Annotated in this window: 53 protein-coding genes (1 of these 53 cut by a window edge); 22 read left to right on the plus strand and 31 right to left on the minus strand. The window is 64.0% G+C overall.

Annotation, left to right across the window (positions count from 1 at the left end):
• Positions 1-110: 110 nt before the first annotated feature.
• The 3 genes from eat to eutC are packed head-to-tail and all read left to right on the plus strand — an operon-like array spanning position 111 to position 3,818.
• A complete protein-coding gene (eat, locus tag BVH01_RS18350) occupies positions 111-1,556 on the plus strand; it encodes an ethanolamine permease (RefSeq protein ID WP_027909181.1) in 1,446 nt (481 codons plus the stop codon).
• 48 nt (positions 1,557-1,604) lie between these two features.
• Positions 1,605-2,999, plus strand: coding sequence for an ethanolamine ammonia-lyase subunit EutB (locus BVH01_RS18355; RefSeq protein WP_075931688.1), 1,395 nt, complete (start codon positions 1,605-1,607; stop codon positions 2,997-2,999).
• Between the two features lie 9 nt (positions 3,000-3,008).
• Positions 3,009-3,818 (plus strand): ethanolamine ammonia-lyase subunit EutC, encoded by an 810-nt coding sequence (gene eutC, locus BVH01_RS18360; protein WP_075931689.1) that lies wholly within the window; start codon positions 3,009-3,011, stop codon positions 3,816-3,818.
• Positions 3,819-4,007: 189 nt separating this feature from the next.
• Here the strand turns inward: eutC and BVH01_RS18365 are convergent, their stop codons facing one another.
• The 5 genes from BVH01_RS18365 to BVH01_RS18385 form a co-directional block, all read right to left on the minus strand.
• The gene (locus tag BVH01_RS18365; protein WP_075931690.1) at positions 4,008-4,943 is read right to left on the minus strand and encodes a glutathione S-transferase family protein; all 936 of its coding nucleotides are present in this window, start codon (positions 4,941-4,943) and stop codon (positions 4,008-4,010) included.
• 349 nt (positions 4,944-5,292) lie between these two features.
• Positions 5,293-5,607, minus strand: coding sequence for a GIY-YIG nuclease family protein (locus tag BVH01_RS18370; RefSeq protein WP_075931691.1), 315 nt, complete (start codon positions 5,605-5,607; stop codon positions 5,293-5,295).
• Positions 5,608-5,616: 9 nt separating this feature from the next.
• Positions 5,617-6,327, minus strand: coding sequence for a phosphatidylcholine synthase (pcsA, locus tag BVH01_RS18375; RefSeq protein WP_075931692.1), 711 nt, complete (start codon positions 6,325-6,327; stop codon positions 5,617-5,619).
• Positions 6,328-6,431: 104 nt separating this feature from the next.
• The gene (locus tag BVH01_RS18380) at positions 6,432-6,938 is read right to left on the minus strand and encodes a nuclear transport factor 2 family protein (protein WP_075931693.1); all 507 of its coding nucleotides are present in this window, start codon (positions 6,936-6,938) and stop codon (positions 6,432-6,434) included.
• 67 nt (positions 6,939-7,005) lie between these two features.
• Positions 7,006-7,950: a LysR family transcriptional regulator gene (locus BVH01_RS18385; protein WP_075931694.1), complete on the minus strand. Its 945-nt coding sequence runs from the start codon at positions 7,948-7,950 to the stop codon at positions 7,006-7,008.
• A 121-nt stretch (positions 7,951-8,071) separates the two neighbouring features.
• On the opposite strand from BVH01_RS18385, the gene BVH01_RS18390 reads away from it, so the two are divergent.
• Genes BVH01_RS18390 through mmsB form a run of 3 tightly spaced genes read left to right on the plus strand, consistent with a single transcriptional unit; the run spans position 8,072 to position 11,860 of the window.
• The gene (locus tag BVH01_RS18390; protein WP_075931695.1) at positions 8,072-9,424 is read left to right on the plus strand and encodes an MFS transporter; all 1,353 of its coding nucleotides are present in this window, start codon (positions 8,072-8,074) and stop codon (positions 9,422-9,424) included.
• 32 nt (positions 9,425-9,456) lie between these two features.
• Positions 9,457-10,953, plus strand: coding sequence for a CoA-acylating methylmalonate-semialdehyde dehydrogenase (locus BVH01_RS18395; RefSeq protein ID WP_075931696.1), 1,497 nt, complete (start codon positions 9,457-9,459; stop codon positions 10,951-10,953).
• 10 nt (positions 10,954-10,963) lie between these two features.
• Positions 10,964-11,860 (plus strand): 3-hydroxyisobutyrate dehydrogenase, encoded by an 897-nt coding sequence (gene mmsB / locus BVH01_RS18400; RefSeq protein WP_075931697.1) that lies wholly within the window; start codon positions 10,964-10,966, stop codon positions 11,858-11,860.
• Positions 11,861-11,989: 129 nt separating this feature from the next.
• On the opposite strand, the gene BVH01_RS18405 is transcribed toward mmsB, so the two are convergent.
• From BVH01_RS18405 to BVH01_RS18420, 4 genes are all read right to left on the minus strand, one after another.
• On the minus strand, positions 11,990-12,751 hold the full coding sequence (locus BVH01_RS18405; RefSeq protein WP_027905940.1) for an amino acid ABC transporter ATP-binding protein: 762 nt from the start codon (positions 12,749-12,751) through the stop codon (positions 11,990-11,992).
• Between the two features lie 11 nt (positions 12,752-12,762).
• Complete coding sequence (locus BVH01_RS18410; protein ID WP_075931698.1) at positions 12,763-13,860, minus strand: amino acid ABC transporter permease; 1,098 nt, start codon at positions 13,858-13,860, stop codon at positions 12,763-12,765.
• Between the two features lie 11 nt (positions 13,861-13,871).
• Positions 13,872-15,050: an amino acid ABC transporter permease gene (locus BVH01_RS18415; RefSeq protein WP_075931699.1), complete on the minus strand. Its 1,179-nt coding sequence runs from the start codon at positions 15,048-15,050 to the stop codon at positions 13,872-13,874.
• Between the two features lie 64 nt (positions 15,051-15,114).
• Positions 15,115-16,143: an amino acid ABC transporter substrate-binding protein gene (locus tag BVH01_RS18420; protein ID WP_070887530.1), complete on the minus strand. Its 1,029-nt coding sequence runs from the start codon at positions 16,141-16,143 to the stop codon at positions 15,115-15,117.
• Positions 16,144-16,624: 481 nt separating this feature from the next.
• Here BVH01_RS18420 and BVH01_RS18425 point away from each other — a divergent pair, with 481 nt between their 5' ends.
• The 5 genes from BVH01_RS18425 to BVH01_RS18445 all read left to right on the plus strand — a co-directional run bounded on the left by BVH01_RS18425 (position 16,625) and on the right by BVH01_RS18445 (position 22,283).
• Positions 16,625-17,278, plus strand: coding sequence for an alpha/beta hydrolase (locus tag BVH01_RS18425; protein WP_075931700.1), 654 nt, complete (start codon positions 16,625-16,627; stop codon positions 17,276-17,278).
• A 207-nt stretch (positions 17,279-17,485) separates the two neighbouring features.
• Entirely contained in the window at positions 17,486-18,424 is a 939-nt protein-coding gene (locus BVH01_RS18430; RefSeq protein ID WP_075931701.1) for a GGDEF domain-containing protein, read from the plus strand.
• Between the two features lie 51 nt (positions 18,425-18,475).
• A complete protein-coding gene (locus BVH01_RS18435) occupies positions 18,476-19,639 on the plus strand; it encodes a dipeptidase (RefSeq protein WP_075931702.1) in 1,164 nt (387 codons plus the stop codon).
• Positions 19,640-19,740: 101 nt separating this feature from the next.
• Complete coding sequence (gene rhlB, locus BVH01_RS18440; RefSeq protein ID WP_075931857.1) at positions 19,741-21,165, plus strand: ATP-dependent RNA helicase RhlB; 1,425 nt, start codon at positions 19,741-19,743, stop codon at positions 21,163-21,165.
• A 77-nt stretch (positions 21,166-21,242) separates the two neighbouring features.
• Positions 21,243-22,283, plus strand: a complete 1,041-nt coding sequence (locus BVH01_RS18445; protein ID WP_075931703.1) for a DUF2157 domain-containing protein — start codon at positions 21,243-21,245, stop codon at positions 22,281-22,283.
• A gap of 4 nt (positions 22,284-22,287) precedes the next feature.
• On the opposite strand, the gene BVH01_RS18450 is transcribed toward BVH01_RS18445, so the two are convergent.
• The 8 genes from BVH01_RS18450 to BVH01_RS18485 all read right to left on the minus strand — a co-directional run bounded on the left by BVH01_RS18450 (position 22,288) and on the right by BVH01_RS18485 (position 33,308).
• Positions 22,288-22,974: a phospholipase D-like domain-containing protein gene (locus BVH01_RS18450; RefSeq protein ID WP_075931704.1), complete on the minus strand. Its 687-nt coding sequence runs from the start codon at positions 22,972-22,974 to the stop codon at positions 22,288-22,290.
• Positions 22,975-22,976: 2 nt separating this feature from the next.
• Positions 22,977-23,555 (minus strand): rhomboid family intramembrane serine protease, encoded by a 579-nt coding sequence (locus tag BVH01_RS18455; RefSeq protein WP_013790166.1) that lies wholly within the window; start codon positions 23,553-23,555, stop codon positions 22,977-22,979.
• Positions 23,552-28,792, minus strand: coding sequence for a DNA repair ATPase (locus tag BVH01_RS18460; RefSeq protein WP_075931705.1), 5,241 nt, complete (start codon positions 28,790-28,792; stop codon positions 23,552-23,554). The genes BVH01_RS18455 and BVH01_RS18460 overlap by 4 nt, the downstream gene beginning before the upstream one ends.
• A 74-nt stretch (positions 28,793-28,866) precedes the next feature.
• The gene (locus BVH01_RS18465; protein WP_075931858.1) at positions 28,867-29,106 is read right to left on the minus strand and encodes a hypothetical protein; all 240 of its coding nucleotides are present in this window, start codon (positions 29,104-29,106) and stop codon (positions 28,867-28,869) included.
• A 90-nt stretch (positions 29,107-29,196) separates the two neighbouring features.
• Positions 29,197-31,248: a flotillin family protein gene (locus tag BVH01_RS18470; protein WP_075931706.1), complete on the minus strand. Its 2,052-nt coding sequence runs from the start codon at positions 31,246-31,248 to the stop codon at positions 29,197-29,199.
• Positions 31,249-31,286: 38 nt separating this feature from the next.
• Positions 31,287-31,913, minus strand: coding sequence for an OB-fold-containig protein (locus tag BVH01_RS18475; protein ID WP_075931707.1), 627 nt, complete (start codon positions 31,911-31,913; stop codon positions 31,287-31,289).
• Positions 31,914-31,985: 72 nt separating this feature from the next.
• Positions 31,986-32,681 carry a PspA/IM30 family protein gene (locus tag BVH01_RS18480; protein ID WP_075931708.1) on the minus strand — a complete coding sequence of 232 codons (696 nt, stop codon included), beginning with the start codon at positions 32,679-32,681 and terminating at the stop codon, positions 31,986-31,988.
• Between the two features lie 12 nt (positions 32,682-32,693).
• Positions 32,694-33,308 carry a YjfI family protein gene (locus BVH01_RS18485; protein WP_013790160.1) on the minus strand — a complete coding sequence of 205 codons (615 nt, stop codon included), beginning with the start codon at positions 33,306-33,308 and terminating at the stop codon, positions 32,694-32,696.
• Positions 33,309-33,623: 315 nt separating this feature from the next.
• Between BVH01_RS18485 and BVH01_RS18490 the strand changes: the two genes are divergently transcribed.
• Complete coding sequence (locus tag BVH01_RS18490) at positions 33,624-34,346, plus strand: endonuclease (RefSeq protein ID WP_075931709.1); 723 nt, start codon at positions 33,624-33,626, stop codon at positions 34,344-34,346.
• A 443-nt stretch (positions 34,347-34,789) separates the two neighbouring features.
• Here the strand turns inward: BVH01_RS18490 and thrC are convergent, their stop codons facing one another.
• The 9 genes from thrC to ffh form a co-directional block, all read right to left on the minus strand.
• Positions 34,790-36,199, minus strand: a complete 1,410-nt coding sequence (gene thrC, locus BVH01_RS18495) for a threonine synthase (protein WP_075931710.1) — start codon at positions 36,197-36,199, stop codon at positions 34,790-34,792.
• A gap of 60 nt (positions 36,200-36,259) precedes the next feature.
• Entirely contained in the window at positions 36,260-37,564 is a 1,305-nt protein-coding gene (locus BVH01_RS18500; RefSeq protein ID WP_075931711.1) for a homoserine dehydrogenase, read from the minus strand.
• 106 nt (positions 37,565-37,670) lie between these two features.
• Positions 37,671-38,396: a DsbC family protein gene (locus BVH01_RS18505; protein WP_075931712.1), complete on the minus strand. Its 726-nt coding sequence runs from the start codon at positions 38,394-38,396 to the stop codon at positions 37,671-37,673.
• A gap of 108 nt (positions 38,397-38,504) precedes the next feature.
• A complete protein-coding gene (gene xerD / locus BVH01_RS18510; RefSeq protein WP_075931713.1) occupies positions 38,505-39,401 on the minus strand; it encodes a site-specific tyrosine recombinase XerD in 897 nt (298 codons plus the stop codon).
• Positions 39,402-39,566: 165 nt separating this feature from the next.
• Positions 39,567-39,917 (minus strand): 50S ribosomal protein L19, encoded by a 351-nt coding sequence (rplS, locus tag BVH01_RS18515; RefSeq protein WP_075931714.1) that lies wholly within the window; start codon positions 39,915-39,917, stop codon positions 39,567-39,569.
• A 40-nt stretch (positions 39,918-39,957) separates the two neighbouring features.
• Positions 39,958-40,710: a tRNA (guanosine(37)-N1)-methyltransferase TrmD gene (gene trmD, locus BVH01_RS18520; RefSeq protein WP_075931715.1), complete on the minus strand. Its 753-nt coding sequence runs from the start codon at positions 40,708-40,710 to the stop codon at positions 39,958-39,960.
• A gap of 4 nt (positions 40,711-40,714) precedes the next feature.
• Positions 40,715-41,251 (minus strand): ribosome maturation factor RimM, encoded by a 537-nt coding sequence (rimM, locus tag BVH01_RS18525; RefSeq protein WP_075931716.1) that lies wholly within the window; start codon positions 41,249-41,251, stop codon positions 40,715-40,717.
• Positions 41,252-41,259: 8 nt separating this feature from the next.
• A complete protein-coding gene (rpsP, locus tag BVH01_RS18530) occupies positions 41,260-41,511 on the minus strand; it encodes a 30S ribosomal protein S16 (protein WP_009403592.1) in 252 nt (83 codons plus the stop codon).
• 143 nt (positions 41,512-41,654) lie between these two features.
• The gene (gene ffh / locus BVH01_RS18535; protein WP_075931717.1) at positions 41,655-43,031 is read right to left on the minus strand and encodes a signal recognition particle protein; all 1,377 of its coding nucleotides are present in this window, start codon (positions 43,029-43,031) and stop codon (positions 41,655-41,657) included.
• Positions 43,032-43,557: 526 nt separating this feature from the next.
• On the opposite strand from ffh, the gene BVH01_RS18540 reads away from it, so the two are divergent.
• Positions 43,558-44,358, plus strand: a complete 801-nt coding sequence (locus BVH01_RS18540; protein ID WP_075931718.1) for an inner membrane protein YpjD — start codon at positions 43,558-43,560, stop codon at positions 44,356-44,358.
• 3 nt (positions 44,359-44,361) lie between these two features.
• Positions 44,362-45,615 (plus strand): CNNM domain-containing protein, encoded by a 1,254-nt coding sequence (locus tag BVH01_RS18545; protein ID WP_075931719.1) that lies wholly within the window; start codon positions 44,362-44,364, stop codon positions 45,613-45,615.
• A gap of 281 nt (positions 45,616-45,896) precedes the next feature.
• Here BVH01_RS18545 and purT read toward each other — a convergent pair whose 3' ends face one another.
• On the minus strand, positions 45,897-47,078 hold the full coding sequence (gene purT / locus BVH01_RS18550; RefSeq protein WP_075931720.1) for a formate-dependent phosphoribosylglycinamide formyltransferase: 1,182 nt from the start codon (positions 47,076-47,078) through the stop codon (positions 45,897-45,899).
• A 270-nt stretch (positions 47,079-47,348) separates the two neighbouring features.
• On the opposite strand from purT, the gene BVH01_RS24695 reads away from it, so the two are divergent.
• A complete protein-coding gene (locus BVH01_RS24695; RefSeq protein ID WP_013790147.1) occupies positions 47,349-47,513 on the plus strand; it encodes a hypothetical protein in 165 nt (54 codons plus the stop codon).
• An 8-nt stretch (positions 47,514-47,521) separates the two neighbouring features.
• Here the strand turns inward: BVH01_RS24695 and moaE are convergent, their stop codons facing one another.
• The 4 genes from moaE to BVH01_RS18570 form a co-directional block, all read right to left on the minus strand.
• On the minus strand, positions 47,522-47,980 hold the full coding sequence (gene moaE, locus BVH01_RS18555) for a molybdopterin synthase catalytic subunit MoaE (protein WP_075931721.1): 459 nt from the start codon (positions 47,978-47,980) through the stop codon (positions 47,522-47,524).
• A 1-nt stretch (position 47,981) separates the two neighbouring features.
• On the minus strand, positions 47,982-48,224 hold the full coding sequence (locus BVH01_RS18560; protein ID WP_075931722.1) for a MoaD/ThiS family protein: 243 nt from the start codon (positions 48,222-48,224) through the stop codon (positions 47,982-47,984).
• On the minus strand, positions 48,221-48,700 hold the full coding sequence (gene moaC / locus BVH01_RS18565; RefSeq protein WP_075931723.1) for a cyclic pyranopterin monophosphate synthase MoaC: 480 nt from the start codon (positions 48,698-48,700) through the stop codon (positions 48,221-48,223). Before moaC ends, BVH01_RS18560 begins: the two co-directional genes overlap by 4 nt.
• Positions 48,701-48,811: 111 nt before the next feature.
• Positions 48,812-50,203: a PhoH family protein gene (locus tag BVH01_RS18570; RefSeq protein WP_027905963.1), complete on the minus strand. Its 1,392-nt coding sequence runs from the start codon at positions 50,201-50,203 to the stop codon at positions 48,812-48,814.
• Between the two features lie 386 nt (positions 50,204-50,589).
• Here BVH01_RS18570 and yaaA point away from each other — a divergent pair, with 386 nt between their 5' ends.
• The 7 genes from yaaA to BVH01_RS18605 all read left to right on the plus strand — a co-directional run.
• Positions 50,590-51,369 carry a peroxide stress protein YaaA gene (gene yaaA, locus BVH01_RS18575; RefSeq protein ID WP_075931724.1) on the plus strand — a complete coding sequence of 260 codons (780 nt, stop codon included), beginning with the start codon at positions 50,590-50,592 and terminating at the stop codon, positions 51,367-51,369.
• 136 nt (positions 51,370-51,505) lie between these two features.
• Positions 51,506-51,970: a multidrug transporter gene (locus BVH01_RS18580; RefSeq protein ID WP_075931725.1), complete on the plus strand. Its 465-nt coding sequence runs from the start codon at positions 51,506-51,508 to the stop codon at positions 51,968-51,970.
• 44 nt (positions 51,971-52,014) lie between these two features.
• Positions 52,015-52,845 (plus strand): SDR family oxidoreductase, encoded by an 831-nt coding sequence (locus BVH01_RS18585; RefSeq protein WP_075931726.1) that lies wholly within the window; start codon positions 52,015-52,017, stop codon positions 52,843-52,845.
• A gap of 57 nt (positions 52,846-52,902) precedes the next feature.
• Positions 52,903-53,289: an ABZJ_00895 family protein gene (locus BVH01_RS18590; RefSeq protein WP_075931727.1), complete on the plus strand. Its 387-nt coding sequence runs from the start codon at positions 52,903-52,905 to the stop codon at positions 53,287-53,289.
• Positions 53,290-53,354: 65 nt separating this feature from the next.
• On the plus strand, positions 53,355-54,767 hold the full coding sequence (locus tag BVH01_RS18595) for a diguanylate cyclase (RefSeq protein WP_075931728.1): 1,413 nt from the start codon (positions 53,355-53,357) through the stop codon (positions 54,765-54,767).
• Positions 54,768-54,832: 65 nt separating this feature from the next.
• Complete coding sequence (locus tag BVH01_RS18600) at positions 54,833-55,078, plus strand: hypothetical protein (RefSeq protein ID WP_075931729.1); 246 nt, start codon at positions 54,833-54,835, stop codon at positions 55,076-55,078.
• Positions 55,079-55,186: 108 nt separating this feature from the next.
• Positions 55,187-56,741 carry the 5' portion of a DEAD/DEAH box helicase gene (locus BVH01_RS18605; RefSeq protein ID WP_075931730.1) on the plus strand. 1,079 nt of this gene lie beyond the right edge of the window, so only the first 1,555 of its 2,634 coding nucleotides appear in the window; the start codon lies at positions 55,187-55,189; its stop codon lies off the right edge, out of view.

A 56,741-nucleotide genomic window follows, 5' to 3' on the forward strand; every position in this document is an offset into this window, starting at 1 on the left:
TTACGACATCAATCCGCTGGGCTTCTTCTGAAACTGCCAATTTGCCAATTGAACGCAGCCAACTAAAACGACGCCCCGCCGCCTGCGGCGGGGCGTGAAGGAGTCCCAACATGTCCAAAGAGACAATCGCCACACCCTCGCACGGCGGTGTGGAAACCGAAGCGGTCAGCGCCGACTACTTCGCCAACCGGCAACTGAAACAAGGCGCCGCTGGCTGGATCCTGTTGATCGGTCTGGGCGTGGCCTACGTGATTTCCGGCGACTACGCCGGCTGGAACTTCGGCCTGGCCCAGGGTGGCTGGGGCGGCATGTTCATCGCCACGCTGCTGATGGCGACCATGTACCTGTGCATGTGCTTCTCGCTGGCCGAACTGTCGTCGATGATCCCCACCGCCGGCGGCGGCTACGGTTTCACCCGCACCGCCTTCGGGCCCTGGGGCGGCTTCCTGACCGGCACGGCGATCCTCATCGAATACGCCATCGCGCCGGCAGCCATCGCCTGCTTTATCGGTGCCTACTGCGAGTCGCTGTTCGGCGTCGGCGGCTGGATCATCTACCTGGTGTTCTACGTGGTGTTCATCGGCATCCACATCCTCGGTGCCGGGGAAGCGCTGAAGCTGATGTTCGCCATCACCGCCGTCGCCGCCATCGCCCTGGGCGTGTACATCGTCGCCATGGCGCCGCACTTCCAGGTCGCCAACCTGTTCGACATTCCCGCCACCGACGCCAATGGCGCCAGCAGCTTCCTGCCCTTCGGCTACCTGGGCATCTGGGCCGCCCTGCCCTATGGCATCTGGTTCTTCCTGGCAGTGGAAGGCGTACCGCTGGCTGCCGAGGAAACCAAGGATCCCAAGCGCGACCTGCCACGCGGCCTGATCGGCGCGGTGCTGGTACTGCTGGTGTTCGCCGGGCTGATTCTGCTGGTCGGCCCAGGCGCCGCCGGTGCCCAGTCGCTGGTGGCCTCGGGTAACCCGCTGGTCGAATCGCTGGTCAAGGTCTACGGCGGCTCCACCTGGATGAGCCAGTTCGTCAACCTGGTCGGCCTGGCCGGTCTGATCGCCAGTTTCTTCTCGATCATCTACGCCTACTCGCGGCAGATCTTCGCTCTGTCGCGCGCCGGCTACCTGCCACGCAGCCTGTCGCTGACCAACCGCAACAAGGCACCGGTCATGGCCCTGATCGTCCCGGGCATCATCGGCTTTGGCCTGTCGCTGACCGGCCAGGGTGACCTGCTGATTCTGGTCGCGGTATTCGGCGCCACGCTGTCTTACGTACTGATGATGGCTGCGCACATCACCCTGCGCAGCCGTCGTCCCGACATGCCGCGCCCCTATCGCACTCCCGGTGGCGTACTGACCTCGTCGGTGGCTCTGGTGCTGGCAGCGGTAGCGCTGGTGGCCTGCTTCCTGGTCGACCTGCGGGTCGTGATCGGCGCGGCAGTCATCTACGCTCTGTTCATTGCCTACTTCGCGCTGTACAGCCGTCACCACCTAGTGTCGGGCACGCCGGAGGAAGAGTTCGCGGCGATTCAGGCTGCCGAGCAGTCACTGCGTTAACCCCTTGCAGCGGTCGCTGAAATGCGGCCGCGACAGGAGACATGATTCATGGCTGGATTCACTCACACCATCGCCCACATGACCTGGCGCTTCGACAGCCTGCGCGAGCTGATGGCCAAGGCCAGCCCGGCCCGTTCCGGTGATTATCTGGCCGAGGTCGCCGCGCAGAGCGACGCCGAGCGCGCCGCGGCGCAGATGGCCCTGGCCGACGTGCCGCTCAAACACTTCTTGCAGGAAGCGGTGATTCCCTATGAACAGGACGAAGTCACCCGGCTGATCGTCGACACCCATGATGCCGACGCCTTCGCCCCGGTCAGTCACCTGACGGTCGGCGGGCTGCGCGACTGGCTGCTCAGCGATGCCGCCGACGAAACCAGCCTGACCGCCCTGGCACCGGGGCTGACCCCGGAAATGGCCGCGGCCGTATCGAAGATCATGCGCGTGCAGGATCTGGTGCTGGTTGCCCAGAAGACCCGTGTGGTCACCCAATTCCGCAACACCATGGGCCTGCGCGGGCGGATGTCCACGCGCCTGCAGCCCAATCACCCGACCGACGATCCGGCGGGCATCGCCGCCAGCATCCTCGACGGCCTGCTCTACGGTAACGGCGATGCGATGATCGGCATCAACCCGGCCACCGACAGCGCCAGCTCGATCCGCGCCCTGGTGGACATGCTCGACGCGATCATCCAGCGCTACGAGATCCCCACCCAATCCTGCGTGCTGACCCACGTCACCAGCTCCATCGCCGCCATCGAGCGCGGTGCTCCGCTGGACCTGGTGTTCCAGTCGATCGCGGGCACCGAGGCGGCCAACGCCAGCTTCGGCGTGACCCTCAAGGTGCTGCAGGAAGGCTACGAAGCCGGCCTGAGCCTCAAGCGCGGCACCCTGGGCAACAACCTGATGTACTTCGAGACTGGCCAGGGCAGCGCGCTGTCGGCCAACGCCAACCATGGCGTCGACCAGCAGACCTGCGAAACCCGCGCCTACGCCGTGGCCCGGCACTTCAACCCGTTTCTGGTCAACACCGTGGTCGGCTTCATCGGCCCGGAATACCTGTACAACGGCAAGCAGATCATCCGCGCCGGCCTGGAAGATCACTTCTGCGGCAAGCTGCTCGGCGTGCCCATGGGCTGCGACATCTGTTACACCAACCACGCCGAAGCCGACCAGGACGACATGGACACCCTGCTGACCCTGCTCGGCACGGCGGGCATCAACTTCATCATGGGCATCCCCGGCTCCGACGACGTGATGCTCAACTACCAGACCACTTCGTTTCACGATGCCCTGTACGCGCGCAAGGTGCTCGGCCTGCATGCGGCGCCGGAGTTCGAAGCCTGGCTGGCGCGCATGGGCATCTTCCAGCAACAGGGCGGCCGCCTGCATATGGGTAACGAGCTGCCGCCGGCATTTCGCCAGGCCCTGGCGCAACTGGCTTGAGAGGTCGCCATGCCCGATAAATCCCCTGCTACGCCCAACCCCTGGCAGCATCTGCGTCAGCTGACCCCGGCGCGTATCGCCTTGGGCCGCGCCGGCACCAGCCTGCCTACCGCCGCGCAGCTGGATTTCCAGTTCGCCCACGCCCAGGCCCGCGATGCCGTGCACCTGCCCTTCGACCATGAAGGCCTGTGCGAAGAACTGCAGGGCCGAGGCCTGGACACTCTGCTGCTGCACAGCGCTGCGGCGGATCGGCACACCTACCTGCAGCGCCCGGACCTTGGCAGGCGCCTGGACGAAGAATCCGCCAACGCCCTGGACGACTACGCCAAGGAAAACGGCCGCGGCTACGACCTGGCCATCGTCATCGCCGATGGCCTGTCTTCCCTGGCCGTGCGCCGTCACAGCCTGCCATTTCTGGAAAAGCTGCTGGAGCAGATCACCGAGGAAGGCTGGAAACTGGCGCCCATCAGCCTGGTACAACAGGGCCGAGTCGCCGTCGCCGACGAGGTGGGCGAACGGCTGGGTGCCAAGATGACGGTGATCCTGATCGGCGAACGCCCAGGGCTCAGCTCACCGGACAGCCTGGGGCTGTACTTCACCTACGCACCGCGGGTAGGCCTCAATGACGCCTACCGCAACTGCATCTCCAACGTGCGGCTGGAGGGCCTGAGCTACGGCATGGCGACCTTCCGGTTGCTGTACCTGATGCGCGAAGCCTGCCGCCGCCAGCTGTCGGGCGTGGATCTGAAAGACGAGGCCGAAGTGCCGACCCTGGAAGACGCAGGGCCGGGGAATTTCCTGCTGCCGGATAAGCGTTAGACCATCGCGCAGCACCTGTGGGAACGGGCAGGGACGCCCGTTCCCACAACCGCGTAGGATGGGTGAACCCCTTCGGCCATTGATGGGTTTCGCCTGCGCGGCCCGCCCCATCCTACGGCCTCGCGGCTAAAGCCGCTCCCACGGTTGGTGCCTTTGTTGGAGCGGCTTTAGCCGCGATCTTTATCGAGCTCAACGCGCTTCGATGCGGAACCCCAGACGAGGAAAGTGCACATGCACGACGCCGGCGCGGTCATCTTCACGACGCAGGATCAGTTCCTCGGCGCCAGCGAACAACAGCTCCCCCTCCACTGCCTCCACGCCATAGTCGACAGCCGAAATCGCCACGCGCTGTCCGGCCGTGAAACCGTTCGGATCGCTGAACGCCTCCTCGGGCAGCGCCGCAGGCGTGGCCGCGCGCGCCACCTCGATGGCCACCTCACCACTGATTTCTTCGGACTTGCCGTGCCCGAGCGCCAGCACGCGATCCAGCCAGTCTGCTACGCTCGGGTAGCCATCGACCAGCGGCGAAGTCACCGGGGTGGCGCGCAGGAACCACAGTGGATGCGCCATGGCGATATCGGCCAGGCTCGCCTCGCCAAACAGAAAATCGCCATCGCTGGTATCCAGCTGCGCCTGCAGGCGGGTCATGAAGCCCGGCCACTGGTGCTTGGCTTGCTCGGCCGACATACGCGAGGCCTGGCCACCCGAAAACAGTTTGCTGCGGTCGGCGATGAAGGTCTGCACGAACTCCGGCGGCGCCTTGGCAAAACGCAGGGCCATGGATTCAGGCTGGAACACTAGGCTCACCGCATGCTGGAACACCACCGAGTCGGCCCACTGGGCGAAGGCGGCGATGGCGAAGGCCTGCTTGCCAGGCAGCAACGCCGGCTGCGGCTGGTGCACCTCAAGGCGGCGGGCGATCAGGGCGGTGTCGCAGTAGATATCGGCACCGATCTGCAGCACCGGCGTCTTGCGGTAGCCGCCAGTGAGGGCGGTGAGGTCCGGCTTGGGCATCACCGGTGGAATCTGCACCGAGCGCCAGGCCAGGTTCTTGAAGCCCATCAGCAGACGCGCCTTCTCGGCGAAGGGCGACGCGGGATAATGGTGCAGGATGAGCTCAGACATGGAAGCCTCCGAAAGCGGATAAGGCTTGCAGCTTAACTCAGCTGGCCGCTGATGCTAGGGTCTGTTGCCGTTTCAGCGCGAGCCGCGTTGTCGCGAGAAATCTCGCCAGGCCGGGCGGCGATCCGCTAGGCGGAGGACGCAGGGAATGGACTAGCCGTCCGCGTTTTCCCTTGCCAAGTCCTCCAACGACGCATGGCGAGATTTCCCGCACAACCCGAAGGGCCGGGCCCCTTTTGTCGCGATGCGGCGTTTCTCGCCGACTCATTTAGCTAGCTAAACTTCGCGGCTCGTGCCTTGCCTCGCGACAAAAGGGGCTCCGGCGCGGCCGTGCGTGAAACGGCAACAGACCCTAGGCAGACCCCAGTGGGACTGATGGCTGCTCATCAAGGACATGCATCAGGCTGCCGGTGGCCACCAGGGCTTCCTTGGCGCCCTTGCCGAGGCGCTTGATCGCCCGTTCGCGGCGCAGGGCGTCGCCCTTGCCCGGGCAGCTTTCACTGTAGACCAGGGCTACCGCCGGGCTGGAGAAGAAGAACCGCGCGCCCTTGCCGCTCTGGTGCTGGGCGAAGCGCCGCTGCGGATCATCGCTGATGCCGCAGTAGAGCGCGCCGTTGGCGGCGCGCACGAGGTAGACGAACCAGGGTTTAGCCGCTGTGACGCTCATCGCTGGCGATCAGGCGAACCACTCGCGGGCCGAACGCCACACGCACATGCCCACGAAGTAGGCCGAGGACAGCCCCCACAACACCAGCAGCCACACCGGCTGGGCCGGGAACTGCAGGATCAGGCCGGCGCAGGCGAACATCCAGACCATGGTCACGGCGATATTGATCGGCATGAACTGCTTGACCCGGAACGGGTGCAGGAACTTCATGCGGGTCAGGGTCAGGCCGGCCAGCACCATGATCACCGCAAAGGTGACCCAGGGCTCGAAGTCCAGCAGATAGAGGTAAACCACCACCACGTTCCAGGCGGCAGGGAAGCCGACGAAGTAGTTGTCCTTGCTCTTCATGTTGACGTTGCAGAAGCAGAACAACGACGACAGCAGAATCACGCCCACCGACAGCAGCAGCGTGTACTCGGGCAGCGGGATGAAGCGGTAGACGAAGATCGCCGGGATGAAAACGTAGGTGAGGTAGTCGATCACCAGGTCGAGGGTGGAACCATCGAAATGCGGCAGCACCACCTTCACGTCGTACTTGCGCGCCAGGGTGCCGTCCAGGCCGTCGACCAGCAGCGCCAACCCCAGCCACATCAGGCAGCTTTCCGCCCGCCCCTCGATCAGTGCGAGCAACGCCAGCATACCGAGGATGACTCCGCTCGCGGTTACCGCGTGCACGCTCCAGGCCTTGGCTTTACGGGGGGATAGGGACATAACACTCATGATCGAAATACTCTGGCGGACGGGCTTTCACACGATGAAGGGGGCCTTTACATGCACCCGGCCATTCATCGTTGAAGTTCTGACCGGAGAGCGTACCACTCCGTTCAGCCGCGCGCTTCTCCACCGTGCAGCCCGTCGGACGCACGGGCGGCCTGGAACTGCCGCAGACCGTTACGCGCCTGCTTGCGCACGGTGTTCTTGAGCAGCGGCGTCCAGCCGATCAGCATGCCCTGAAAGCCCAGCGCCTGAGCGGCCCAGCGCCACATGTCGAAGCGGTCGCGGTGCTCGACGATCAACCCATCGCGAATCACGAACGATGCGTCGATGCGATTGACCACGGTGCACCCGGTCTGGGTGAACAGGTAGGTGGCCACCCATTTGGCGCTGCCACCGGTGGCATCGGCCTGCACGTCGGAAAAAGTCAGCGAGAATTTCTTGGCGCGGGAGGTCAGCATGCGCCACATGTCGCGGGCATCGTCGCCGTTCAACTCGCCAAAGGCAGGGTCGCTGAAACACACGTCCGGCGCGTAGCAACGCGCCATCTCTTCGGCGTCGAGACGCTGGAAAGCCTGGTAGAAACGGGTGATCAGTTGGGCATTTTCTGTAGACATGGCATGGCCTCCTGGCAATGGGCCGCAGTATCGCCTGAGCCACGCGTGACCGCTATGGGCAAATGAGTCACGCAAATGCCATTTCGGCCGTTTCACCGAGCAAAAAAGCACGGTTGCGCTCGGCGCAGGCACGCAGGTAATCGGCCACCAGGGTGATGCGTTTGAGCTTGCGCAGGTCTTCGCGGTAATACAGCCAGAACTGGCGAATCACCTTCACCTCCCCCGGCAGCACCTCGACCAGCCGGGTATCCGGGCCTGCCAGGAAGCATGGCAGGATCGCCAGCGCCCGCCCCTGCAAGGTGGCCTGGTACTGGGCCACCACGCTGGTACTGCGCAGCGTGCTGCTGGCATTGGGCACGATGCCTTCCAGGTAGAGCAGCTCCGGGCTGAATGCCAGGTCATCGACGTAGGTGATGAACGAGTGCTGGCCCAGATCCTCCACCCGGCGGATCGGCGGGTGACGCTGCAGGTATTCGGGCGTCGCGTAGAGCTTCAGGGCGTAGTCGCACAACCGAGAGCAGACGTAAGGCCCGCGTTCAGGGCGCTCCAGGGTGATGGCGATGTCCGCCTCACGGCGCGACAGGCTGATGAAGTGCGGTACCGGCAACAGGTCGATGGCGATGTTCGGGTAGATGTCCTGAAAGCCGCCAAGCTGCGGCGCCACGAAATAGCTGCCGAAACCTTCGGTCGAGCCGATGCGCACATGGCCCGAGAGCGCCAGGCTGGCGCCCGACACCTGTTCGCAGGCCGTCTGCAGAGTGCTTTCCAAAGCCTCGGCATACCCCAGCAAGTGCTGCCCCTCCGTAGTCAGCACGAAGCCGCTGGCCCGCGAGCGCTCGAACAACAGGGTGCCGAGGGCCTTTTCCAGCGCGCCGATTCGCCGCGACACCGTGGTGTAGTCCACGCCCAGGCGACGGGCAGCGCTGCTGGCGGTTCGGGTTCGGGCGACTTCGAGAAAGAACTTGAGGTCGTCCCAGTTCATCTGGCCGGCCGACATCATGCTTTTTTGCATAACGAACCTGTCTTTTTAGGTACTGGAACAGAAAGTTTGCATACCTATACTCCAGACACGCAGCGCCTACCAGCTGCTCACAGTTCCAAGTTCCTACGACAAAAACAAAAGCAGGCAACTCATGAACGACTCACACGCTCAAGGGCCGGCTGCCGGCCGCAAGCACTACCGTATCGCTGGCCTGGCCAGCATGGCGGGTACCACCATCGAGTGGTACGACTTCTTCCTCTACGGCACCGCCGCAGCGCTGGTCTTCAACAAGCTGTTCTTCCCCACCCTCGACCCGATCACTGGCGTACTGGCGGCCTTCGCCACCTATGCCGTCGGTTTCATCGGTCGGCCCCTGGGCGGCATTCTGTTCGGCCACTTCGGTGACCGCATCGGCCGCAAGTCGATGCTCATGCTCACCCTGATGATGATGGGCATCCCGACCATCGCCATTGGCCTCTTGCCCACTTACGAGCAGATCGGCTACTGGGCCGCGGCGCTACTGGTGGTCATGCGCTTTCTGCAGGGCATGGCCGTGGGTGGCGAATGGGGCGGCGCGGTGCTGATGGCCGTCGAGCATGCGCCGGAAGGCAAGAAGGGCTTCTACGGCAGCCTACCGCAGACCGGCGTGGGCGCGGGCCTGGTGCTGTCCACCCTGGCCATGGGCGCGGTCGCCACGCTGCCCGAGGAGCAGATGCTCGCCTGGGGCTGGCGCCTGCCGTTCCTGGCCAGCGTGGTGCTGCTGGCGGTGGGCTGGCTGATTCGCGTCAAGGTCGCCGAGTCGCCGGACTTCGAAAAGCTCAAACAGCAGAACCGCCGCGTACGTCTGCCGCTGATGGAGGTGCTGCGCAACCACCCGCGCGCCACCCTGACCATCATCGGCGCGCGCACGGCCGAGAACGCCTGGTTCTACATGGCAGTCACCTTCGCCCTCGCCTACGCCGCCAACCAGTTGCAGATTCCAAGGGCCGACGTGCTGCACGCCATCACCGCCGGCGCCGCGCTTTCACTGGCGACCATGCCGTTCTGCGGCTGGCTGTCCGATCGCGTTGGCCAGAAGCGCCTGTACTTCACCGGGCTCTTGTTGCTGTGCGCCTTCGTCTACCCGTTCTTCGCCATGCTCGGTACCCGTGAGCCGGTGCTGGTGTGGTGGGCGATGGTGCTGGCGGTGGGCGTGGTGTTCCCGATCCTCTACGCGCCGGAATCCCTGCTGTTCGCTCGCCAGTTCCCGGCGGAAATCCGTTACAGCGGCATCTCGCTGTCGGTTCAGTTGGCCGGGGTGCTCGGCGGCGGCTTCGCACCGATGATCGCCACCAGCCTGCTGGCCGCTGCCGATGGCAGCCCGCGCTACGTGATCGCCTACCTGATCGGCATGGGCCTGGTCGCGCTGGGCTGTACCGCACTGATGCGCAGCGACCCGCCCCGCCAGCCTAGCGCCAGCGCCGCAATGGACAGTTCACGGTCCGCAACCCTGCGCGCCCGTTGACTCCTGCCAGTCGATTCACAAAGGACCGAACCATGACCGCTACAGTGAAACTGCTCATCAACGGCGAATTCGTCGAGTCACGCACCCAGCAATGGCGCGACGTCGTCAACCCGGCCACCCAGGAAGTGCTGGCTCGGGTGCCCCTGGCCACCGCCGAGGAGATCGACGCCGCGGTGGCCAGCGCCAGCCAGGCCTTCAAGACCTGGCGCAAGACGCCGGTCGGCGCCCGCGCGCGGATCTTCCTCAAGTACCAACAGTTGATCCGCGAAAACATGAAAGAGCTGGCGGCCATTCTCACCGCCGAACAGGGCAAGACCCTCGCCGACGCCGAAGGCGACGTGTTCCGCGGCCTGGAGGTGGTCGAGCACGCCGCCGGCATCGGCAACCTGCAACTCGGCGAGCTGGCCAACAACGTGGCCGGTGGCGTCGATACCTACACCCTGCTGCAGCCGTTGGGCGTGTGCGCCGGCATCACCCCGTTCAACTTTCCGGCAATGATTCCGCTGTGGATGTTCCCGATGGCCATCGCCACCGGTAACACCTTCGTGCTCAAGCCCTCCGAGCAGGACCCGATGGTGACCATGCGCCTGTGCGAACTGGCTCTGGAAGCCGGCGTGCCGCCGGGCGTACTCAACGTGGTGCACGGCGCCGAGGACGTGGTGAACGCCATCTGCGATCACCCGGACATCAAGGCGGTGTCCTTCGTCGGCTCGACCCGCGTCGGCACCCACGTCTACAACCGCGCCAGCCAAGCCGGCAAGCGCGTGCAGTGCATGATGGGCGCCAAGAACCACGCCATCGTGCTGCCCGATGCGCACAAGGACCAAACCCTCAAAAACCTCGCCGGCGCCGCGTTCGGCGCCGCCGGGCAACGCTGCATGGCCCTGTCGGTGGTGATTCTGGTCGGTGAAGCGCAGGGCTGGTTGCCGGACCTGGTGGCCAAGGCCGAAACACTCAAGGTCGGCAGCGGTGTGGAAAACGGCACCGATGTCGGCCCGCTGATCTCCTGCACCGCGCTGGACCGGGTCAGCAGCCTGATCGAACGCGGCGCCAGCGAAGGCGCGCGCCTGGTGCTCGATGGCCGCAACCCGGCGGTGACGGGCTTCGAGCGCGGCAACTTCGTCGGCCCGACCGTCTTCGACGCGGTGACCCCGCAGATGAGCATCTACCGCGAGGAAATCTTCGGCCCGGTGCTGTGCGTGATGCACGCCGCGACCCTGGATGAGGCCATCGCGCTGATCAACGCCAACCCCAATGGCAACGGCACGGCGATCTTCACCCGCTCCGGCGCCGCCGCCCGGCACTTCCAGGAGGAGATCGACGTTGGCCAGGTGGGCATCAACGTGCCGATTCCGGTACCGGTGCCGATGTTCTCGTTCACCGGTTCGCGGGCTTCCAAGCTCGGCGACCTCGGCCCGTACGGCAAGCAGGTGGTGCAGTTCTACACCCAGACCAAGACCGTGACCCAGCGCTGGTTCGACGAGAGCGACGTCGGCGGCGCGGTGAACACCACCATCACCCTGAAGTGAGGCGACGACCATGAATATCGGATTCATCGGCCTGGGCAACATGGGCGCGCCCATGGCCCACAACCTGCTCAAGGCAGGCCACGCGCTGCGCGTCTTCGACCTGTCCACCGGCGCCGTCGCGGCCCTGGTGGACGCAGGTGCCAAGGGTGCCGACAGCGCCTGCGGCGTGCTGCAGGATGCCGAGATCGTCATCACCATGTTGCCGGCCTCGGCTCATGTGAAAGCGGTCTACCTCGGCGATGACGGCCTGCTGGCCAAGGTGAAGCCCGGGGTGCTGCTGATCGACTCCTCGACCATCGACCCGCTGTCTGCACGGGAGGTCGCCAAAGCGGCGGTCGCCCACGGCAATCCGATGCTCGATGCGCCGGTGTCTGGCGGCACCGGTGGCGCGGCTGCCGGCACCCTGACCTTCATGGTCGGCGGCGCCGAGGCAGACTTCGCCAAGGCCCAGCCGATTCTCGCAGCCATGGGCCGCAACATCGTGCATTGCGGCGGCAGCGGTAACGGTCAGGTGGCGAAGGTGGCCAACAACATGCTGCTCGGCATTTCCATGATCGGCGTCGCCGAAGCCATGGCGCTGGGGGTGTCACTGGGCATCGACGCCAAAGTACTGGCGAACATCATCAACACCTCCAGCGGGCGCTGCTGGAGCTCGGACACCAACAACCCCTACCCCGGCGTGCTCGACAACGTGCCGGCCTCGCGCGGCTACAGCGGCGGGTTCGGTACCGACCTGATGCTCAAGGACCTGGGCCTGGCCACCGAGGCAGCGCGGCAGATCAAACAACCAGTGATACTCGGCGCCCTCGCTCAACAGCTCTATCAACGCTTCAGTTGCGACGGGCACGGCGGGCTGGATTTCTCGGCGATCATCACCAGCTATCTGAAGCCCCGGGACAAATCGTGAGGCTCAGGGGCCAATGAGCAAAATCTGCTTCTCCCCCATAAAAAAAAGCCGGGGCTGATGCCCCGGCGTTTTTTCATCGGCGTTTTCGGTCATTGCGCAGACGGATGCCCGCGCCCTGCCCGCCCGTCCTCAGTGCAGAATCTGCCCCAGGAACAGCTTGGTACGCTCGTTCTGCGGGTTGTCGAAGAAGGCGTTCGGCTCGGCCTGTTCGACGATCTCACCCTTGTCCATGAAGATCACGCGGTCGGCCACCGTGCGCGCGAAGCCCATTTCGTGGGTCACGCAGAGCATGGTCATACCGTCTTCGGCCAGGCCGATCATGGTATCGAGTACTTCCTTGACCATTTCCGGGTCGAGTGCCGAGGTCGGCTCGTCGAACAGCATGATCTTGGGCTTCATGCACAGGGCCCGGGCGATGGCCACACGCTGCTGCTGGCCACCGGACAACTGCCCCGGGTACTTGTGCGCCTGCTCTGGAATGCGTACGCGCTCCAGGTAGTGCATGGCGATTTCCTCGGCCTTGCGCTTGGGCATCTTGCGTACCCACATCGGCGCCAGGATGCAGTTCTGCAGCACGGTCAGGTGCGGGAACAGGTTGAAGTGCTGGAACACCATGCCCACTTCGCGGCGCACGGTCTCGATGTCCTTGAGGTCACGGGTCAGCTCGGTGCCATCGACCACGATGCGACCGGCTTGGTGTTCTTCCAGGCGGTTGATGCAGCGGATGGTGGTCGACTTGCCCGAACCCGACGGGCCGCACAGCACGATACGCTCGCCCTGACGCACGTCCAGGTTGATGTCCTTGAGAACGTGGAACTGGCCGTACCACTTGTTCACGCCCTGTAGCTGAATGATCGGCTCGGCGCTGGGTTGCTTGTTTGCTTCGCTCATCTAAGTGACTCCTAACGCTTGTGGCCAGTGTCGAGCTTCCTCTCCAGATGCATGGAGTAGCGCGACATACCGAAACAGAAAATCCAGAAAATCAGGGCGGCGAACACGTAGCCCTCGGTCGCCATGCCCAGCCACGCCGGGTCGGCAGCCGCCTGCTTGACGCTGTTGAGCAGGTCGAACAGGCCGATGATGATCACCAGACTGGTGTCTTTGAACAGGGCGATGAAGGTATTGACGATGCCCGGGATCACCAGCTTGAGCGCTTGCGGCAGGATCACCAGACCCATCATCCGCCAGTAGCCCAGGCCCATGGCGCCGGCCGCTTCGTATTGCCCCTTGGGAATCGCCTGCAGGCCACCGCGTACCACTTCGGCGATGTAGGCCGACTGGAACAGGATGACGCCGATCAGGGCACGCATCAGCTTGTCGAAGCTCATGCCTTCGGGCAGGAACAGCGGCAGCATCACCGAGGACATGAACAGTACGGTGATCAGTGGCACACCACGCCAGAACTCGATGAAGGTCACGCAGACCACCTTCACCGCCGGCAGGTTGGAGCGACGCCCCAGCGCCAGCAGGATGCCCAGCGGCAACGCACCGGCGATACCGACGGCAGCGATCACCAGGGTCAGCATCAGGCCGCCCCAACGGCTGGTCGACACGGTTTCCAGGCCGAACACGCCGCCGTGCAGCAGGCACCAGGCCACGACCGGGTAGATCACCAGGAACGCGATACCGTAGATGGCCTTGCGCGGGAACTTGGAGATGAACAGCGGCGCGGCACCAACGATGGCCAGCACGGCGGTCAGGTCCACGCGCCAGCGCAGCTCGCTAGGGTAGAAGCCGTACATGAACTGGCTGAAACGCGACTGGATGAACACCCAGCAGGCGCCCTCCTTGGTGCAGTCCGCGCGAGTGCTGCCCACCCAGTTGGCATCGAAGATCGCCCACTTGAGCAGCGGCGGCACCATCAGCCAGATGAGGTAAATGGCGAACAGCGTCAGCAGCGTGTTGAGCCAGCTAGAGAACAGATTGCTGCGCATCCAGGCGACCACGCCAACGCTGGCGCTGGGTGGCGGCAGATCCGGTTTGAAAGTATGAGTGCTCATGCGCTAGGTCCTCACCGCTCGATCAGCGCGATGCGCTTGTTGTACCAGTTCATCAGCAGGGAAATGCTGATACTGATCGCCAGGTAGACGCTCATGGTGATGGCGATCACCTCGATGGCCTGCCCTGTCTGGTTGAGTACGGTACCGGCGAATAGCGAGACCATGTCCGGATAGCCGATACCGGCAGCCAAGGACGAGTTCTTCGCCAGATTCAGGTACTGGCTGGTCAGCGGCGGAATGATCACGCGCATGGCTTGCGGGATGATCACCTTGCGCAGCGTCGGGCCGGGGCGCAGACCCAGGGAGCGGGCGGCCTCGGTCTGGCCATGGCTGACCGAGTTGATCCCGGAGCGCACGTTCTCGGCGATGAACGCCGCGGTGTAGACGGTCAGTGCAACGGTCAGCGCCAGCAGTTCGGGGATCATCACCCAGCCGCCGACGAAGTTGAAGCCCTTGAGCTCGGGTACCGACCAGTGCAGCGGGCTGCCGAAGATCAGCGCGACCAGGGTGGGGATGACGATGGCCATGCCCAGGCCGACCCAGAACTTGTGGAACGGCTGGCCGGTGGCTTCGAAGCGCTTGTTCGCCCAGCGGGTCATCATCACGATGGCGACGATGGTCACTAGAACACCGATCGCGAACGGCCAGAATGCACCGGTCGCCTCGGCAGCCGGCATGTTCAGGCCGCGGTTGCTGAGAAAGAAGCTGTCGCCCAAGCTGATGCTGGCACGCGGGCCGGGCAGCGGCAGCAGCACGGCGAAGTACCAGAAGAGAATCTGCAGCAACGGTGGAATGTTGCGGAAGACTTCGATGTAGACGGTCGCCAGCTTGCTGATCATCCAGTTCGGCGACAGGCGCGCGACACCGATGACGAAGCCGAGGATAGTGGCCAGCACGATGCCGATGAACGAAACCAGCAGGGTGTTGAGCAGGCCGATGACGAAGACGCGGGCATAGCTGTCCGCTTCGGTGTAGCTGATCAGGTGTTGGGCGATGCCGAAACCGGCACTGCGCTCGAGGAAGTCGAAGCCCGAGGTGATGCCCCGGTGTTGCAGGTTGGTCTGTGTATTGCTGAACAGGAACCAGCCCATTGCGACCACGGCCACAACGGTAATGATTTGGAATAGCCAGGCGCGCACACGTGGATCGCTAAGGGAGAACCCCTGCGGTGCGCCAATGTTTTTCTGCATGGGAATGCCCCAGGTATAACGGAACGAAAATCGCCCGGCAGTGCACTGCCGGGCGACAGGTCAATCAACGCACTGGAGGAGCGTAGTGCAGACCGCCTTTGTTCCACAGAGCGTTGAGGCCACGCTCGATCTTCAGCTCGCTGCCCTTGCCGATGTTGCGCTCGAACACTTCGCCGTAGTTACCGACCTGCTTGACGATCTGGACGACCCAGTCCTTCGGCAGCTTCAGGTCTTTACCGTACTCGCCATCGGCACCCAGCATACGGGCGACGTCAGGGTTCTTGGTTTCCTTGGCCAGAGCTTCGACGTTCTTGGAGTCGACGCCCAGCTCTTCGGCGTTGAGCATGGCGAACAGGGTCCACTTGACGATAGCCATCCAGTCTTCGTCGCCACGACGAACCAGCGGGCCCAGCGGCTCCTTGGAGATCACTTCCGGCAGGACAACCCAGTCATCCGGCGCGCCCAGCTTGATGCGCTGTGCGTACAGCTGCGACTGGTCGGAGGTCAGCACGTCGCAACGGCCGGCTTCCAGCGACTTGGCGCTCTCGTCGGAGGTGTCGAAGGTGATCGGGGTGTATTTCAGGCCGTTCGAGCGGAAGTAGTCGGAGACGTTCAGCTCGGTGGTGGTGCCCGCCTGGATACAGATGGTCGCACCATCGAGTTCCTTGGCGCTGGCAACGCCCAGCTTCTTGTTGACCAGGAAGCCGATGCCGTCGTAGTAGGTCACGCCGGTGAACACCAGGCCCATGCCGCCGTCGCGGGAGCTGGTCCAGGTGGTGTTGCGCGACAGTACGTCGACTTCACCGGACTGAATGGCAGTGAAACGCTCTTTGGCGGTCAGCGGGCTGTACTTGACCTTGGTCGCGTCGCCCAGCACTGCGGCGGCCACACCGCGGCAGATGTCGACGTCGATGCCCTGGTAGTTGCCCTTCTCATCCGGCACCGAGAAACCCGGCAAGCCGTCACTGACGCCACACTGTACAAAGCCTTTCTTCTTTACGGCGTCCAGGGTTGCACCGGCGTGAGCCATGCCAGCGGCGCCCAGAACGGCGGCGGCGGTCAACATCGCCAGGGTGGTTTTAACCATCTTCATTGAACATTCTCCGGTTGCTTTTGTTGTGTTGGAGTCTCAGCCCGATCGCCGTACCCTTTTGGGACATGTCGTCACTATTGGCAGCAACAGTGTAGACCGGTGACCAGACCTCGGTACGTGCGCCGTGACCCATTCGAGAGCAGGTCATCGACATTCGTACCAGCCCGTTGGTGAACAGGCCCGAGACGGATCGCGAATTTGTATATCGACGGGCATGCAGCGCCCGGCGAACCTTTTGGAAACCCCATCAAATCGGCTTTCCCGTCTGCTCCGCGGCCCGGCGCGGTGTTACCACGCTGGCCCGACGACATCAGTCACGAGGTTTATAGCAAAGGCCATACCACACTCTGTTTTTACCCGTGAGTTAGAGCGGTCAAGGGGGCAAACTTGTAATCTTGCGACATCTAGTTCATGGATCAGTACAGTGACGGAAAACAGTCACGCACCAAAGTAACGCATCAGCCCCAAATTGGAGCAACACATGGATACCACATTGCTACTGCAGCCCCCACTTCCCGCCGACTCGTGCGTGATCTGGCTGCACGGTCTGGGTGCAGACCGTTTCGATTTCCAGCCGGTCGCCGAGGCGCTGCAGCAATCATTGCGCAGCACCCGCTTCGTGTTGCCCCAGGCGCCCACTCGCCCGGTGACCATCAACGGTGGCTGGGAAATGCCCAGCTGGTACGACATTCTGGCCATGAGCCCAGCCCGCGCCATCGACCGTGCACAACTCGAACAGTCGGCCCAGCAGGTCATCGACCTGATCGAGGCGCAGCGCGATGACGGCATCGACCCGGCGCGCATCTTCCTGGCCGGCTTTTCCCAGGGCGGCGCCGTGGTGCTGCACGCCGCGTTCCTGCGCTGGCAAGGCCCATTGGGCGGCGTGCTGGCGCTGTCGACCTACGCACCGAGCTTTGCGGACGAGCTACAGTTGAGCGATGCCCAGCGCGCGGTTCCGGTCTACTGCCTGCATGGCAATCAGGATGGTGTGGTGCTGCCGAGCATGGGCCGCACCGCCCACGACTGGCTGCAAAACCGTGGTGTCGCCGTGGCCTGGCAGGAGTACCCGATGGCTCACGAAGTGTTACCGCAAGAAATCGCCCATATCGGCGCCTGGCTCGCAAGCCGTCTGTAATGCGGCTTTCGGCGGCGCGCCTGTGACGGCCTTCACAGTCCCCGCGCCGCCGGTCGTCGGCATGACGCAAGACGATTGTCAGCCTGCCTGACGGCGGATACTGTCACGGCAATGAGGCTCGTTCGTCGATCACGAACGCGGTCATCGATCCATGGGAGCGTTGGCGATGCCGATCGTTGAGCGTTTTCAAGCAAGGATGCACATGCCATGAAGGCGGCCCACTGGCAAACCGACCTGCAGCAGCTTCGCCAGCTGCGCCTGTTCGACAACGTCGCGCTCGGAAGCCTCAACCGATTGCTCGACGCCTTTCGCCCCTGCGAACTGGAGGCAGCCGAAGTGCTGCTCTCGCCGTTCGATCGTAATCAGTACCTTTATATAGTCGTCACCGGCAGCCTCAAGGTGTACCTGGGCTCGCTCGACAACCAGCCGGTCACCACCCTGGGGCCGGGCGATTGCGCCGGCGAGATCAGTTTCCTCGACAACGAGCACCCCAGCGCCTACGTGGTGGCCACCGAGCCCAGCAGCGTGCTGCGCCTGCACCGCGACGCGGTCACTTCACTGTTCCAGCAATCCCCGCAGATGATGCACAACCTGCTAAAGGTGCTCTGTGATCGGGTGCGCCAGGGCAACCGGCAGTTGATCAACAGCGAGCAGAACGCCAACGTCGACAAGCTCACCGGCGCCTTCAACCGCCGCTGGCTGGAGCACGTATTCGAGCGTGAACGTGCGCGCTGCCTGATCGACAAGCAGCCGCTGTGCCTGCTGATGCTCGATGTCGACCACTTCAAGGACTACAACGACCAGCACGGTCACCTCGCCGGTGACTACGCGCTGTGCCTGGTCGCCCACACCCTGCGTCGTCAGCTCAGGGCACGGGACAGCCTGGTGCGCTTTGGCGGCGAGGAATTCGTGGTGCTGTTGCCCGAACTGGCACTGCAGCAGGCCGCCGATGTGGCCGAGCGTCTGCGCGAGAGCCTGGAAGGGATCGGCTCCTTCTATTCGCCGCTGGGCGCCCAGCCGGGCGTGACCATTTCCCTGGGCCTGGCGCAGATGGCCGCCCGTGATGGCCTGGCTGGCTTGATCGCCCGGGCCGACAAGGCTCTGTACAAGGCCAAGAACAGCGGCCGTAACCGACTCTGTCATTGAATTGCCGTGAGCACGTGACAAGCTGACGGCCACTTTTTTTGGAAAGCCACCATGCGCAAGCGCCTGCTAATCGTCCCGATTGTTCTGGGCCTTGCCGCCGCGGTGTTCTTCACCCTGCCCAGCGTGCTCGACCGGCGCATGAACAGCGTCGAATCCCCCGCCCCCTATCCGGTAGGCCAGGCCGCCACGCGCTTGCACGACACGCTGTTCATCGCCGACCTGCACGATGACGCCCTGCTCTGGGAACGCGACCTGCTCAAGCGCTACAGCTACGGCCACTCGGACCTGCCGCGCATGCTCGACGGGCGCGTCGGTTTGCAGGTGTTTTCCACTGTCACCAAATCGCCCCGCGGGCTGAACTACGAAAGCAACAGCGCCGACAACGACACCATCACCCTGCTCGCCATGGCCCAGCGCTGGCCACGGGCGACCTGGACCAGCCTGCTCGAGCGCGCGCTGTATCAGGCCGAGAAGCTGCGCAACGCCGCAGCCGGCAGTGGAGGTCAGATGGTGCTGATCACGACCCGAGCCGACCTGAGCACCTTTCTCGAGGCCTGGAATCAGGATCCGCGTCGCGTCGCCACGATATTGGCCACCGAAGGCCTGCACCCGCTTGAAGGTAAGCTGGAGAACCTCGACCGCCTCTACGACGCCGGTTTCCGCATGGCCGGCCTGACCCACTTCTTCGATAACGAAATCGGCGGCTCGGCCCACGGGCTGAACAAGGGTGGCCTGACGTCCCTGGGCCGCGAGGTCGTCGCGCGCCTGGAAGAGAAATCCATGCTCATCGACCTGGCCCACGCCTCGCGCCCGCTCATGGACGACGTGCTGGCCATGGCCACGCGCCCAGTGCTGGTGTCCCACGGCGGCGTCGAGGGCACCTGCCCCGGCACCCGCAACCTCAGCGACCGGCATATTCGCGCCATCGCCGCGACCGGTGGGGTGATCGGCGTCGGCTACTGGGACACGGCGGTTTGCGCCACTTCGGTGGCGGCCATCGTCAAGGCGATTCGCTACACGGCCGACCTGGTGGGCATCGAACACGTGGCCCTGGGGTCGGACTTCAACGGCACCATTCATGCGCCCTTCGACGTCACCGGCCTGGCCCAGCTGACCGAAGGCCTGCTCGGCGCCGGTTTCAGCCACGCCGACATCGCGGCGATCATGGGCGGCAACGTCCAGCGCCTGCTGCTCGCCAGCCTGCCAGGGAACTGATCGACAGGCGCGCATGACGCCGGTGGCAGAGTACTTCGCCCTGCCCGCGTCTTGCTTTACACTGGCTGGCGTTCATTCCTTAATCAATCGACGAGATGACCGTGCTCAAAGCACTCAAAAAAATATTCGGCAAAGCCGAAAATGAGCCACACAGCTCAGTCTCCCCGACCCTCGAAGCCACTTCGCCTCCCGCCGCAGCTCCCCGCGAGGAGCGCCAGCCGCGCCCGCCGAAAGAAGCCGCCAGCGCCGAACAGAAGCCCCAGAGCAAAACCGCCAAGCCGCGCCGCGAACGTGCGCCCAAGCCGGTCGACACCTGGAAGCTCGAGGATTTCAAGGTCGAACCCGCCCCTGGCAAGACGCGCTTCCACGACTTCAAGCTGTCGCCGGAACTGATGCACGCCATTCACGACCTGGGCTTTCCGTACTGCACGCCGATCCAGGCCGGCGTACTGGGCTACACGCTCAAGGGCCAGGACGCCATCGGCCGCGCCCAGACCGGCACCGGCAAGACCGCGGCCTTCCTGATCTCGATCATCACCCAATTGCAGCAGACGCCGCCGCCCAAGGATCGCTACATGGGCGAGCCGCGCGCGCTGATCATCGCGCCGACCCGCGAACTCGTGGTGCAGATCGCCAACGACGCCAAGGAACTGACCAAGTACAGCGGCCTCAATGTGATGAGCTTCGTCGGCGGCATGGACTTCGACAAGCAGCTCAAGCAGCTGGAATCACGCTTCTGCGACATTCTGGTAGCCACCCCGGGCCGTCTGCTGGACTTCAACCAGCGCGGTGAAGTGCACCTGGACATGGTCGAGGTGATGGTGCTCGACGAAGCCGACCGTATGCTCGACATGGGCTTCATCCCTCAGGTTCGTCAGATCATCCGCCAGACCCCGATGAAGGGCGAACGCCAGACCCTGCTGTTCTCCGCCACCTTCACCGAAGACGTGATGAACCTGGCCAAGCAGTGGACCACCGACCCGGCCATCGTCGAGATCGAGCCGGAGAACGTCGCCAGCGACACCGTCGAACAGCACGTCTACGCCGTCGCCTCGGCGGACAAGTACAAGCTGCTCTACAACCTGGTGACCCAGAACGACTGGACTCGCGTGATGGTGTTCGCCAACCGCAAGGACGAAGTGCGCCGTATCGAAGAACGCCTGACCCGGGACGGCATCAGTGCGGTGCAGATGTCCGGCGACATTCCCCAGCACAAGCGCATTCGTGCCCTGGAAGGTTTCCGCGAAGGCAAGATCCGCGTCATGGTCGCCACCGACGTGGCCGGCCGCGGCATCCATGTCGATGGCATCAGCCACGTGATCAACTTCACCCTGCCGGAAGACCCGGACGACTATGTGCACCGCATTGGCCGTACCGGCCGCGCCGGCACCAGCGGCACCTCGATCAGCTTTGCCGGCGAGGACGATGCCTTCGCCCTGCCACCGATCGAAGAGCTGATCGGCCGCAAGATCCAGTGCGAGATGCCACCGGACGAGCTGCTCAAGGCCGTACCGCGCAAGCATTGATCGACTACGCCCAGGCGCAACGCCTGGGGACGCCCTGCGACTTCAAGCAGCGGCACCAAGACAGGACGTCCACGCCCATGAAACTGACCATAGATTCCAGTGAACTCAACCGCGCCGTGCAGGCCGGCGTCCTGCAGCCCGGCCAGGATCAGGCCCTGCTGGCCTTTCTGCAGCAAACGCCCATTGAGCGGCCCAGCTTCCAGCTCTCCCATATTGCCTATTACTTCGGCGCCCTGCTGATCATGGGCGCCATGGGCTGGCTGCTCACCGAAGCCTGGATGAACATCGGCGACCTGGCGCTACTGGTGATCAGCACGGCTTACCTGCTGCTGTTCCTGCTCTGCGGGCGCAGCCTATGGCGCCGCGGCCAGCCGATTCCCGGCGGCCTGCTCGGCGCTGTGGCGGTGAGCCTGACGCCGCTGGTGGTGTTCGCCGCACAAAGACTGCTGGGCCTGTGGCCCCTGGATGACGCGCAGGCGGACTACGTCGACTACTACCGCTATGTGCAGGGTGGCTGGCTGGTCATGGAGGTGGCGACGGTGCTGGTCGGCCTGCTGGTGCTGCGCCTGCTGCCCTTCCCGTTCATCGTCATGCCGATTGCCGTGGCGCTGTGGTTCATGTCCATGGACCTCAGCGAGCTGCTGCATGGCGAGTACTTCAGCTGGGAACAGCGCCGCGAGGTGTCGCTGTGGTTCGGCTTGGTGATTCTGCTCGCCAGCCTGCTGGTGGACGGCCGCAGCAGTCGCGATTACGCCTTCTGGGGTTACCTGGCCGGGTTGACGGCGTTCTGGGGCGGCCTGAGCCTGATGGACAGCGGCAGCGAACTGGGCAAGGCGCTGTACTGCCTGATCAACCTGGGCCTGATCGGTCTGTCGATATTGCTGCGCCGCCCGCTGTTCATGGTCTTCGGCGCTCTGGGCGTGGCCGGCTATCTGGGCTACCTGGCCCACGACGTGTTCGAGGATTCGCTGCTGTTCCCGGTGGTGGTCAGCCTGATCGGCCTTGGCGTAATGGGCCTCGGCCTGCTCTACCAGAAGCGCCGCGACGCGATGAGCGACGCCCTGCGCCGGCAACTACCAGCGAGTCTCCTGGCATTTCTGCCGGCACTGCGTCCCTAGGCCGTCAATTCGGTCGGTAGCGCTCCCAAAGCATCTCGAACTCGCGGCGGTACTCGGCGACCAGATGCGGATCGTCGGTCACCAGCAGGTTCTCCTCGTTGCTGGTACTGGCGCTGCGCGTCCAGTTGAAGCTGCCGTTGAGCAGCAGGCGACCGTCGAACAGGGCGAACTTGTGGTGCATGTGAAACGGGCTGTTGTCGATGCGCAGCGGCACACCGGCATCGATCAGTCGCTGGATATCGCTACCGACGTCGAAGCGCTTTTCGCTGTCGCTGATGATGCGCACGGCCAGCCCGCGGCGGTGCACGGCGATCAGCTCGTCGCTGAGCTGATCGTCGGAGATGGTGAACACGCACACGTCTACCGATTCTTTGGCCTGGCGGCACAGGTCGCGGATGCGCTGGCGGCAGCTTTCGCCGGGGCTGAAATGCGCACTGCTCTGGCCACGTATCGGTGAACAGCGCACCTCCAACGTCTTGATCACCTGCTCCAGCCATTTCAGGGCCGACACGGCGTTGGCCGGGTCGGTGATCAGTTCGCGCACCAAGTCGAAGGCCCGGTTGCGCATGTAGCGCACCTGGTCGGGCGTCAGGTCGTTGCCCAGTTCGCGCAGTTCGTCGCGCTCCTCGTTGCTGAGCCTGAGGTCGACGAGGCTGTCACGCAGGTGTTGGTCGAGGCGATTGAAATCCATTTTTAACCTTGTCGAGGCCGTTTTCGAGTGCGACGTTTCTGGCCGCCGCGTTGCCATGAGGCGTACAGGCCGCCGCACAGTGCGCCAGCCAGGTGGTATTCGAACGAAACGCCCTGCTGGGGCAGCAGGCCGTAGAAAAACCCGCCGTACAGCACCAGAGCCAGGGCCGCCAGCAGCAGGTCGGCGAGGCTGCGGCGAAACCAGGCGCGGCCCAACAACAGCCCCCACAAACCGAACAGCCAGCCGCTGGAGCCGACATGGATGCCGGTGCGCCCGAACAGCCAGACCAGCACGCCACTGAAGACGATGATGAACAGGCTGGCGCGGATGAACTCGGCCCGCGACTCCAGCAGCGCCAAGGCGCCCAGCACCATGAAACCGCTGAGGTTGCCGAACAGGTGCAGCCAGCTGCCGTGCAACCAGGGCGCCAGGGCGATGCCCGGCAGCGCCTGCACCTCGCGCGGGATCAGCCCGAAACGGTTGAGGCTGTAGCCGTCCAGGCTGTTGATCAGTTGCAGCACGACCATCACTGCAGCGATACCGAACAGCAGCTTCAGGCGCGGCAACAGCCAGAGCGTCACGGCGCCTCGCCGCCCTGCCCCATCATCCGGGCGATCTCACGCAGTTGCTGGGCCATGTCGCCCATGCGCTTGTGAGTCCCCAGGTCGATGTCGATCTTCTTGTCCATGGCGTTGATCAGCGGCAGCACGCCGTCCTGCAGGCTATCGGCCAGTCGCTCGAGCAGCGCCTGGATGCCAGGCTGCGGCGCAGCCTGCACGGCCACCTCGACCCTGGGCGGCACTTCGCGCAGCCGTTCCAGGCCGGCCAGCAACTCCTGCCAGGGCACGGCGGCAGCCGCCGGCGCCGGCGCCGTCGGCTCGCTGCGGGCCAGGCCGCGCACGCCCTCGACCAGGTCGTTGAGCTGCGCCACCACTCGGGCGCCGACGTCCGAGTCGCTACCGCCCATGGCCTTGTTGCGCATGAAGTCGCGCTTGATCTGCGTCCACCGCTCCAACTGCTCGGGCGTCTGGTTACCGCGCAGTTCGGCGAGCTTGAGCAGGTTTTCCTCGGCACCGGTGGTGAGCAGCTGCGACTCGCCCTGGTAGTGGTCGGCGATCAATTGCAGCAACTCGGCGTCGTTCATCACCGCGCTGATCTTCTCGGCCATCTTGTTCATGTTGCGGTAACTGCCCTGCAGCTTGAACGGCGGCTCGGTGCGGTACTGGTCAGCCTGGGCGGCGCTGACGATGTACTGCTGGTTGACCCGGCCGACCACGTCACGCACCTGCATCAGGCGCTGCAGGGTAGCGACGATCTCATTGATCTCGGCACCGCTGTAGCTGTGCGACAGCTCGTTGGCGGAAAACGGCTTGCCCTCGGCCTTGGCGACGAAGCGGTAGACGTCGGCCATGTCGCGGGTGGCCAGGGGCGCCAGCACCGGGTTGGAGGTCAGGCCGTTCTCGATGTAGGAGAGCGCGAAGGCTTCCTGCATGCCGCCCAGGGTGTCGCCCAGGTTGTAGATGTCGGCGCGGTTGGCGAGCATGTCGGGGATCTTGAACACGTCGCCGGACTCGGTGTACGGGTTGCCGCTCATCACCACGCAGAACTTCTTGCCACGCATGTCGTAGGTCTTGGTCTTGCCCTTCCACACGCCTTCGATGCGCCGCGTGCCGTCGCACAGGGAGATGAATTTCTGCAGGAATTCGGGGTGGGTGTGCTGGATGTCATCGACATAGAGCATCACGTTGTTACCCATTTCCAGCGCCAGGTTGAGCTTTTCCAGCTCCTGGCGCGAGGTGGCGTCCGGCGCCTGGGCCGGGTCGATGGAGCGCACCTCGTGGCCGAGAGCCGGCCCGTTGATTTTCATGAAGATCAGCCCGAGGCGGTGGGCCACGTATTCCATCAGCGTGGTCTTGCCGTAGCCGGGCGGCGAGATGAGCATCAGCAGGCCCATCAGGTCGGTGCGCTTGTTCTCCCCGGCGGTGCCCATCTGCTTGGCCAGGTTGTCGCCGATGAAGCCCAGGTACACGTCGTTGATAAGCTTGTTACGCACGAACGAGGACAGCGGCCGCGGCTTGAACTCGCTCAGGCGCAGCGCCGTGCGCTCACGGTTGACCACCTCCTGGCGCAAGTTCTGATAACGCTGCAACTCGGGCAGGAAGGTCTCGCGGTGATGGCGCAGGCGCTGGAAGAAATCGTGCAGGGCGAAACTCAGGGTGCCATCCTGGATCCGTGGGTGGTCGCCCAGCAGCCCCTCGACGCGCACTTGCAGATCGGCCTCGGTGACGCGCTGCGGCAGGTCGCTGTCGATCAAGCCAAGGGCCACGGCTTCCGCCACATAGGCCTGCAGATGCGTCTGGCCCTGCTGCGCGCAGTAGGCCTGCAGCCAGTTCTCGGCGAGCGCCCAGCGCTGATCCGGGCGCCCACGCAGGCGCTCCTGGGCCTGCACGTAGCCCTCCCACACATGGGCGGCCTGCAGGTGCTGGCGCAGGCCATCGAACAGGTCGCGGGCATACTTGCTGACCACGAATTCGATGCGCGGGGCGGCCAGCTCCTCGACCAGGTATTCGGCCGCCTCGCGCTGCAGCGCGGCGTCGAACGGCATCGGGTGGCGGACGAGAAAACCGTGCAGCGCCTTGAGCACTTCCTCGCGTAGCTGGCGGATGCCGTCGTCGCGGCCGAACAGCTGGCGGATGTTGGCGCAGGTGCGCGCCCGCTCCGGCCAGTGGGCAGCCTCCACGTCTTCGCGCCAGCGGTTCCAGAAGAACAGCGCCAGGCCGCGGGCCCGTGGCGAATAGGTCAACAGGCCAGCCGCCTCGCGCAGCGCCAGCAGACGCAGCAGGATGGCCATGGCGTCCTGGTCGTGGATGCCCTTCTGGTAACCCTCCTTGTAACGCGGCGCGGCGAACTCGCGGATGCGCTTGAGCAACTCGTCGGGCTGGCTCATGTGCGCCTTGAGCTGATCCAGGCTCAGGCCATCGGTATGGCGCACCGCAGCGTCGAGCACCAGGCCGGCCAGGTACTCGCCGCGGTACAGCGCCGCCGATTCGGACTCCAGGCTGACCTGCCAGTAATCGCGCAGGCCATCGAGTTCGGCATCGTGCAACGGCTCGAGAAAGTCGGTGCCGGTCAGGTGCAGGAACAGCCCGTCGCCACGCGGCAGCAGGGTCAGGTCGAGCTCCTGGGTATTGACCGCGAAACGGTGGCGTGGCCCCAGCTTGATGACGTCGCCGCCGGCCTCGAACAGTTCGCTCTTGTCGCGCAGCGCGCGCACGGCCTGGTCGCGAGCGGCCTTGAGGCGCGCCTCGACGTCATCGGCCTTGACGCTGTCCTTGAGCTCACGCAGACGCTCGGCCAGTTCGCGCAGCTTGAGGATCAGCGGGTCGGCGGCAAAGAAGGCGTTGAGTTCCTGGGCCTCGGTGAACTTGGCGGTACGCCGGCCGAGGCTGTCGAGAATCCGCCGCGCAGCGTCGAGCAGGCCCTGGGCCTTGCGTTGACGCTCGTCGAGCAGGCTCTGCTTGTGCGCCTCGAAGGTTTCCAGCAGCTCCTCGCGCTTGGCGAGGATGTCACCGAGAAACTGTTCGTGATCGCCGAACTGGCTTTCCAGCTCCTCGAGCTGCACCAACAGGCGCGACAACTGTTCATCACACTTCTCCGGGTCCTGGGCCAGCGCCAGGGCGTTGGTGATGCTCTGGCTGAACAGTTTGAACTGCGCACCGAACTGCGCCACGGTCTCGGCCGACCCCAGGCCCTTGCGGCGCTGCTCGGCGCGCGCCTTGGCCTGATTGAGTTTGGCGTATACCTCGGAAATGGCATCGACGATGCGCGTGCGCTCGGTGGCGTCGTCGATCTGCAACGAGGCCATCAGCCCGGACAGCATGTCCAGGTTGCCGGCCATCTCGTTGAGGCCGGCCAGCGGCTCGGCAAGCTGGGCGACGCTCTCGGCTTTCTGCGCCTGCTCGTCGAACACCTGCAGGTCGTGGTGATAGGGCTGCAGTGCGGCGTCACCGGCCAGGAAGCGCGAGGTCGCCGCGGCGGTCTGGTCACGGGCTTCGAGCAGCGCGGTTTCCATGGCGTCGATACGCGCCACGTCGATGTAGCGGTAGTCACGGATGGTCAGCAGTTGACCACGTTGGGCGGTGATCGCATTGAGCGCGTCGACGTATTGCTCGACCTTTTCCCAGGTATCCGAACGCACGCTTTCCAGCAGCGCCTTCTGGCGGCTTTCGGCGTCAGCCATGGCTGCGGCGGACTGCTGGCGAATGCTCTCGACTTTCTCGAATTCGTCGAGCACCAGCTCGCCAGTGGCGGCGATCTCGCGCAGCAGCGGCGCCAACTCGGCGCACTGCGGGTCGCTCAGCCAGTGATAAATATCGAACAGCCGGCGGGTGTTCTGGCACAGCAGGCTGTAGCGCGCCACCGACACTTCACGGCTGTCGATTTCGCGGCTGAGGTTGAACAGGTCAGACACCCCGCGCACCAATTCGGCATTGCCGATGCGCCCGAAGAAACCGCTGCGCGCTGGCTGGCGGGCGGCGAACTCCTCGCTCTCGAAGGGCGTCTGCCAGACTTGCATGGGGTGAATGCGCGTGGGCTCGTCACCCTCGGCGGAGAAGATCACCATGCGCCCATCTTCCAGGCGTGCGTAGCCGTGGCCGAAGATCGGGTTCTGCAACTGGCGGGTAACCATGTTGTAGGTCAGCAGCACCGCGCGGCCTTCACCGGGGTGGTAGAAGATGTATTGCACGTCCTCGCCGTTGGGCGAGCGCACCGAGCGCTTGAAGCGCATGCCGGCCATCGATTGCTCGAAGGTCTTGTGCTCGCCATTTTGCAGGTAATAACCGCCGGGAAAGATGATGCCGTGGTCTTCGGGCAGCTGCACGCAGGCCAGGCCGATGGCGTCGATGCGCTCGACCTTGCGGGTCAGGCGGTTGAACACCAGGTAGCGCCACTGCTCCTCGCGGTACGGCAGCACCTTGAGCAGGATCAGGCTGCCCAGAGCAGCGTATTCGATCTGTGCATCGTCCAGCGACTGGGTCTTGTCCATCACCTCTTCGCGGTAGATGCCCTGGCCGCTTTCGGTGTTGTTCTCGACCTTGATGGTCAGGTCGCCGCCGACCGTCTCGACGAATACCGTGTCGAGGATGTTCAGGTGCGGATGGCGGCCGTTGACCGTCATCTCGCGGGTGGTTTTCTGCCACTCGAAATCGAACGGCGCCGGCAGCGCGATATCGCGCTCGCCGCGGTTGTCGATATAGCGCACGTCCTTGCCGTCGAGCGACAGCGACCAGCGGAACACGCGGATGTCGGTGATCCGCTCGCCGATCTGGAAACTGGCCAGCAGCTTGCCGTCGCGAATCGCCAATTGCAGCAGCCGGGTGTTCTTGTAATAGGTGTACAGCTCGTTGAAGTCGTTGACGAAGCCGCTCTGGCTCAGGAAAGTGCCGTCCAGGGCGACCGCTTCGGCTTCATAACCCTCGCTGCCCTCTACCAGGCGATAGAGGGAGAACACGTCGGCGACCGCGGTTTCCTTCTTCAGGCCCATGAACACGTTGTAGCCGAACAGCAGCCAGTCGCCGACCTGCACGATATCGCGGGCGATGCAGTTGTTCTCGGTACGGATACGCACCCGCCCGATCACTTCCATCTGGCTGCTGCCGAACTCCTGCAGGCGCTGCTCGTTGAGCGCCTCGGTGCGCTGGCGCAGGCGCAGCCCCTGTTCCTGCAGGCGCTTGTGCAGCACCTCGTAGGCACCGCCTTCGGCCACGGCCTTGTCGAGAATGTCCTGCTGGGTGTTTTCGGCTTGGGCGTCCGACATCATGGTCTTCCTGAATCTGCGCGGTCTGCAAGCAAGGCCCCGTCATGGCCGGGGCGAAACGGATGAGGCGGTGCTCAGGCACCGATCTTGCGGGCGATCTCGGCGAGCTTTTCGCGCATCGCGGGGTCGAGCTCTTCGGGTTTGATGCGGGCGATGATGCGCGTCAGCACGCGGATCTCATCATCATCGATCACGCCGTCGCGCTCGGCGATGGCCAACAACGAGCCCAGTTCGGCGGCGTCCAGGCGGCCGTCATCGGCAAAGCACTGGATGCTGCGAAAGGTCATTTCCAGGTGATCTCTTGATTGCGACATGCCACTTTCCTTGTCATTGAGGCAGGCCTGGCCCGCACTGAATCGCATCACAGGCTCCAGCCAGTAACGGCTGGAGCCTGGCACCGCCGCTTACACCGCGTCGCTGTCGCTCACTACAGGCGGCTTGGCGTCGGCGGCGCGGCCCTGCAGCAAACGCGCGAGCACGTCCTGCACCACCGGGCTCTTGCCGACCACGCCTTCGATGGCCTTGCCCACCGACAGGGACTTGGCGAACGAGTTGAAGAAGTCGCCTTCGCCGCCGACGATCTCGATCTTCGCCTTGGCCAGCGCGGTGGCCAGTACCTCGGCCTGATCCTTGGCGATGTCCTTGTTGGCGGCGATGGCGGCCATGGCTTCCTCGAAGCTCTTCTCCAGCTGCATGCGGAACTCTTCGTGCTGGCGGGCGTTGTCGCTGAGCGCATCCAGGGCACCGAACTTCTTGCCCAGACCTTCGGCTTCAGCGTTCAGGCGCTCCAGCAATACCTGAGCTTCGGCCATGCCCAGATCCTGGGTCGCCTTGGCCTTGGCCACACCGAGCTGCTCCTCGCCGCGCGCCTGGGCGCCGAGCTTCTCTTCCAGCACCTTGGCGTCGGCCAGGCCGTCTTTTTCCTTGGCGGCAGCTTGCGCTTCGGTCACGCGCGCCTGAGCCAGGCCTTTTTCCTGCTCGCCCTTGGCCTCGGCGATCAGACGCTCGGCCTGCACGCGGGCTTCGGCCAGGCCTTCCTTCTCCTTGGCCGCGGCGGTGACTTCACGCACTCGCGCATCGGCCAGGCCAGGCGCAGCACGCTCGGCTTCGATGCCTTCGGCGAGCTTCTTCTTGGCCTCGGCACTCTTGGCTGCGGCTTCCAGTTCGGCCTGGGCAAGGTTGTTGATTTCCACGGCCTTGTGCTTGGAGCGGGTTTCGTCGGCTTCAGCCTGCTTGACCTGGCGCACCAGCTCCTGCTCGGCTTCGGCCTGGGCATTGAGTACGGTGACCTGCTTGAGGCGCTCGGCTTCGGATACTTCGCGTACTTCCTTGATGCGCTCTTCTTCCTGGGCGACGGTCTTTTCCACCGCCACGCGCTCGCGCACCACGCTGGCGATGTTCTTGCGCTCTTCTTCCAGCGCCTTTTCCTTCTCGATGCGCTGCAGCTCGACCTCGCGCTCGCGGGCCACCACTTCCAGATCCTTGGCGCGGGTGACCTTCTCGACCTCGATGACCACGGCGCGCTGGCGATTCTGCTGGGCCACTTCCACTTCGCGCTGGTGGTTCTCGGCGCGGATGTCCAGCTCCTGCTGGGTCTGGATGCGCGCCTGCTCGGCCTTCAGGCGCTCTTCTTCGCGCACCTTTAGGGTTTCCGCTTCCTCACGGGCACGGATGGTTTCCACCTCGCGTTTCTGGCGCGCCTCGGCGTCGGCCTGCTGGCGCTCGAGGGCCAGGGTCGCCTCACGGGTTTCGACGTTCTTTTTCTTGATCGCCAGCTCTTCGTTGCGCTCAAGGTCATTGGTGATGACGTTCTGCGCAGCGGTCAGCTCGGTGATCTTGCGGATGCCTTCGGCATCGAGAATGTTGCTCGGGTCCAGGGAGCTCTTGGCGGTCTGCTCCAGGTAGTCGATGGCCACGTCCTCGAGCACGTAGCCATTGAGGTCGTTGCCGATCACCTCGACGATGCGGTCGCGAAACTCCTGGCGGTTCTCGAACAGCTGGACGAAGTCGAACTGCTTGCCGACGGTCTTCAGGGCTTCGGAGAACTTGGCGTTGAACAACTCGTTGACCGCCGCACGATCGGAGGCACGCTCCACACCGATGGCCTTGGCCACCTTGAGCACGTCTTCCTGGGTCTCGTTGACGCGCAGGTAGAAGGCCACGGTGATGTCGGCGCGCATGTTGTCGCGGCAGATCAGCCCGTCCTTGGCGCGGCGGTCGACTTCCAGGGTGATCAGGGAGATCTTCATGAACTCCTTGAGGTGGATGACCGGGTACACCAGCGCACCGGTGAAATGCACCTTGGGCGTCGACGACATGTCGTTGACGATCAGCGCCGTACCCTGGGGAACCTTGATGTAGAAGGCCTTGAACAGGGCCAGCAGGCCGATGATCAGCAGGGCGACCAGGCCGACCCCGACCAACACGGGGATCAGCGACGGGGGAAGGTTGTACATTGCACTCAATCTCCTTTGAGACAAACGGAACCGACGGTTCAGACGCCGCGGAACTCATCCTCGGTTATCACCCGGTAGGCGTGCTGCGCCTCCAGATACTCCAGTAAAACCACGCGATCACCGCGCTTGAAACCCAGTTGCTCGTCAGCGCGCACGCGCAGGATCAACCCCGCCCCGCCATCCTCCAGCACGGCCTCGCCATGGCTGGCAGTCACCCGCCCGCTGCGTACCACCGCGGTCTGGCCGAGCACGCTCTTGCTGCTGGTCACTTCCAGCTTGAGAAACAGCGGGCGCAGCGGCGCGCAAAGCAGACGGGTGGGCGCCACGGCGAGCATCAGCGCCAGTACGGCGACCACGACGCCGAGCGGATAGCGCAGCCACTCCAGTGGCAACAGGCCGAGCAGCCAGAGGTCGGCGAAATAGCTGATGAACCAGGCGAAGAAGGACAGCAGCGTCAGTACCAGCGTCAGCGGTACGTCCCGCAGCTTGAGTTTGGACAGGAGCGCTGCCGCCGGGCCTTCCAGGGCGGAATCGGCCTCGACGTCGAGCACGTCGATCTCGATCAGGCCGAACGCGACGATGACCCAGTACACCACCGCCAGACACAGCAGGAAGCTGAAGATGACCGTCGGGAACGCCAATGAGACCTGCAGGAAGATTTCCATGGTTTCCTATCCCTGAAAACATGGCGGAGCCTGCTGGCCCCGCCATCGATGCCGCTACGAACCAGCCTGAGATCAGGGCTTGGCCTTGTCCTTGAGGCGTGCCAGCACGCTGTCGGCGCTGCTCTTGTCGGCGACGATACCGGCGGCGCGCAGCTTGGCGTCCAGCGACTCGTCAGGGTTGGAGGCCTCGGCCAGCTCGGCCGCCGCTTCCATCTTCGCCGCGCGCTCGGCCTGCTGCTGCTTGATGCGTTCCAGCGACTCGACCGCCGTGTGCAGCTTGGCCTGGGAGCCGCCGTAGCGCTGGGCCACGGCCATCTGCGCCTTCTGCACGCTTTCGGTGGCCTTGACGGTATCGACCTGCTGTTTCAGGCGTTTGATGTTGGCCTCCGCCTGGCTCACCGCCGTACGCAGCTGGGCCACGCTGGCGGCGTAGGCATCGGCCTGCTCGCGCTCGCTACCCAGTTCGATTTCCAGGTTGGCGATCTTGCCGGCCACTTCGGCGGCCAGGTCTTCCTTGCCGGTTTCCAGCGCCTTTACCGCGTACTGCTCGTACTCGGCGATCTTGGCGGCGGACTTGCTGGCGCGCTCGGCGGCCAGCTTCTGCTTGGCCATGATTTCGGCCAAGGCTTCCTTGGATTTGCGCAGCTCGACGTCAGCGTCGCGGATTTCCTGATCGAGAATGCGCAGGGCCTGGCCATCGACCAGCGCCTCACCCATTTCGTTGGCACCGCCGCGCAGCGCCGTCAGCAATTTGCTCCAGACGTTCATGGGCATGTCTCCTTATGCACTGGCCTTGAGGAAGTCTTCGTAGGCTTCGGTCGCCTTGATGACGTTGTCCGCCAGCGTTTCGATCTCGAGCACCACGTTGGGCAGGATCGACGAGGCGCTGAGCGCACCGAACATGGTGTAGCAGGCCTGACCGTCCGGCAGGGTTTCGAGCCCCACGCAGGACAGCGGGAACAGCTTGTGGCTGCGCAGCACTTCCTCGTTGAAGGCGGCGGTGTCGCGCACGTCGCTGGCCGGCCAGAGCAGCGCCTCGACCACGATCTGATCACCGAACACGGCGATGAACAGCGGCAGATCGCCGTATTCCTTCATGGTCACGTGCAGACTGGCGTCGGCACCCTGGATCAGCTCGACGGCCGCGCGGCCATCGGCAAACGGCTCTGTCGCCGACAGCGCGTCGAACAACGTTTGTGCAGTCCAAACCTGAGGCATGCTCACCCCCTCCTCCATTGAAGCCAGCTCCGGCTGGGGCTGGCGAAGTTTCCTTTCGACCGCCGAGAGCCTCTGGGCATGCTCGGGCAGAATCCAGACCTCCTTCTTCACCAGCCCCTGCTCACGCAGACGCTGACGGAAAAGACGCTGGTAGTGCGCAGATGATTTGTTTTCCATGAAGCACAGACTAGAACATCACATGTGATAACTCAATACATCACATGTAATTTATCCAAACGGTGTGAACGAGCTCATTCGCAAGGCGCAGGAAGCCTCTCGGGCGGGAATTCAGCCGACCAACTCTAGCCCAGAAATCAACGCTCGTTCGCCAACTGCGTCGCAGAGAAGTGAATGGGACCTGGGCGCGCTCTTGACCGGGCGTAAGCCGCATTGCTGCGCGGGGCGGAACAGCTTTAGATAGACGCCATCAATGGGCCAGCCTTGGCAAAGCGCAACGAGCCGGTATGATGCGGCACTTTTTAGGAAAGCCGCATGCCGTTTCGCAGCATCCTCGCCCTGCTGTGCCTCACCCTCTGCACCTCCCTCCAAGCCGCTCCACCCCAGAGCTTCAGCCAGGCCAAGAAGATCGGCTGGACGCTCTACGAACGCCAGTCGGTGGAGTTCTATTGCGGTTGCAGCTTCAAGGGCAACCGCGTCGACCTTAGAAGCTGCGGCTACACGCCACGCAAGAATGCCAACCGCGCGGCGCGCATCGAGTGGGAACACATCGTCCCGGCCTGGCAGATCGGCCATCAGCGCCAGTGCTGGCAGCATGGCGGGCGCAAGAACTGCAGCAAGAACGACAGCGTATTCCGCCGCGCCGAGGCGGACTTGCACAACTTGGTGCCGGCGATTGGCGAGGTCAATGGCGACCGCAGCAACTACGACTTCGGCTGGCTGCCGCAGAAGCCGAGCCAGTATGGCGCCTGCCCGACGGTGGTCGACTTCAAGGCGCGCAAGGTGATGCCGCGCCAGCAGGTACGCGGCATGATCGCCCGCACCTATCTGTACATGAGCGACCGCTACCAGCTACGCCTGTCGAAACAGAACCGCCAGCTATTCAACGCCTGGAACAAGACCTACCCCGCCGAACAGTGGGAGCGCCAACGCAACCAACTGGTCGGCTGCGTGATGGGCTGGGGCAACCCCTATGTCGGCCAGCTGGACAAGCGGCTTTGCCAGCAGGCGCCGGTGGCGGCGGTCAATCGGCGGTAAATCCCCGTAGCGCGCCCAATGGAGCCGATCAGCATGTCGTAGCCCGGCTTAGAGCCTGTTCAAAGTCTTATCTGCGCATGAAGCGGCAACTACAAGGCAGAAGCGGACATCGTTGCTTCACCTGTGGGAACGGGCTATGCCCGTGATTTTTCGCGGGCACGGCCCGCTCCCACAGATAATCACCAGTCCATCCTACGAGACCGATCGGCCGCTTGCGCCCCACTTAGCCGCCAAAGTCGCCGAACCTGGGCTTAAAGATTATGAACAGGTTCTTAGAGCGAAGCGAAACCCGGGTGCAATCCACGAAAGATTGCTCTGTGCCGAATAGAACTTGGGGATCGTTCCGCTCCATCCCAGACTACGACAACGCTGTGCAGCCAGCCTGAAAATACAAAAGGCCGGCACCTCTCGATGACCGGCCTTCCGTTTTGCGGCACTGTCGCTTAAAGCGGCTTGCCGCGATTGCCGTGCGCGGCGACGAATTGCTGCACGGTCGGCAGGTCGTTAGCCAGTACGGTGCAGCGTTCTTCGCGCTCGAACAGATCGGCCAGGTGCGCCGGCAATGCTGGCGACTGATCCACGGCGGACTTCTCGATGGCCTCCGGGAACTTGACCGGATGGGCGGTGCCCAGCACCACCATCGGCACGGACAGGCTGCGACGGCACTCGCGGGCAGCACGCACACCGATGGCGGTATGCGGGTCGAGCAGCTCACCGGTGGCGGCGTACACCTCGGCGATGGTCTGACAGGTCTGCTCATCGCTTACGGCGAGGGAATCGAACAGCTTGCGCGCCTCGGTCCAGCGATCGTCTTCGACGGTGAAGCCGCCGGTCTGGCGGAATTCGGTCATCAGCGCGGCGATCGACGGGCCGTTGCGACCGTGCAGGTCGAACAGCAGACGCTCGAAGTTCGACGAGACCATGATGTCCATCGACGGCGACAGGGTCGGATACAGCTCGCCCTTGGCGTACTGATTGCCACTCATGAAACGATGGAGGATGTCGTTGCGGTTGGTGGCGACGATCAGCTGGCTGACCGGCAAACCCATGTTGCGGGCGAGATAGCCGGCGAAGATGTCGCCGAAGTTGCCGGTCGGCACCGAGAAGGCCACCGAACGCGCCGGACCGCCGAGCTGCAGGGCCGCGTGGAAGTAGTAGACGATCTGGGCCATGATCCGCGCCCAGTTGATCGAGTTGACCGCCACCAGGCGCGTGCCCTTGAGGAAACCCTGGTCGGCGAAGCTGGCCTTGACCATCTCCTGGCAGTCGTCGAAGTTGCCTTCGATGGCGATGTTATGGATGTTGTCGCCGAGAATGGTGGTCATCTGCCGGCGCTGCACTTCGGACACCCGGTTGTGCGGGTGCATGATGAAGATGTCGACGTTCTCGCAGGCCTTGCAGCCTTCGATGGCAGCCGAGCCGGTGTCACCGCTGGTGGCACCCATGATCACCACGCGCTCGTTGCGCTTGGCCAGCACGTAGTCGAGCAGGCGACCGAGCAACTGCAGAGCGAAATCCTTGAACGCCAGGGTCGGGCCATGGAACAGCTCGAGCACCCACTCGTTGCCACCCAGCTGACGCAGCGGCGCCACGGCCGAGTGCTCGAACACGCCGTAGGTGTCTTCGAGGATCTTTTTGAAATCGGCATCCGGGATGCTGCCGGTCACGAACGGACGCATCACCCGGAAGGCCAGCTCGTGATACGGCAGACCCGCCCAGGAGGCGATTTCTTCCTGGCTGAAGCGTGGCAGGTTTTCCGGCACGTACAGGCCGCCGTCAGTGGCCAGGCCGGCCAGCAGAACGTCTTCGAAATTCAGGGCCGGTGCCTGGCCGCGAGTGCTGATATAGCGCATGGTCTGCAAACCTTCGGTCTGGGGCGCCACGCCGCGAGCAGGTCGCGGCGCGCGACGAAATTAGCTGAGTTGTTCGACGCGGATGCGCACCACGTTGCCGACGACGTCGGCCAGCGCTTCCAGGGCAGAAATGGCGTCGTTCATGCGCTGCTCGGCAACGCGATGAGTAACCAGGATCATCGGCACCAGGCCGTCCTGCTCCTCGACTTCCTTCTGCATGATCGATTCGATGTTGATGCCGCGCTCCGACAGGATGCTTGCCACCTGGGCCAGCACGCCTGGGCGATCCTTGGCCTGGATGCGCAGGTAGTAGGCACTCTCGCAATCGGTGATCGGCAGGATCGGGTGGTCGGACAGCGAATCCGGCTGGAAGGCCAGGTGCGGCACGCGGTTGGTCGGGTCGGTGGTCAACGCACGCACCACGTCGACCAGGTCGGCCACCACCGCCGAAGCGGTCGCCTCCATGCCGGCACCGGCGCCGTAGAACAGGGTGCTGCCAGCGGCATCGCCATTGACCATCACCGCGTTCATCACGCCATTGACGTTGGCGATCAGGCGGTCGGCCGGGATCAGCGTCGGGTGTACGCGCAGCTCGATGCCGGCGTCGGTACGGCGCGCCACACCCAGGTGCTTGATGCGATAGCCCAGCGCCTCGGCGTAGTTCACGTCGGCCGTAGTCAGCTTGGTGATGCCTTCGGTGTAGGCCTTGTCGAACTGCAGCGGGATGCCGAAGGCGATGGACGCCAGGATGGTCAGCTTGTGGGCCGCGTCGATGCCTTCGACGTCGAAGGTCGGATCGGCTTCGGCGTAACCCAGGGCCTGGGCCTCGGCCAGCACGTCTTCGAAGGTGCGACCCTTCTCGCGCATCTCGCTGAGGATGAAGTTGCCGGTGCCGTTGATGATACCGGCTAGCCAGTTGATACGGTTGGCCGACAGGCCTTCGCGGATCGCCTTGATCACCGGGATGCCACCAGCCACCGCCGCCTCGAACGCGACGATCACGCCCTTCTCGCGGGCGCGAGCGAAGATTTCGTTGCCATGCACGGCGATCAGCGCCTTGTTGGCGGTGACCACATGCTTGCCGTTCTCGATGGCCTTGAGAACCAGCTCACGGGCAACGCTGTAGCCGCCGATGAGCTCCACGACGATATCGATCTCGGGGTTGCTGGCCACCGCGAAGACATCGTCGGTCATGGTAATGCCGGTCGACTGGTACTGGGGCTTGGGTGTGCGGGTGGCGATCTGCGCCACCTCGATACCACGCCCGGCACGACGCGCGATTTCCTCGGCGTTGCGCTTGAGCACATTCACGGTACCGCCACCGACGGTACCCAGCCCACAGATGCCTACTTTGACCGGATTCACACTAGACTCCCCAACTGCACTGCGTAAAACGGCCGACGCGGGCGCCAGCCGTGGAAAAAAGAGCCGCACATTACGAAGCGGCTGTCTGATAGTCAATCGAGCCGGATCACTTGGCTTCCAGGGCCAGCTTTGCCAGCTGCGCCGCCGGTTGATAACCGGGAATCATCTTGCCGTTTTCAAGAATGATCGCTGGCGTGCCGTTGACGCCGATCATCTGCCCCAGCTGGTACTGCTGGGCAACCGGGTTATCGCAGGTAGCCGCCGGGACCGACTCGCGCGATTTGGCCTTGTTCATGGCCGCCTGGCGATCCTTGGAGCACCACACGCTGGCCAGATCCTTGGCACCTTTGCTGCCCAGCCCTTGGCGCGGGAAGGCCAGGTAACGCACTTCGACGCCCAGCTTGTTCAGCTCGCCCACTTCACTGTGCAGCTTCTGGCAGTAGCCGCAATCGGTATCGGTGAACACAGTGATGTGCGCCTTCGGCTCTTTCGGCGCGAAGACCACCATGTCCTTGGCCGGAATGCCGTTGATCTGCTTGGCGATGGCCTTGCTTTCTTGCGCTTCGGTCAGGTTGATGGCCTGGCCATCCTTGAACTGGAACAGGTAGCCCTGCATCACGAACTGCCCGTCGGCGCTGGCATACAGCTGGCGACCACCCTTGAGCTGCACCTGGTAGACACCGGGCATCGGGCTCTCGGCAATGGCCTCGATCGGCAGATCGGGCTGAATGGAAAGCAGGTTCTTGCGGATCGCCTGATCCGGGTCGGCGGCATGGCCGAGAGTGCTGACCAGGCCGAGAGCCATGGCCGCGACGATGCGGGTCACACGCATGAATACTCCTATCGAGCGACGGGGTGACAGGGAAAGGACAGAGACTACCATAACCAGGGCCCCAGGCTGCGGGCAGCAGACGCAAAGCGCGAACTGGCGACAACCGATTCAGCCACGCGGATGGTGCTGGGCATGCAATGCCTGCAAGCGGGCGCGGGCGATATGGGTGTAGATCTGCGTGGTGGACAGATCACTGTGGCCCAGCAGCATCTGCACTACGCGCAAATCCGCGCCGTGATTGAGCAAATGGGTGGCGAACGCATGGCGCAGGGTGTGCGGCGACAGCGACTTGCTGATGCCCGCCACCTGGGCCTGATGCTTGATGCGGTGCCAGAAGGTTTGCCGGGTCATCTGCTCACCACGCAGGCTAGGGAACAGCACGTCCGCGGGACGACCAGCCAGCAGCGCGGGCCGCGCCTCGCGACAATAGCGCTCGACCCAACCGATGGCTTCCTCGCCCATGGGCACCAGGCGCTCCTTGCTGCCCTTGCCGAACACCCGCAGCACGCCCTGGCGCAGATTGACCTGTTCGAGCGTCAGCCCGACCAGCTCGCTGACCCGCAACCCGCAGGCGTACAACACCTCGAGCATGGCGCGATCGCGCAGGCCAATGGGATCACCCAGATCCGGCGCAGCCAGCAATGCCTCGACATCCGCCTCGGACAACGATTTGGGCAGCGGCCGGCCAAGTTGCGGCATGTCGACCTGCAGCGTGGGATCGGCATCGATGATCCCTTCGCGCAACAGGAAGCGGTAGAAGCCGCGCATGCCGGAGATCAGCCGCGCCGTGGAGCGCGCCTTGTAGCCCTCATTCATGCGCCAGGCCAGGTGATCGAGCAGCACCTCGCGCCCCACCGCCTGCAGCTCCACGTCACGGGCCTGCAGCCAGCCGTTGAGCAGCGCCAAATCGCTGCGATAGGCCGACTGGGTATGGGCGGACAGGCCCTTCTCCAGCCACAAAGCCTCGATGAAACGCTCGATCAATGGATGGTCGACAGCGGACATGGGGTCAGATCTGCACTACGCAAAGAATTCATTATCAACACAATCAAAAGCAGATACTGCGCTGCTTTTGTGGGAGCAGGTGGCTTGCGAAACGGCTGCCAGCCCACCAAACGCCAGAAACGAAAAAAGCAGCCGAGGCTGCTTTTTTCGAGGGGGAAAGCTGGATTAAACCAGTTTTTCCTTGATGCGCGCTGCCTTGCCGGACAGGTCGCGGAGGTAGTACAGCTTGGCCTTGCGAACGTCGCCGCGACGCTTGACTGCCAGGCTGTCGACCAGCGGGCTGTAGGTCTGGAAAGTACGCTCAACGCCTACGCCGCTGGAGATCTTGCGCACAGTGAAGGCGCTGTTCAGACCACGGTTACGCTTGGCGATTACCACACCTTCGAACGCCTGCAGACGCTGACGGTCACCTTCCTTCACTTTCACCTGAACGACTACGGTGTCGCCCGGGGCAAAGGTCGGGATCTCTTTGCTCATCTGCTCAGCTTCGATTTGCTGAATGATTTTGTTGGTCATGCTGCGCTCCTAAGACGGGCCGTCAGGCCGGCCATCGATATTAGTTATCGTCCCGCTGGCGGATGTATTCCTCCAGCAGCTTCTTCTCTTCTCCAGAAAGCGAGCGGCTATCCAGAAGATCGACACGGCGTTCCCAGGTGCGTCCCAGGGACTGCTGCAAACGCCAGCGCCGGATGTGTTCGTGGTTGCCGCCAAGCAGCACCTCCGGAACACGCTTATCCGCATACACCTCCGGACGGGTGTAGTGCGGGCAGTCGAGCAAGCCATCCGTGAAGGAGTCTTCCTCGGCCGAATCTGCATGACCCAATGCACCAGGCAAAAGGCGCGTTACCGCATCGATCAGCACCATGGCTGGCAGCTCACCGCCAGACAGGACGTAGTCGCCGATCGACCATTCCTCGTCGACGTGCGCTTCGATGAAACGCTCGTCGACGCCTTCGTAGCGGCCGGCAATGAGGATCAAACGCTCCTCCTTCGCCAGCTCGCGTACCGCCGCCTGCGTCAGCGGGCGGCCTTGCGGCGACAGGTAGATCACCTTCGCCGCAACGTCGCTGGCCTGCCTGGCATCGGCCAGAGCATCTTCCAGCGGCTTGATCTTCATCACCATGCCGGGACCACCACCGAAGGGGCGGTCGTCAACCGTGTGATGACGATCCGTGGTGTAACTGCGTGGGTTCCAGCAGGTCAGCTGCAACAGCTCCTGCCTCACCGCACGACTGGTGATGCCGTAATCGCCGATGGCGGCGAACATCTCAGGGAACAGCGTAATGACATCGACGCGCAGGCTCGCCATGGCGTCAGAAATCCGCATCCCAATCGACCCGCATCTCGCCAGCCTCGAGGCTGATCGACAACACGCACTGCTGCGTATAAGGCAACAGACGCTCACGATCATCGAGGCTGTCAGCGCAGGGCTTGACCACCATCACGTCATTGGCACCGGTCTCGAACAGATGATCGACCTTGCCGAGCAGTTGCCCTGCCTGATCGATAACCTTCAGACCTTCCAGCTGATACCAGTAGAACTCGCCGTCATCGAGCTCCGGCAGCTGGCTGCGAGGAACGCAGATCTCGAAGCCCGCGTAGGTACGCGCCACTTCACGATCATCGAGCCCTTTCAGCCTGGCGACCAGAACCTTGCCCTGCAAGCGTCCACCAGCCAGTTCAACCTGTTTCACCTCACCGTCGCGCCGTAGCGTCCAGCGAGGGTAATCGAGCACGTTATCCAGCGGATCGGTAAAGGAATACACCTTTATCTCACCCTTGACGCCATGCACCGAAACGATCTTGCCAAGAACCAGAAGATCCTCGGCGGGGGCCGGCGTCGTGCTCATAGAAGTGCTTAGGCAGCAGCCTTGGCAGCTTCTTTCAGCAGCTGAGCAACACGCTCAGACGGCTGGGCACCCTGGCTCAGCCAGTAAGTGGCGCGCTCTTGATTCACGGACAGCTTGACTTCAGCACCCGAGGCGATCGGGTTGAAGAAACCGATGCGCTCTACGAAGCGACCGTCGCGCGCATTGCGGCTGTTGGTCACGGTGAGGTGGTAGAAGGGGCGCTTTTTGGAGCCGCCACGAGCGAGACGAATAGTTACCATGTGAACATCGTTCCTGTAGTCGGTGCTAACTTGAGGCACACATCAAAAATGGGCCTAGGCCCGAAAGGCCGCATATTCTAAGGATTATGCGGCTGTTTGCAAATCTCTTTTTCCACAGGCCGCCAGGCGGCCTGCCAGAGCCATCAGAACTTCGGCATGCCGCCGCCCGGCATCATGTTGCCCATGCCGCGCATCATCTTGGCCATGCCACCTTTGGCACTGAATTTCTTCATCATCTTCTGCATCTGCTTGTGCTGTTTGATCAGCCGGCCGATGTCCTGCACCTGGGTGCCAGAACCCATGGCGATACGGCGCTTGCGCGAGCCGCTGATGATATCGGGGTCGCGGCGCTCGGCAGGCGTCATCGAGTTGATGATCGCCTCCATCTGCTTGAACTGCTTTTCCGCGGCGCCCTGGGCATTGCCCATCTGCGCGAGATTGACGCCCCCCATCTGCGGCAGCTTGTCCATCAGGCCGCCGAGGCCGCCCATGCTCTTCATCTGCACGAGCTGGTCGCGGAAGTCCTCGAGGTCGAAACCCTTGCCCTTCTTGAGCTTCTTGGTGAGCTTCTCGGCCTTCTCGCGATCGAGGGTCTGCTCGGCCTGCTCGATCAGGCTGAGCACGTCGCCCATGCCGAGAATGCGCGAGGCGATTCGCTCGGGATGGAAGGGCTCGAGCGCTTCGCTCTTCTCGCCCATACCGATGAACTTGATCGGCTTGCCGGTGATGGCGCGCACCGACAGCGCGGCACCGCCACGGGCATCGCCGTCGACCTTGGTGAGCACCACGCCGGTGAGCGGCAGCGCATCGTTGAAGGCCTTGGCGGTGTTGGCGGCGTCCTGACCGGTCATGGCGTCGACCACGAACAGGGTTTCCACCGGCTTCACCGCAGCGTGCAGCGCCTGGATCTCGGCCATCATCTCGGCATCGACGGCCAGGCGACCGGCGGTATCGACCAGCACCACGTCGATGTACTTGAGCTTGGCTTCGCGGATCGCCGCCTCGGCGATGGCCACCGGTTTCTGGGTGATATCGGACGGGAAGAAGGTCACGCCGATGTCGCTCGCCAGGGTTTCCAGCTGCTTGATCGCCGCCGGACGGTAGACGTCCGCGGAGACCACCATCACGCTCTTCTTCTTGCGCTCCTTGAGCAGGCGCGCCAGCTTGCCCACGGTGGTGGTCTTACCGGCACCCTGCAGACCAGCCATCAACACCACCGCCGGCGGCGTGGTGCTCAGGTCGAGGTCTTCGTTGGCGGCGCCCATGAGGCTTTCCAGCTCCAGACGCACGATCTTCACGAACGCCTGGCCCGGGGTCAGGCTCTTGGACACCTCGGTGCCGACCGCGCGATCCTTGACGCGGGCGACGAAATCCTTGACCACGGGCAGCGCCACGTCGGCCTCGAGCAACGCCATGCGCACTTCGCGCAGGGTGTCCTTGATGTTGTCCTCGGTCAGCTTGGCCTTGCCAGTGACGCTGCGCAGAGTCTGCGAGAGGCGATCGGTTAAGTTTTCGAACATGCGCGTTCCTTTCGGGCCGTCTGGCCGGGATGGGCTGGCAGCAAACGGCGGATTATAACGAAGACCGCGACGCTTTCGAGGCTTCTTTGTCGGCGCCGCTGCGACCCAGGGTCTGTTGACGGTTCAACGCGAGCCGCGTTGCCGCGAGAAATCTCGCCAGGCCGGGCGGCGATCCGCTAGGCGGAGGACGCAGGGAATGGTCATTCCCTTGCCAAGTCCTCCAACGACGCATGGCGAGTTTTCTCGCGCAACCCGCAGGGCCGGGCCCGTTTTTTCGCGATGCAGCGTTTCTCGCCGGCTCATTTAGCCAGCTAAACTTCGCGGCGGTGTGACCCACATGGATGTGGGAAATGCCGCAAGCCCGCAGGGAGCGGGCGCGGCCCTTGCCTCGCGAAAAAACGGGCGCCGGCGCGGCCGTGCGTGAACCGTCAACAGACCCTAGTGAGAGCGGATACCGCTTGCAGTCTTTTTGCGACACCGGTTGTGTGCCACACTCAGCGCCTTTGAGCCCGCGTATCCAGGATCTATGCACCCTCTGTTGCCCAGCCTCGCCGCCGCCATCCTCTATTTTGGCGCCGCCAGCTATCAAGGCCTGCATCTGGCCCGCCGCAGCACGCCCAGCCAACCGGTGTTGCTGCTGGCAGGCTTTATCGCCCTATTGTTCCACGGCGGCAGCCTGTTCATGCAGATGCGTGGCAGCACCGGGCTGAACCTGGACTTCTTCAACACCGCCAGCCTGATCGCTTTCACGGTAATCGCGCTGATCCTGCTGGCGTGCCAGCGCATGCCGGTGCACAACCTGCTGCTGTTTCTGTTTCCGCTCGGCGGGCTGACGGTGCTGTGCGCGCAGTTCATGCCCAGCGGCACCAGCCAGCCGATAGAGGAAGGCCCCGGCATTCTCGCCCATATCCTGTTGTCTATCGCCGCCTACGGCATGCTGACCATCGCCATGTTCCAGTCACTGCTGCTGCTGGTGCAGGATCACCAGCTCAAGCACAAGCATCCCTCCGGACTGATCCGCAACTTCCCGCCGCTGCAAACCATGGAAAGCCTGCTGTTCGGCTTCCTGTGGAGCGGCTGGGCGCTGCTGTCGCTGTCGCTGTTGTCCGGCGCAGTATTCATCGACAATCTGTTCACCCAGCACCTGGTGCACAAGACCATCCTGTCGTGCTTCGCCTGGGTGGTGTTCGCCGTGTTGCTGTGGGGCCGCCACCAACTCGGCTGGCGCGGTCACAAGGCGATCCGCTGGACGCTGGCCGGGTTCTGCCTGCTGATGCTGGCCTTCTTCGGCAGCAAGCTGGTTCGTGAATTCATCCTGCACATCTGAGCCGTGGACACGCCCTCACCGCTTTTCCAGCTGGCCCTGCTGCTGACCCTGCTGGGCTGCGCGACCTTCTTCATCTGCGCGCGCACCGTGCTGTTCGGCCTCAACCGCTATCGGCTGCGCTACCGGGCGCGTCAGGGCCATCGCGCCGCCGCTCGGCTGATCGCCCTGCTCGACCAGCCACAGCGGCTGTCGGCCACCCTGCGCATCGGCACCATCTGCAGCACCATGGCCGCCTCGGTGGCCGCCACCTTGCTGGCCTTGCGCCACGGCGCGCCCGGCAACCTGGCGCCATCGCCGTTCATCCTGACGCTGGCCGTGCTGATGCTGGCCCATCCGTTCGGTCGCCTGCTGGCCATCCTGCCGCCGCCGCTGTTCGCCTACCCGGCAAGCTATCCGCTGACGCTGGTCAGCCTGGCGCTGGCTCCGCTCACCCGACTGCTGATGACCATCGGTCAGGGGCTGCGCCGGCGCATTGGCAAAACGGACCAGAGTACCGAACCCGATGATGCGCCGAGCCTCACCGAGCTGCGCGACGCGCTGCAGGCCGACGACCTGCCGCTGCCCGCCGAGCGACGCGCGATGCTGCTGGGCGTGCTGGAGTTGGACAAGGTCAGCGTCGAGGACGTGATGATTCCGCGCCACGAGATCAACGGCATCGACCTGTCGGGCAGCACGCCGCTGCTCGAACAGGTACGCGCAGCCTCGCACACCCGCCTGCCGGTGTACCGCAACGGCCTCAACCAGACCGAAGGCATCCTGCACATGCGCCGCCTGGCCGGGCGCAGCGAGCTGGACGAAGCGGCGGTATTGCAAGCGTGCGACTCGGCGTACTTCGTGCCGCAAGGCACCACGCTGGCAAACCAGTTGGTGAATTTCCAGCAGCACAAGTACCGCACGGCCGTGGTGATCGACGAGTATGGCGAGGCCATGGGCATCGTTACCTTGGAAGACATCCTCGAAGAGATCGTCGGCGACCTGAGCTCGGTGGAAACCGCCCATCCTCGTGAGTTTCACGCAATGGGCGACGGCACCTGGTCGATCCAGGGCAGCGCCTATCTGCGCGAGGTGAACCGGGCACTGGGCTGGCGGTTGCCGGTCGACGGGCCGAAGACGGTCAACGGCCTGGTGACCGAAGTGCTGGAGAACATTCCGGACTGCGCGGTGTGTTTGCAGGTAGGCCGATACCGGCTGGAGATTCTCCAGGCCAGCGGTAGTCGGGTGCTGGAAGTTCGGGCCTGGGAAGCGCAGCAGCACTGAAGCATGATCAGAGGCAAGATGCCGCTGGTGCCGAGAAGCTGTTCGCGGGCGCCCGTAACTGAGAGCTCACCTTATTCACGGGTTGACGGGAAGAAGGCATGAGCAGCCACTCAAACCAACCTGTGGGAGCCCCGACCTCGGGGCGAAACGATTGCAGCCTGACTGCCTATTTCGGCGGTGCCTGAGCGAATCGCCGCGAGGTCGCGGCTCCTACAGTGGATCGAATAACGGCCGCTACCGCCACATTGCGGCCGTTGCGCCAGTGAACAGGAATCGAAGCGTTACAGCTCGACCTTGACTGCCTGTGCCGACCGCAGCGCCTTGGCGCGGGCTGCTTCCAGCGACTCGTCGCGCGCCAGAGCAACGCCCATGCGGCGCTGACCGCTGACTTCCGGCTTGCCGAACAGGCGCAGGGCGGTATCCGGCTCGGTGAGCGCGGCGCCGAGACTGCCGAAACTGACCTGCCTGGACTCGCCCTCGACCAGAATCACCGCCGAGGCGGACGGGCCGAATTGGCGGATCGCCGGGATCGGCAGGCCGAGAATGGCCCGTGCATGCAAGGCGAATTCGGACAGATCCTGAGAGATCAGGGTTACCAGGCCGGTGTCGTGCGGGCGCGGCGAGATTTCGCAGAACCACACCTGATCGCCCTTGACGAACAACTCGACGCCGAACAGACCACGACCACCGAGCGAGCCGGTAACGGCCAGGGCGATACGCTCGGCCTCGGCGCGAGCGGCCTCGCTCATCGCCTGGGGCTGCCAGGACTCCTGATAGTCGCCCTTCTCCTGGCGATGACCGACCGGCGCGCAGAAGGTGGTGCCACCGACGTGGCGCACGGTCAGCAGGGTGATTTCGTAGTCGAAGTCGATGAAACCCTCGACGATCACCCGGCCCTTGCCGGCACGGCCACCCGCCTGGGCGTAGTCCCAGGCTTTCTGCACGTCATCGGCGCTCTTGAGCACCGACTGGCCCTTGCCCGACGAACTCATGATTGGCTTGACCACGCACGGAAAGCCGATGGTGCCCACGGCCGCCTGGAACTCTTCGAAGGAGTCGGCGAACTTGTAGGGCGAGGTCGGCAGGCCGAGTTCTTCGGCGGCCAGGCGACGAATGCCTTCACGGTTCATGGTCAGCTGCGCGGCGCGAGCGCTGGGGATCACGGTGTAGCCTTCGTTTTCCAGCTCCACCAGCGTGGCGGTGGCGATCGCTTCGATCTCCGGCACGATGTAATGCGGTTTCTCCTGCTCGATCACGGCACGCAGCGCCGCGCCATCGAGCATGTTGATCACGTGGCTGCGATGCGCCACCTGCATGGCCGGTGCGTTGGCGTAGCGATCGACGGCGATCACTTCCACACCGAGGCGCTGCAGCTCGATGACCACTTCCTTGCCGAGCTCGCCCGAGCCACACAGCAACACACGGGTCGCGCTGGGCGACAGGGGGGTTCCGATACGGGGCATAACAGGATCCTTGGGTAGCAGGAGAATTCAGGCGGCGATTTTAATCACGCCCGGCCGCGATCGCGACCAAAATCGGCAGACCGGCCGACGCGCAGTGTTTTCGCCGTTATCCGCAGGCTGCTCGCGAGGCCATTATTGATCCCGCGAATTGCCCTGGATCAGCCTCGGCGCCCCGCCACTGGACTACGCTCAAGGTGTAGGCCAGCGCTGCATTGCAACCAAGGTAGCGGCGCAGCTCATGGCACGCGACACTTGCGAGGAGGCTTCGCCATGGACGCTTTCCACATCATGATCGTGCTGCTGATCAGCGGCTTTCTGCTGCTGGGCATCGGCTTCAACAACCGCGAACAGGAATGGGGCATCTGGCTGACCGGGCTGGGCGCGCTGTCGATGTTCGCCCCGCTGTTCTTCAAGGTATTCATCGAGTTCGGCTGAAACGCCTTTCAGCTGTCGGCCTGCCAGCGCCGAGCGGAGACCTGATCGCTGTCGCGCCCCTCGACCCAGCGCGGGCCGCTGGGGGTGTCTTCCTTCTTCCAGAACGGCGCGCGGGTTTTCAGGTAGTCCATGATGAACTCGCAGGCCTGAAAGGCCGCCTGGCGGTGGGCGCTGGCTACGCCAACGAAGACGATCGGCTCACCCGGCTCCAGCCGCCCGACGCGGTGGATCACCTCGACGCCCAACAATGGCCAGCGCTCGCGGGCTTGGCTCTCGATGCCAGCCAGGGCCTTTTCGGTCATACCGGGGAAATGCTCGAGAAACATGCCGGCCACGTCCTGGCCGTCATTGAAATCACGCACGTAGCCGACGAAGCACGCCACGGCGCCGACGCCGGTGTTGGCGGCATGCACGGCGTTGGTTTCCAAGCCGGGATCGAAAACGGCCTGCTGGACGCGAACTGCCATCTCAGCCTCCGGTGACCGTGGGGAAGAACGCCACTGCATCCCCGTCGACCAGCGCCTCACTCAACGCGCAGAGTTCTTCGTTGCGGGCGCACATCAGGCCGCGCTCGGCGAGCACCTCCCAGGCGCCGCCGCGGGCCAGCAGGTGCAGGCGCAATTCATCGAGGGTCGCGAAATCGCCCGGTAGCTCCTCGGCATCCACCCCCAGGGTTTCGCGATAACGGGCGAAATACTGCACGTGGATCATCGCTCGCCCTCGCCTGCCAGGAAGTGGCCGCTCTTGCCACCAAGTTTTTCCAGCAGGCGCACCTGCTCGATGATCATGCCGCGATCCACCGCCTTGCACATGTCATAGATGGTCAGCGCCGCGACACTGGCGGCGGTCAGCGCTTCCATCTCCACGCCGGTCTGGCCGGTGAGTTTGCAGCGCGCGCGGATCAGTACGGCGTCGTCGCCATCGGCCCGCAGCTCGACCTTGACGCTGGTGAGCATCAGCGGATGACACAACGGAATCAGATCGGACGTCTTTTTCGCGGCCTGGATGCCGGCGATACGCGCCACGGCGAAGACATCGCCCTTGGGGTGCTCACCGTCGACGATCATCTGCAGCGTGGTGGGCAGCATGCGCACCCGGGCCTCGGCCACGGCTTCACGCACGGTCTGCGCCTTGTCGCTGACGTCGACCATATTGGCGCGCCCCTGGGAGTCGAGATGGGTCAGCACGGGCAATCTCCAAGTAGAAAACCTGGCGATTGTAGGCCCCGCACCGGCCCCTGCAAACCATGGGCGCCGCAATGAATGCCCGGAGCCGCCAGGCGGCTCCGGGGCGAGGGGTTACATGTGGCTTTCGGCGTACTCGGCGAGGATCGAGCGCGGCACGCCCTGCAGGGTGATGTGCACACCGTGCTCGAAGCCCTTGAAGCGCTCGGTGAGGTAGGTCAGCCCCGAGCTGGGCGCCGAAAGGTACGGCGTATCGATCTGCGCCAGGTTGCCCAGGCAGATCACCTTGGAGCCATTGCCGGCACGGGTGATGATGGTCTTCATCTGGTGCGGGGTGAGGTTCTGGCATTCGTCGATCAGGATCAGGCTCTGCTGGAAGCTGCGCCCGCGAATGTAGTTCAGGGATTTGAACTGCAGGGGCACTTTTTGCAGGATGTAGTCGACGCTGCCATGGGTGTTCTCGTCATCCATGTGCAGGGCTTCGAGGTTGTCGGTGATGGCGCCCAGCCAGGGCTCCATCTTCTCGGCCTCGGTGCCGGGCAGAAAGCCGATTTCCTGGTCCAGGCCCTGTACCGAACGGGTGGCGATGATGCGCCGGTAGCGCTTGCTGACCATGGTTTGCTCGATGGCCGCCGCCAGCGCCAGGATGGTCTTGCCCGAGCCGGCTGCGCCGGTCAGGTTGACCAGATGAATGTCCGGGTCGAGCAGCGCGTAGAGCGCCAGCGCCTGGTGGATGTCCCTTGGTTTGAGCCCCCAGGCTTCCTGGTGCAGCAGCGGCTCCTGGTGCAGATCGAGAATCAGCAGTTCGTTGCCTTCGACCTCCTTGACCCAGCCGACGAAGCCCTGCTCATCGATGATGAATTCGTTGACGTTGACCGCCGGCAAGTCCTCGCTGAGCTGCACGCGGTGCCAGGTACGCCCATGGCCCTGGCGGGTATCGACCTTGGCGACGCGGTCCCAGAAGGCACCTTCGACGTCGTGGTAACCCTTGGAAAGCAGCGAGATGTCGTCGACCAACTGGTCAGTGTGATAATCCTCGGAATCCAGCCCGCAACCACGCGCCTTCAGGCGCATGTTGATGTCCTTGGTCACCAGCACGACGGACATGCCCGGGCGTCGCGACTTCAGCTCCACAAGCTGGTTGATGATCTTGTTGTCGTTGAGGTCTTCCGGCAGCCAGGTGACCGGCGCCGCACTCTTGCTCATGAGAATCGACAGAAAACCGCAGGGTCCGCTCTTGTCGCGCTGGATCGGCACCCCGTGCTCGACCTCCTCGGGGGTAGCGCCATCGAGAATCTTGTCGATCAGGCGGATGGCTTGCCGACATTCGGCGGCGACGCCCTGCTTGCCGGTTTTCAGCTTGTCGAGTTCCTCCAGCACCGTCATCGGGATGGCAACGTGGTGTTCCTGGAAATTGAGCAGCGCATTGGGATCGTGAATCAGGACATTGGTGTCGAGAGCGTACAAGGTTGGGGCGGTGGGCTTGATGCGTCCGTGGTCATCCATACTCGTCACCTCTTGTCGGATCCAGCGACGGAATGCCAGGACGGCGCTCCGCCACACAGGACCACCGACTCCCGATCAGGAGCGCCGCAAACGGATGAGGGCCGAGGGCCGCCACCTGTCTGCAGGGTTCGGCGGTCTTTCAAGGCGTTGTCTGCACGGGCCGGTCATCATGCCCGGCTCGTCGCAAACCACAGTTCGTTGATACTCCAAAAAATGTGACAGGCAAATGATCTTTTCAGTTTTTTTATTTTTATTTGTCGGTTGGACGAATGACCTTGGCAGCGGCGCCCGCCGGGCACTAGAGTCATGAGTCCAGCCCCCTGCCGCGCAACACGCGGGCCCTGCCGAATCGGCTAGAATCGCCGCTCCGCCGAAGGAGACGACTCATGCTGATGGTGATTTCACCTGCCAAGACCCTGGACTACGAAAGCGCACCGGTGACCGCGCGCTTCACCCAGCCCGAATTTCTCGATCATTCCCAAGAGCTGGTCGCCCAGTTGTGCGACTTCACGCCTGCGCAGATCGCCGAGCTGATGCACTTGTCCGACAAACTGGCCGGGCTCAACGCCGCGCGCTTTGGCAGCTGGACGCCGGCCTTCGACACGCAGAACGCCAAGCAGGCGCTGCTGGCCTTCAAGGGCGACGTGTACACCGGGCTGGACGCGGAGAGCTTCACCGAGGCCGACTTCGATTTCGCCCAGCAGCACTTGCGCATGCTCTCCGGCCTGTATGGGCTGCTGCGCCCGCTGGATCTGATGATGCCCTATCGCCTGGAGATGGGTACCAAGCTGGCCAACGCCCGCGGCAAAGACCTCTACGCGTTCTGGGGCGAGCACATCAGCGAGTGGCTGAATCAGGCGCTGGTCGCCCAGGGCGACGACGTGCTGCTCAACCTGGCATCCAACGAATACTTCGGGGCGGTCAAGCGCAAGGTGCTGAAGGCGCGAATCATCGACACCGAATTCAAGGACCTGAAGAATGGCCAGTACAAGATCATCAGCTTCTACGCCAAGAAGGCCCGCGGCCTGATGGCCCGCCATGTGATCCGCGAGCGAGTGACGGACCCGCAACACCTCAAGGATTTCGACGACCAGGGCTACCGCTTCTCGGCAAAGGATTCGAGCGCCGACAAGCTGGTGTTCCTGCGCGATCACGCGCCGGAGTGAGGACTCCGGCGCTTCATCACGAGCTGCCTCGTGGCGAGAAACGGACGTTGGCGAAACATCCACCAATCCCTGGGCGGGTGCCGAGCCCATCGGCCTTGTGTAGGATTGGCGGACACTCGACATTCAAGGTCCAGTCATGATTTTCGGCGCGATTCTGGTTCTCAGCTGGTTCATCCTGCTGATCCGCTACCCGGCCAAGGCCCTGCCCATTTCCCTGGCCGCACTGGCCGGGCTGGGCTTGGTGACGAGCTGGGTGCTGTGGCAGGAAAGCCGCGAGAACCGCGACCTGGCTCACCTGGAACTGCGCCTTACCCACGCCCCGCAGAGCTGTCCGGCCGATCGTCCGTTGAGCCTGCACCTGCACAACGGCAGCGAGGCTGCTCTTCAGGAGCTGCGCTGGCAGATCACCGCCTACCGGCCGGGCGACAGCGTCAATCTGGCGCAGCGCCTGTACGAAGCACCTCGCTACAGCGGCCCCGGTGAATTGTTGCCCGGTGCCGACTGGCAAACCTGCCTGCCCCTGCCTACCCTGCGTAGCGGCTATCGCGCCAGCACCCTGGAATTCCGCGCCGAGCAGCTGCAAGGCACCTTCAGTCGCTAGGCGCTGTTTCACGATCCACACAACAACAATCACAAGGATTATCCATGAGCCACCCTACGGTTCTGATCACCGGCTGCTCCAGTGGCATCGGCCGGGCACTGGCCGACACCTTCGCGCAACAGGGTTATCAGGTCTGGGCAAGCGCCCGCAAAAGCGAAGACGTGGCACGCCTGAGCGAAGCCGGGTTCCATGCCGTGCAACTGGACGTGAATGACGCCAGCGCCGTCGAACAGCTGGCCGCCACACTCAAGGAACGCATCGGCGGGCTCGACGTGCTGATCAACAATGCCGGTTACGGCGCCATGGGCCCGCTGCTCGATGGCGGCGCCACGGCGATGCGCAAGCAGTTCGAGACCAACGTGTTCTCCCTGATCAACGTGACCCGTGCGCTGTTCCCGCTGCTGCGCCAGAACAAGGGCCTGGTGATCAATATCGGCAGCGTATCAGCGGTGCTGGTGACCCCGTTCGCGGGCGCCTACTGCGCCTCCAAGGCCGCGGTGCACGCCGTCAGCGACGCCCTGCGCCTGGAGCTCGCGCCATTTGGCGTCGGCGTGATGGAGGTGCAGCCGGGCGCCATCGAATCCAGCTTCGGCACCCACGCCAGCCGCCAGGCCGAGCAATTGATCGGCGAGCATTCGCCATGGTGGCCAATGCGTGACGGCATCCGCGCCCGCGCCATCGCCTCCCAGGACAACCCGACCCCAGCCAGCCACGTCGCACGCAACGTGTTCGCCGCCGTAGCCAGCCCCAAGCGCCCTCGGGTGCTGCGCCTGGGCAACGGCAGCCGGGCCTTGCCGCTGCTTTCGGCACTGTTGCCCGGCGCCCTGCTCGACCGCGTGCTGAGCCGCCGCTTCGGCCTGGATCGCCGCTTGTAGAACCTGGCGTCACGGGCGAGACTCCAAGTTTCATCGCCATCGTTGAGCCCTGTCGCCATGCCGCCTTCCCATCAGCCTGTCGCCATGCTGCGCTACGCCATCATCGGCGTGGTGGCGGCCGTGCTGCTCAACGTGCTGCTGCGCAGCTTCGTCAAACTCGGCGGCGTGCTGGCCACCCTGGTGATCGCTGCCAGCATCGCGGCGCTGATGGCGTTGCTGTTCGCCTGGCAGCAACGCCGCCCGCCCACGCGTGGTGAGCGACGCCGCCTGGTGTGGCTGTACGGCGGCATGCTGGCGCTGCTGTACGCCGGGCTGCTGACCATGATGACTCTGCAGGACGAGCCCAGCCCCATGGGCATAGTGATCTTCATCCTGCATTACCTCGCCTATCCGCTACTCGCCCAATTGCTGTTCTCGGAGCGCATCTTCAAGCGCACGCCCTGATCAGCCGGCACTTGCCGGCCAATCGCTGCTCTACACTCGATGACAAAGAACGATTTGGAACCTCGATGAGAAGCAGCCGGCACATCAAGACCCAGGAGCGACGCATCATCAAAGTGCTGCTCGTGGCGCTGCTGAGCGTACAGGTGGTGATCTACCTGGTCAGCACCCGCACCAACCGCAGCATCGTCGAGGAAACCATCAGCAGCAGCTTGCAGACCACCACCCAGGTGGTCGACGAGCTACTCGAACTGCGCCAGCGGCAACTGGCCCAGGGCGCTGCTGTGCTGGCTGCCGACTACGGCCTCAAGGAGGCCATCGCCACGGGCGAGCGCTCGACCATCGAATCCATGCTGGGCAATCACGGCAGGCGGCTGAAGGCCGACCTCGCACTGCTCAACACCCTCGACCGCCAGTTGATCGCCAGCGTGCCCAGGGAGCTGCAGCAAACCGATATCGCGCCGCTACTCAAGGCGGCCGCCCAGTCCGCCAGGCCTGATGCCCAACCGGTGAGCCTGCTGCGCAGCCAGAGCGGTGTGCTCTACCAGCTCATCCACAGCGTGGTGAGCATGCCCACCCCCCAGGCCGAGCTGACTCTCGGTTTCGCCATCGATGATGAACTCGCCGAAGCCCTCAAGCAGGTCACCGACACCGACTTCGTGTTCCTGTCCCGGGGCCAGAATGGTGCCTGGCAGTTGCACGGCAATACCCTGAGCAGCAGTTTCGAACGCTTGCTGGGCAACCCGGCGGCATTGGTCGACGGTGCCGAATGGACGCTGCAGGATGAGCACGACGAATACCTGATGCGCTCGGTAGCGCTGAGCAACTTCAACGCCCAGGAGGCCAGCGAGGTACTACTGATCGCCGGCAAGTCGCTGAGCCAGAACATGGCCGCTTACGAGCGCATCGAGCGCTTCCAGCGCTACCTGCTGCTGGCCAGCCTGGGGCTCTCGGCACTGGTGGTGGTGCTGATCGGCCGGCACCTGCTACGGCCTCTCAACACCCTTGCCCACCAGGATCCGCTGACCGAACTGCCGAACCGCCGGGTGTTCGACCACAGCGTCGCCAGCGCCCTGGCCAAAGGCCGCTCGGCATCCTTCGCGCTGATGATGATCGACCTGGATCATTTCAAGCAGATCAACGATCGCTACGGTCACGCCGCCGGCGACGAGGTGCTCAAGGTCAGCGCCCGACGCCTGCGCGGCCTGCTGCGCAGCATCGACATGCCGGCGCGCCTGGGCGGCGACGAGTTCGCCGCGCTCCTACCCGGCCTCGACAGGGCCGCGGCCATTCGCCTGGGGCAACGCATCGAGGACGAGCTGGGTGAACCTATCGCCTTCAATGGGCAGAGCTTGCAGGTAGGCATCAGCATCGGTATCGCCATCGCGCCGGAGGACGGCAGCACCGCCAGCGAGTTGCTGCGCATGGCTGACACCGAGATGTACGCCGACAAGGCGCAGCGCGAAAGCAATCCGGTCTGAAAGGTCGAACGTCCGCGTCAGGGTGCCGGTCGCTACTGAAGTCACTTCCAGTTTCAGGATGCCTTATGGAGTACCTCGACTGGCTGCAATGGCCAGCCATGCTGATCACCGTCATCGCCGCCTGGCTGGTCGCCTCCAAGCAGCGCCGCCGCCGCAACCTGGGCTTCTGGGTATTCATGGCCAGTAACCTGCTGTGGATCGCCTGGGGCCTCTACAGCCACGCCTATGCGCTGATCGTGCTGCAACTGTGCCTGGGGGCGATGAACATTCGCGGCGCCCTCAAGACCGAGACGTCAGCCGAACGCGCCTGAGTGGCCGCAGTGCTGCCATTCCCGGGCGAGCTGTGAGACCATCGGCGGCTTGCCATCGTTTTCCAACAGCCATGCCAGACCTCGCCCTGATGCCAGAGAGCCCGCCCGATGCCTGACATCCTGCACCTGCAGCAGGCCGACTGGCGCGGCGACTTCGACGAAGGCGCGCTGCGCCGCGGCCAGGACTACGCCACCCGCGGCCTGAGCCGTCTGCTGAGCCTCAAGGATCACAGCCTGCTCGCCAGTTGCCTGGGCAGTGGCGAGCGCCCTTACCAGCAGCGCATCACCCTGCACGCCTACGGCAAGGGCTGGGGCGTGACCGGCCATTGCAGCTGCCCGGTGGGTTTCAACTGCAAGCATGTGGTGGCCGCCCTGCTCACCCTCGAGGCGCGACAGCGTGCTGGCGATGACATGGGCACCTTGATCGTTACCGAAAAGCCGGTGGACGAAACCGTGCTGGACGATGTGCAGCCGCAGCCGATCCTGACCCTGGGCAGCCACGTGCGCGTGCATTTCGATGCGCGCAAGGGGCGCATGCTGGAACAGACCCAGCACCGTGCCGCCCTGGCTTTCGACTATCAGGGCCACAGCGCGGTGGGTAAAACGGCCAAGGATCTGCTGGTGCGCCTGGGGCCCAATCGCCAGTTGCGCATCCCTCGCGACACGGCCCGGGAAGCCGAGCTACGGCGCCGCCTGGAAGCCGCTGGCCTGCGCATTGCCCTGAGGCAGAGCGAAGCCCTGGCCCAGCACCCTGGCGAGCATTTCGAACTGCAGGGCGATGCCGCCTGGCTGGGTTTCATGCAGCAGCAGGTTCCGGCGCTGCGCACCGAAGGCTGGCGCGTCGAGATCCAACCCGACTTCCAGTACAACCTGGCCGAGATCGACGACTGGTACGCCGATGTCGACGAGCTACCCGAACAGGGCTGGTTCGACCTGGAGCTGGGTATCGAGGTGGAAGGCCAGCGCATCAGCCTGCTGCCCGTGTTGCTGCAGGCCATCCGCCGCTCGCCCTGGCTGCTTTCCGGCGATGCCCTGGCGCAGCGCCAGGACGAAGAATTGCTGCTAGTCAGCCTGCCCCACAGCCAGCGCCGCGTGGCCCTGCCCTACGCACGCCTGAAACCCTTGCTGGCCGCACTGGGTGAGCTGTTCATCGGCGATGCCGACGAGATCGGCACCCGCGTGCGCCTGGCGCGGGCCGATGCCGCTCGCCTGAATGCCCTGCAGCAGGGGCCGGCGCTGAACTGGCACGGCGGTATCGAGCTGCGCGAGTTCGCCAGGCGCCTGCAGCACACCAGCCAACAGGCGGTGAGCGCGCCCGACGATCTGGCCGCGCAATTGCGCCCTTACCAGCTTCAGGGGCTGGGCTGGATGCAGGCGCTGGGGGAGCTGGAGGTCGGCGGCGTATTGGCCGACGACATGGGCCTGGGCAAGACCTTGCAGACCTTGGCGCACATTCTCCTAGAGAAGCAGAACGGTCGCCTGCAGCAGCCGGCGCTGATCGTCATGCCCACTAGCCTGATCCCCAACTGGCAGGACGAGGCTGCGCGTTTCGCGCCGACCCTCAAGGTGCTGGCCTTGCACGGCAGCAAACGGCGTAGCCAGTTCAAGCTGATCGCCGAGCACGATGTAGTGCTTACCACCTATGCGTTGCTGCCGCGCGACC

Origin of the sequence: Pseudomonas sp. PA1(2017) (genome assembly GCF_001945375.1) — a bacterium.
Classification (GTDB): Bacteria; Pseudomonadota; Gammaproteobacteria; order Pseudomonadales; family Pseudomonadaceae; genus Aquipseudomonas.

What these genes read in the sequence shown, in the direction of transcription:
- BVH01_RS18425 (WP_075931700.1), top strand. Translation starts at nt 16,625, where the DNA reads ATGGATACCACATTGCTACTGCAGCCCCCACTTCCCGCCGACTCGTGC.
- BVH01_RS18355 (WP_075931688.1), top strand. Translation starts at nt 1,605, where the DNA reads ATGGCTGGATTCACTCACACCATCGCCCACATGACCTGGCGCTTCGAC.
- rpsP (WP_009403592.1), bottom strand. Translation starts at nt 41,511, where the DNA reads ATGGTAACTATTCGTCTCGCTCGTGGCGGCTCCAAAAAGCGCCCCTTC.
- BVH01_RS18600 (WP_075931729.1), top strand. Translation starts at nt 54,833, where the DNA reads ATGGAGTACCTCGACTGGCTGCAATGGCCAGCCATGCTGATCACCGTC.
- BVH01_RS18595 (WP_075931728.1), top strand. Translation starts at nt 53,355, where the DNA reads ATGAGAAGCAGCCGGCACATCAAGACCCAGGAGCGACGCATCATCAAA.
- yaaA (WP_075931724.1), top strand. Translation starts at nt 50,590, where the DNA reads ATGCTGATGGTGATTTCACCTGCCAAGACCCTGGACTACGAAAGCGCA.
- rplS (WP_075931714.1), bottom strand. Translation starts at nt 39,917, where the DNA reads ATGACCAACAAAATCATTCAGCAAATCGAAGCTGAGCAGATGAGCAAA.
- BVH01_RS24695 (WP_013790147.1), top strand. Translation starts at nt 47,349, where the DNA reads ATGGACGCTTTCCACATCATGATCGTGCTGCTGATCAGCGGCTTTCTG.
- moaE (WP_075931721.1), bottom strand. Translation starts at nt 47,980, where the DNA reads ATGGCAGTTCGCGTCCAGCAGGCCGTTTTCGATCCCGGCTTGGAAACC.
- BVH01_RS18540 (WP_075931718.1), top strand. Translation starts at nt 43,558, where the DNA reads ATGCACCCTCTGTTGCCCAGCCTCGCCGCCGCCATCCTCTATTTTGGC.
- ffh (WP_075931717.1), bottom strand. Translation starts at nt 43,031, where the DNA reads ATGTTCGAAAACTTAACCGATCGCCTCTCGCAGACTCTGCGCAGCGTC.
- BVH01_RS18480 (WP_075931708.1), bottom strand. Translation starts at nt 32,681, where the DNA reads ATGAACGTCTGGAGCAAATTGCTGACGGCGCTGCGCGGCGGTGCCAAC.
- BVH01_RS18505 (WP_075931712.1), bottom strand. Translation starts at nt 38,396, where the DNA reads ATGCGTGTGACCCGCATCGTCGCGGCCATGGCTCTCGGCCTGGTCAGC.
- BVH01_RS18415 (WP_075931699.1), bottom strand. Translation starts at nt 15,050, where the DNA reads ATGCAGAAAAACATTGGCGCACCGCAGGGGTTCTCCCTTAGCGATCCA.
- BVH01_RS18365 (WP_075931690.1), bottom strand. Translation starts at nt 4,943, where the DNA reads ATGTCTGAGCTCATCCTGCACCATTATCCCGCGTCGCCCTTCGCCGAG.
- xerD (WP_075931713.1), bottom strand. Translation starts at nt 39,401, where the DNA reads ATGTCCGCTGTCGACCATCCATTGATCGAGCGTTTCATCGAGGCTTTG.
- BVH01_RS18475 (WP_075931707.1), bottom strand. Translation starts at nt 31,913, where the DNA reads ATGGAAATCTTCCTGCAGGTCTCATTGGCGTTCCCGACGGTCATCTTC.
- BVH01_RS18470 (WP_075931706.1), bottom strand. Translation starts at nt 31,248, where the DNA reads ATGTACAACCTTCCCCCGTCGCTGATCCCCGTGTTGGTCGGGGTCGGC.
- BVH01_RS18370 (WP_075931691.1), bottom strand. Translation starts at nt 5,607, where the DNA reads ATGAGCGTCACAGCGGCTAAACCCTGGTTCGTCTACCTCGTGCGCGCC.
- trmD (WP_075931715.1), bottom strand. Translation starts at nt 40,710, where the DNA reads ATGGCGAGCCTGCGCGTCGATGTCATTACGCTGTTCCCTGAGATGTTC.
- BVH01_RS18390 (WP_075931695.1), top strand. Translation starts at nt 8,072, where the DNA reads ATGAACGACTCACACGCTCAAGGGCCGGCTGCCGGCCGCAAGCACTAC.
- BVH01_RS18385 (WP_075931694.1), bottom strand. Translation starts at nt 7,950, where the DNA reads ATGCAAAAAAGCATGATGTCGGCCGGCCAGATGAACTGGGACGACCTC.
- BVH01_RS18450 (WP_075931704.1), bottom strand. Translation starts at nt 22,974, where the DNA reads ATGGATTTCAATCGCCTCGACCAACACCTGCGTGACAGCCTCGTCGAC.
- thrC (WP_075931710.1), bottom strand. Translation starts at nt 36,199, where the DNA reads ATGCGCTATATCAGCACTCGCGGCCAGGCACCGGCCCTGAATTTCGAA.
- BVH01_RS18435 (WP_075931702.1), top strand. Translation starts at nt 18,476, where the DNA reads ATGCGCAAGCGCCTGCTAATCGTCCCGATTGTTCTGGGCCTTGCCGCC.
- mmsB (WP_075931697.1), top strand. Translation starts at nt 10,964, where the DNA reads ATGAATATCGGATTCATCGGCCTGGGCAACATGGGCGCGCCCATGGCC.
- BVH01_RS18570 (WP_027905963.1), bottom strand. Translation starts at nt 50,203, where the DNA reads ATGGATGACCACGGACGCATCAAGCCCACCGCCCCAACCTTGTACGCT.
- pcsA (WP_075931692.1), bottom strand. Translation starts at nt 6,327, where the DNA reads ATGAGTGTTATGTCCCTATCCCCCCGTAAAGCCAAGGCCTGGAGCGTG.
- purT (WP_075931720.1), bottom strand. Translation starts at nt 47,078, where the DNA reads ATGCCCCGTATCGGAACCCCCCTGTCGCCCAGCGCGACCCGTGTGTTG.
- eutC (WP_075931689.1), top strand. Translation starts at nt 3,009, where the DNA reads ATGCCCGATAAATCCCCTGCTACGCCCAACCCCTGGCAGCATCTGCGT.
- BVH01_RS18430 (WP_075931701.1), top strand. Translation starts at nt 17,486, where the DNA reads ATGAAGGCGGCCCACTGGCAAACCGACCTGCAGCAGCTTCGCCAGCTG.
- BVH01_RS18460 (WP_075931705.1), bottom strand. Translation starts at nt 28,792, where the DNA reads ATGTCGGACGCCCAAGCCGAAAACACCCAGCAGGACATTCTCGACAAG.
- BVH01_RS18585 (WP_075931726.1), top strand. Translation starts at nt 52,015, where the DNA reads ATGAGCCACCCTACGGTTCTGATCACCGGCTGCTCCAGTGGCATCGGC.
- BVH01_RS18590 (WP_075931727.1), top strand. Translation starts at nt 52,903, where the DNA reads ATGCCGCCTTCCCATCAGCCTGTCGCCATGCTGCGCTACGCCATCATC.
- BVH01_RS18560 (WP_075931722.1), bottom strand. Translation starts at nt 48,224, where the DNA reads ATGATCCACGTGCAGTATTTCGCCCGTTATCGCGAAACCCTGGGGGTG.
- eat (WP_027909181.1), top strand. Translation starts at nt 111, where the DNA reads ATGTCCAAAGAGACAATCGCCACACCCTCGCACGGCGGTGTGGAAACC.
- BVH01_RS18395 (WP_075931696.1), top strand. Translation starts at nt 9,457, where the DNA reads ATGACCGCTACAGTGAAACTGCTCATCAACGGCGAATTCGTCGAGTCA.
- BVH01_RS18410 (WP_075931698.1), bottom strand. Translation starts at nt 13,860, where the DNA reads ATGAGCACTCATACTTTCAAACCGGATCTGCCGCCACCCAGCGCCAGC.
- BVH01_RS18580 (WP_075931725.1), top strand. Translation starts at nt 51,506, where the DNA reads ATGATTTTCGGCGCGATTCTGGTTCTCAGCTGGTTCATCCTGCTGATC.
- BVH01_RS18445 (WP_075931703.1), top strand. Translation starts at nt 21,243, where the DNA reads ATGAAACTGACCATAGATTCCAGTGAACTCAACCGCGCCGTGCAGGCC.
- BVH01_RS18490 (WP_075931709.1), top strand. Translation starts at nt 33,624, where the DNA reads ATGCCGTTTCGCAGCATCCTCGCCCTGCTGTGCCTCACCCTCTGCACC.
- BVH01_RS18485 (WP_013790160.1), bottom strand. Translation starts at nt 33,308, where the DNA reads ATGGAAAACAAATCATCTGCGCACTACCAGCGTCTTTTCCGTCAGCGT.
- rimM (WP_075931716.1), bottom strand. Translation starts at nt 41,251, where the DNA reads ATGAGCACGACGCCGGCCCCCGCCGAGGATCTTCTGGTTCTTGGCAAG.
- BVH01_RS18420 (WP_070887530.1), bottom strand. Translation starts at nt 16,143, where the DNA reads ATGAAGATGGTTAAAACCACCCTGGCGATGTTGACCGCCGCCGCCGTT.
- BVH01_RS18380 (WP_075931693.1), bottom strand. Translation starts at nt 6,938, where the DNA reads ATGTCTACAGAAAATGCCCAACTGATCACCCGTTTCTACCAGGCTTTC.
- BVH01_RS18405 (WP_027905940.1), bottom strand. Translation starts at nt 12,751, where the DNA reads ATGAGCGAAGCAAACAAGCAACCCAGCGCCGAGCCGATCATTCAGCTA.
- BVH01_RS18465 (WP_075931858.1), bottom strand. Translation starts at nt 29,106, where the DNA reads ATGTCGCAATCAAGAGATCACCTGGAAATGACCTTTCGCAGCATCCAG.